Origin of the sequence: Streptomyces sp. NPDC058985 (assembly GCF_042740985.1) — a bacterium.
GTDB lineage: Bacteria > Actinomycetota > Actinomycetes > Streptomycetales > Streptomycetaceae > Streptomyces.
Genome location: NZ_JBHYJX010000042.1, coordinates 1 through 55,302, shown reverse-complemented (window position 1 = coordinate 55,302; position 55,302 = coordinate 1). Strand labels below are relative to the sequence as shown.

Annotated in this window: 65 protein-coding genes and 2 pseudogenes (1 of these 67 only partly in view); 28 read left to right on the top strand and 39 right to left on the bottom strand. The window is 71.1% G+C overall.

Annotated features, from left to right (window positions below):
* From ACFW01_RS29725 to ACFW01_RS29675, 11 genes are all read right to left on the bottom strand, one after another.
* On the bottom strand, positions 1-763 hold the 5' portion of the coding sequence (locus tag ACFW01_RS29725; RefSeq protein WP_384508710.1) for a DUF317 domain-containing protein. 20 nt of this gene lie to the left of the window's left edge; the window shows 763 of its 783 coding nt (coding positions 1-763); the start codon lies at positions 761-763; the stop codon falls past the left edge of the window.
* A gap of 2 nt (positions 764-765) precedes the next feature.
* Entirely contained in the window at positions 766-990 is a 225-nt protein-coding gene (locus ACFW01_RS29720) for a hypothetical protein (protein WP_359911964.1), read from the bottom strand.
* A gap of 371 nt (positions 991-1,361) precedes the next feature.
* Entirely contained in the window at positions 1,362-2,183 is an 822-nt protein-coding gene (locus ACFW01_RS29715) for a DUF317 domain-containing protein (RefSeq protein WP_384508707.1), read from the bottom strand.
* Complete coding sequence (locus tag ACFW01_RS29710; protein WP_384508704.1) at positions 2,174-2,527, bottom strand: hypothetical protein; 354 nt, start codon at positions 2,525-2,527, stop codon at positions 2,174-2,176. The genes ACFW01_RS29715 and ACFW01_RS29710 overlap by 10 nt, the downstream gene beginning before the upstream one ends.
* A 25-nt stretch (positions 2,528-2,552) precedes the next feature.
* A complete protein-coding gene (locus tag ACFW01_RS29705) occupies positions 2,553-3,356 on the bottom strand; it encodes a DUF317 domain-containing protein (RefSeq protein WP_384508701.1) in 804 nt (267 codons plus the stop codon).
* Complete coding sequence (locus tag ACFW01_RS29700) at positions 3,353-3,739, bottom strand: hypothetical protein (protein ID WP_359911952.1); 387 nt, start codon at positions 3,737-3,739, stop codon at positions 3,353-3,355. Before ACFW01_RS29700 ends, ACFW01_RS29705 begins: the two co-directional genes overlap by 4 nt.
* A gap of 341 nt (positions 3,740-4,080) precedes the next feature.
* On the bottom strand, positions 4,081-4,836 hold the full coding sequence (locus tag ACFW01_RS29695) for a hypothetical protein (protein WP_384508698.1): 756 nt from the start codon (positions 4,834-4,836) through the stop codon (positions 4,081-4,083).
* Between the two features lie 21 nt (positions 4,837-4,857).
* Positions 4,858-5,436: a hypothetical protein gene (locus tag ACFW01_RS29690; protein WP_384508695.1), complete on the bottom strand. Its 579-nt coding sequence runs from the start codon at positions 5,434-5,436 to the stop codon at positions 4,858-4,860.
* A gap of 128 nt (positions 5,437-5,564) precedes the next feature.
* Positions 5,565-6,401, bottom strand: a complete 837-nt coding sequence (locus ACFW01_RS29685) for a relaxase/mobilization nuclease (RefSeq protein WP_384508692.1) — start codon at positions 6,399-6,401, stop codon at positions 5,565-5,567.
* Positions 6,398-6,835 carry a hypothetical protein gene (locus ACFW01_RS29680; protein WP_384508689.1) on the bottom strand — a complete coding sequence of 146 codons (438 nt, stop codon included), beginning with the start codon at positions 6,833-6,835 and terminating at the stop codon, positions 6,398-6,400. Before ACFW01_RS29680 ends, ACFW01_RS29685 begins: the two co-directional genes overlap by 4 nt.
* Before the next feature lie 98 nt (positions 6,836-6,933).
* A complete protein-coding gene (locus ACFW01_RS29675; RefSeq protein WP_384508686.1) occupies positions 6,934-7,383 on the bottom strand; it encodes a hypothetical protein in 450 nt (149 codons plus the stop codon).
* Between the two features lie 206 nt (positions 7,384-7,589).
* On the opposite strand from ACFW01_RS29675, the gene ACFW01_RS29670 reads away from it, so the two are divergent.
* The 3 genes from ACFW01_RS29670 to ACFW01_RS29660 are packed head-to-tail and all read left to right on the top strand — an operon-like array spanning position 7,590 to position 11,564.
* The gene (locus ACFW01_RS29670) at positions 7,590-8,696 is read left to right on the top strand and encodes a tyrosine-type recombinase/integrase (protein ID WP_384508683.1); all 1,107 of its coding nucleotides are present in this window, start codon (positions 7,590-7,592) and stop codon (positions 8,694-8,696) included.
* A gap of 9 nt (positions 8,697-8,705) precedes the next feature.
* Complete coding sequence (locus tag ACFW01_RS29665; RefSeq protein ID WP_384508680.1) at positions 8,706-9,053, top strand: helix-turn-helix domain-containing protein; 348 nt, start codon at positions 8,706-8,708, stop codon at positions 9,051-9,053.
* 6 nt (positions 9,054-9,059) lie between these two features.
* Positions 9,060-11,564, top strand: coding sequence for a hypothetical protein (locus ACFW01_RS29660; protein ID WP_384508677.1), 2,505 nt, complete (start codon positions 9,060-9,062; stop codon positions 11,562-11,564).
* Here the strand turns inward: ACFW01_RS29660 and ACFW01_RS29655 are convergent.
* Positions 11,551-12,201, bottom strand: a complete 651-nt coding sequence (locus tag ACFW01_RS29655; protein WP_384508674.1) for a TetR/AcrR family transcriptional regulator — start codon at positions 12,199-12,201, stop codon at positions 11,551-11,553. The genes ACFW01_RS29660 and ACFW01_RS29655 overlap by 14 nt on opposite strands.
* 85 nt (positions 12,202-12,286) lie before the next feature.
* Here ACFW01_RS29655 and ACFW01_RS29650 point away from each other — a divergent pair, with 85 nt between their 5' ends.
* The 3 genes from ACFW01_RS29650 (at position 12,287) to ACFW01_RS29640 (ending at position 14,203) form a co-directional block, all read left to right on the top strand.
* The gene (locus ACFW01_RS29650) at positions 12,287-12,706 is read left to right on the top strand and encodes a nuclear transport factor 2 family protein (protein WP_304380020.1); all 420 of its coding nucleotides are present in this window, start codon (positions 12,287-12,289) and stop codon (positions 12,704-12,706) included.
* Positions 12,703-12,918: a heavy-metal-associated domain-containing protein gene (locus tag ACFW01_RS29645; RefSeq protein ID WP_384508671.1), complete on the top strand. Its 216-nt coding sequence runs from the start codon at positions 12,703-12,705 to the stop codon at positions 12,916-12,918. The genes ACFW01_RS29650 and ACFW01_RS29645 overlap by 4 nt, the downstream gene beginning before the upstream one ends.
* A gap of 214 nt (positions 12,919-13,132) precedes the next feature.
* Positions 13,133-14,203 carry a questin oxidase family protein gene (locus tag ACFW01_RS29640; protein ID WP_384508669.1) on the top strand — a complete coding sequence of 357 codons (1,071 nt, stop codon included), beginning with the start codon at positions 13,133-13,135 and terminating at the stop codon, positions 14,201-14,203.
* 244 nt (positions 14,204-14,447) lie between these two features.
* Here ACFW01_RS29640 and ACFW01_RS29635 read toward each other — a convergent pair whose 3' ends face one another.
* The 26 genes and pseudogenes from ACFW01_RS29635 to ACFW01_RS29510 all read right to left on the bottom strand — a co-directional run bounded on the left by ACFW01_RS29635 (position 14,448) and on the right by ACFW01_RS29510 (position 36,274).
* Complete coding sequence (locus ACFW01_RS29635; RefSeq protein WP_384508666.1) at positions 14,448-16,247, bottom strand: hypothetical protein; 1,800 nt, start codon at positions 16,245-16,247, stop codon at positions 14,448-14,450.
* A complete protein-coding gene (locus tag ACFW01_RS29630) occupies positions 16,244-17,386 on the bottom strand; it encodes an AAA family ATPase (protein WP_384508766.1) in 1,143 nt (380 codons plus the stop codon). Before ACFW01_RS29630 ends, ACFW01_RS29635 begins: the two co-directional genes overlap by 4 nt.
* A gap of 187 nt (positions 17,387-17,573) precedes the next feature.
* A complete protein-coding gene (locus ACFW01_RS29625; protein WP_384508763.1) occupies positions 17,574-17,795 on the bottom strand; it encodes a hypothetical protein in 222 nt (73 codons plus the stop codon).
* Positions 17,792-19,093 (bottom strand): MFS transporter, encoded by a 1,302-nt coding sequence (locus tag ACFW01_RS29620; RefSeq protein ID WP_384508663.1) that lies wholly within the window; start codon positions 19,091-19,093, stop codon positions 17,792-17,794. The genes ACFW01_RS29625 and ACFW01_RS29620 overlap by 4 nt, the downstream gene beginning before the upstream one ends.
* Before the next feature lie 19 nt (positions 19,094-19,112).
* Positions 19,113-20,297: a hypothetical protein gene (locus ACFW01_RS29615; RefSeq protein WP_384508660.1), complete on the bottom strand. Its 1,185-nt coding sequence runs from the start codon at positions 20,295-20,297 to the stop codon at positions 19,113-19,115.
* A complete protein-coding gene (locus tag ACFW01_RS29610; protein ID WP_384508657.1) occupies positions 20,294-20,752 on the bottom strand; it encodes a hypothetical protein in 459 nt (152 codons plus the stop codon). The genes ACFW01_RS29615 and ACFW01_RS29610 overlap by 4 nt, the downstream gene beginning before the upstream one ends.
* A 38-nt stretch (positions 20,753-20,790) precedes the next feature.
* Complete coding sequence (locus ACFW01_RS29605; RefSeq protein ID WP_384508654.1) at positions 20,791-21,897, bottom strand: hypothetical protein; 1,107 nt, start codon at positions 21,895-21,897, stop codon at positions 20,791-20,793.
* On the bottom strand, positions 21,890-22,633 hold the full coding sequence (locus tag ACFW01_RS29600; RefSeq protein ID WP_384508760.1) for a glycosyltransferase family 2 protein: 744 nt from the start codon (positions 22,631-22,633) through the stop codon (positions 21,890-21,892). Before ACFW01_RS29600 ends, ACFW01_RS29605 begins: the two co-directional genes overlap by 8 nt.
* Positions 22,634-22,676: 43 nt before the next feature.
* The gene (locus ACFW01_RS29595; RefSeq protein WP_384508651.1) at positions 22,677-23,111 is read right to left on the bottom strand and encodes a hypothetical protein; all 435 of its coding nucleotides are present in this window, start codon (positions 23,109-23,111) and stop codon (positions 22,677-22,679) included.
* Between the two features lie 221 nt (positions 23,112-23,332).
* On the bottom strand, positions 23,333-24,400 hold the full coding sequence (locus tag ACFW01_RS29590; RefSeq protein ID WP_384508648.1) for a hypothetical protein: 1,068 nt from the start codon (positions 24,398-24,400) through the stop codon (positions 23,333-23,335).
* A 23-nt stretch (positions 24,401-24,423) separates the two neighbouring features.
* Complete coding sequence (locus tag ACFW01_RS29585; protein ID WP_384508645.1) at positions 24,424-24,777, bottom strand: hypothetical protein; 354 nt, start codon at positions 24,775-24,777, stop codon at positions 24,424-24,426.
* Between the two features lie 254 nt (positions 24,778-25,031).
* Positions 25,032-25,337: a hypothetical protein gene (locus tag ACFW01_RS29580; protein WP_384508642.1), complete on the bottom strand. Its 306-nt coding sequence runs from the start codon at positions 25,335-25,337 to the stop codon at positions 25,032-25,034.
* Positions 25,338-25,645: 308 nt separating this feature from the next.
* Complete coding sequence (locus tag ACFW01_RS29575; protein WP_384508639.1) at positions 25,646-26,176, bottom strand: hypothetical protein; 531 nt, start codon at positions 26,174-26,176, stop codon at positions 25,646-25,648.
* A gap of 270 nt (positions 26,177-26,446) precedes the next feature.
* On the bottom strand, positions 26,447-26,827 hold the full coding sequence (locus ACFW01_RS29570) for a hypothetical protein (RefSeq protein ID WP_384508636.1): 381 nt from the start codon (positions 26,825-26,827) through the stop codon (positions 26,447-26,449).
* A 106-nt stretch (positions 26,828-26,933) separates the two neighbouring features.
* Positions 26,934-27,275: a hypothetical protein gene (locus tag ACFW01_RS29565; protein ID WP_384508633.1), complete on the bottom strand. Its 342-nt coding sequence runs from the start codon at positions 27,273-27,275 to the stop codon at positions 26,934-26,936.
* A complete protein-coding gene (locus ACFW01_RS29560; protein ID WP_384508630.1) occupies positions 27,275-27,448 on the bottom strand; it encodes a hypothetical protein in 174 nt (57 codons plus the stop codon). Before ACFW01_RS29560 ends, ACFW01_RS29565 begins: the two co-directional genes overlap by 1 nt.
* The gene (locus tag ACFW01_RS29555) at positions 27,445-28,014 is read right to left on the bottom strand and encodes a hypothetical protein (RefSeq protein WP_384508757.1); all 570 of its coding nucleotides are present in this window, start codon (positions 28,012-28,014) and stop codon (positions 27,445-27,447) included. Before ACFW01_RS29555 ends, ACFW01_RS29560 begins: the two co-directional genes overlap by 4 nt.
* A gap of 84 nt (positions 28,015-28,098) precedes the next feature.
* Positions 28,099-28,260, bottom strand: a pseudogene (locus ACFW01_RS29550) (ParB N-terminal domain-containing protein); the annotation flags it as partial.
* 101 nt (positions 28,261-28,361) lie between these two features.
* On the bottom strand, positions 28,362-28,931 hold the full coding sequence (locus ACFW01_RS29545; protein WP_384508627.1) for a hypothetical protein: 570 nt from the start codon (positions 28,929-28,931) through the stop codon (positions 28,362-28,364).
* Between the two features lie 14 nt (positions 28,932-28,945).
* Complete coding sequence (locus ACFW01_RS29540; RefSeq protein ID WP_384508624.1) at positions 28,946-30,460, bottom strand: VirB4 family type IV secretion system protein; 1,515 nt, start codon at positions 30,458-30,460, stop codon at positions 28,946-28,948.
* Between the two features lie 28 nt (positions 30,461-30,488).
* The gene (locus ACFW01_RS29535) at positions 30,489-30,950 is read right to left on the bottom strand and encodes a DUF6238 family protein (RefSeq protein ID WP_384508621.1); all 462 of its coding nucleotides are present in this window, start codon (positions 30,948-30,950) and stop codon (positions 30,489-30,491) included.
* Between the two features lie 106 nt (positions 30,951-31,056).
* Complete coding sequence (locus ACFW01_RS29530) at positions 31,057-32,529, bottom strand: SCO6880 family protein (protein ID WP_384508618.1); 1,473 nt, start codon at positions 32,527-32,529, stop codon at positions 31,057-31,059.
* An 81-nt stretch (positions 32,530-32,610) separates the two neighbouring features.
* Positions 32,611-33,984: an ATP-binding protein gene (locus ACFW01_RS29525; protein WP_376718659.1), complete on the bottom strand. Its 1,374-nt coding sequence runs from the start codon at positions 33,982-33,984 to the stop codon at positions 32,611-32,613.
* Positions 33,985-34,022: 38 nt separating this feature from the next.
* A complete protein-coding gene (locus tag ACFW01_RS29520) occupies positions 34,023-34,715 on the bottom strand; it encodes a hypothetical protein (RefSeq protein WP_384508615.1) in 693 nt (230 codons plus the stop codon).
* The gene (locus tag ACFW01_RS29515; RefSeq protein ID WP_359911876.1) at positions 34,715-35,029 is read right to left on the bottom strand and encodes a DUF6112 family protein; all 315 of its coding nucleotides are present in this window, start codon (positions 35,027-35,029) and stop codon (positions 34,715-34,717) included. Before ACFW01_RS29515 ends, ACFW01_RS29520 begins: the two co-directional genes overlap by 1 nt.
* A 120-nt stretch (positions 35,030-35,149) precedes the next feature.
* The gene (locus ACFW01_RS29510) at positions 35,150-36,274 is read right to left on the bottom strand and encodes a C40 family peptidase (RefSeq protein ID WP_384508612.1); all 1,125 of its coding nucleotides are present in this window, start codon (positions 36,272-36,274) and stop codon (positions 35,150-35,152) included.
* 473 nt (positions 36,275-36,747) lie between these two features.
* Here ACFW01_RS29510 and ACFW01_RS29505 point away from each other — a divergent pair, with 473 nt between their 5' ends.
* The 22 genes and pseudogenes from ACFW01_RS29505 (at position 36,748) to ACFW01_RS29400 (ending at position 54,758) form a co-directional block, all read left to right on the top strand.
* A complete protein-coding gene (locus tag ACFW01_RS29505) occupies positions 36,748-37,503 on the top strand; it encodes a DNA-methyltransferase (RefSeq protein WP_376718663.1) in 756 nt (251 codons plus the stop codon).
* Positions 37,504-37,748: 245 nt separating this feature from the next.
* The gene (locus ACFW01_RS29500) at positions 37,749-38,300 is read left to right on the top strand and encodes a DUF4913 domain-containing protein (protein WP_384508754.1); all 552 of its coding nucleotides are present in this window, start codon (positions 37,749-37,751) and stop codon (positions 38,298-38,300) included.
* Positions 38,297-38,782 carry a hypothetical protein gene (locus ACFW01_RS29495; protein WP_384508608.1) on the top strand — a complete coding sequence of 162 codons (486 nt, stop codon included), beginning with the start codon at positions 38,297-38,299 and terminating at the stop codon, positions 38,780-38,782. Before ACFW01_RS29500 ends, ACFW01_RS29495 begins: the two co-directional genes overlap by 4 nt.
* A 19-nt stretch (positions 38,783-38,801) precedes the next feature.
* On the top strand, positions 38,802-39,548 hold the full coding sequence (locus ACFW01_RS29490; protein ID WP_384508605.1) for a hypothetical protein: 747 nt from the start codon (positions 38,802-38,804) through the stop codon (positions 39,546-39,548).
* Positions 39,549-39,697: 149 nt separating this feature from the next.
* Positions 39,698-40,051 carry an SH3 domain-containing protein gene (locus ACFW01_RS29485; RefSeq protein WP_384508602.1) on the top strand — a complete coding sequence of 118 codons (354 nt, stop codon included), beginning with the start codon at positions 39,698-39,700 and terminating at the stop codon, positions 40,049-40,051.
* A gap of 93 nt (positions 40,052-40,144) precedes the next feature.
* Positions 40,145-40,627, top strand: a complete 483-nt coding sequence (locus ACFW01_RS29480; protein ID WP_384508599.1) for a hypothetical protein — start codon at positions 40,145-40,147, stop codon at positions 40,625-40,627.
* Entirely contained in the window at positions 40,624-41,079 is a 456-nt protein-coding gene (locus ACFW01_RS29475) for a hypothetical protein (RefSeq protein WP_384508596.1), read from the top strand. Before ACFW01_RS29480 ends, ACFW01_RS29475 begins: the two co-directional genes overlap by 4 nt.
* On the top strand, positions 41,076-41,489 hold the full coding sequence (locus ACFW01_RS29470; protein WP_384508593.1) for a hypothetical protein: 414 nt from the start codon (positions 41,076-41,078) through the stop codon (positions 41,487-41,489). Before ACFW01_RS29475 ends, ACFW01_RS29470 begins: the two co-directional genes overlap by 4 nt.
* Before the next feature lie 40 nt (positions 41,490-41,529).
* Complete coding sequence (locus ACFW01_RS29465) at positions 41,530-42,375, top strand: winged helix-turn-helix transcriptional regulator (RefSeq protein WP_384508590.1); 846 nt, start codon at positions 41,530-41,532, stop codon at positions 42,373-42,375.
* Complete coding sequence (locus ACFW01_RS29460) at positions 42,372-42,890, top strand: regulator (RefSeq protein ID WP_384508587.1); 519 nt, start codon at positions 42,372-42,374, stop codon at positions 42,888-42,890. The genes ACFW01_RS29465 and ACFW01_RS29460 overlap by 4 nt, the downstream gene beginning before the upstream one ends.
* Entirely contained in the window at positions 42,887-44,122 is a 1,236-nt protein-coding gene (locus ACFW01_RS29455; RefSeq protein ID WP_384508584.1) for an MFS transporter, read from the top strand. The genes ACFW01_RS29460 and ACFW01_RS29455 overlap by 4 nt, the downstream gene beginning before the upstream one ends.
* A gap of 31 nt (positions 44,123-44,153) precedes the next feature.
* Positions 44,154-44,456 carry a hypothetical protein gene (locus ACFW01_RS29450; RefSeq protein WP_384508581.1) on the top strand — a complete coding sequence of 101 codons (303 nt, stop codon included), beginning with the start codon at positions 44,154-44,156 and terminating at the stop codon, positions 44,454-44,456.
* A gap of 46 nt (positions 44,457-44,502) precedes the next feature.
* Positions 44,503-45,726 (top strand): ATP-grasp domain-containing protein, encoded by a 1,224-nt coding sequence (locus tag ACFW01_RS29445; RefSeq protein WP_384508578.1) that lies wholly within the window; start codon positions 44,503-44,505, stop codon positions 45,724-45,726.
* On the top strand, positions 45,723-46,595 hold the full coding sequence (locus tag ACFW01_RS29440) for a DUF317 domain-containing protein (protein ID WP_384508576.1): 873 nt from the start codon (positions 45,723-45,725) through the stop codon (positions 46,593-46,595). Before ACFW01_RS29445 ends, ACFW01_RS29440 begins: the two co-directional genes overlap by 4 nt.
* A 26-nt stretch (positions 46,596-46,621) precedes the next feature.
* Positions 46,622-47,110: a hypothetical protein gene (locus ACFW01_RS29435; protein WP_384508573.1), complete on the top strand. Its 489-nt coding sequence runs from the start codon at positions 46,622-46,624 to the stop codon at positions 47,108-47,110.
* A gap of 75 nt (positions 47,111-47,185) precedes the next feature.
* Positions 47,186-47,788 (top strand): annotated as a pseudogene (locus tag ACFW01_RS29430) (collagen binding domain-containing protein); the annotation flags it as partial.
* Positions 47,789-47,820: 32 nt separating this feature from the next.
* Positions 47,821-49,329, top strand: coding sequence for a tyrosine-type recombinase/integrase (locus tag ACFW01_RS29425; RefSeq protein ID WP_384508570.1), 1,509 nt, complete (start codon positions 47,821-47,823; stop codon positions 49,327-49,329).
* Positions 49,330-49,430: 101 nt separating this feature from the next.
* Positions 49,431-51,182, top strand: coding sequence for a hypothetical protein (locus ACFW01_RS29420; RefSeq protein WP_384508567.1), 1,752 nt, complete (start codon positions 49,431-49,433; stop codon positions 51,180-51,182).
* Positions 51,179-53,266, top strand: coding sequence for a hypothetical protein (locus ACFW01_RS29415; protein WP_384508564.1), 2,088 nt, complete (start codon positions 51,179-51,181; stop codon positions 53,264-53,266). The genes ACFW01_RS29420 and ACFW01_RS29415 overlap by 4 nt, the downstream gene beginning before the upstream one ends.
* The gene (locus ACFW01_RS29410; RefSeq protein ID WP_384508561.1) at positions 53,263-53,676 is read left to right on the top strand and encodes a hypothetical protein; all 414 of its coding nucleotides are present in this window, start codon (positions 53,263-53,265) and stop codon (positions 53,674-53,676) included. Before ACFW01_RS29415 ends, ACFW01_RS29410 begins: the two co-directional genes overlap by 4 nt.
* A gap of 42 nt (positions 53,677-53,718) precedes the next feature.
* Positions 53,719-54,054 (top strand): ArsR/SmtB family transcription factor, encoded by a 336-nt coding sequence (locus ACFW01_RS29405; protein WP_384508558.1) that lies wholly within the window; start codon positions 53,719-53,721, stop codon positions 54,052-54,054.
* Positions 54,054-54,758: a cation transporter gene (locus ACFW01_RS29400; RefSeq protein ID WP_384508555.1), complete on the top strand. Its 705-nt coding sequence runs from the start codon at positions 54,054-54,056 to the stop codon at positions 54,756-54,758. Before ACFW01_RS29405 ends, ACFW01_RS29400 begins: the two co-directional genes overlap by 1 nt.
* An 80-nt stretch (positions 54,759-54,838) precedes the next feature.
* Here the strand turns inward: ACFW01_RS29400 and ACFW01_RS29395 are convergent, their stop codons facing one another.
* Positions 54,839-55,105 (bottom strand): hypothetical protein, encoded by a 267-nt coding sequence (locus tag ACFW01_RS29395; RefSeq protein ID WP_384508552.1) that lies wholly within the window; start codon positions 55,103-55,105, stop codon positions 54,839-54,841.
* Between the last annotated feature and the right edge of the window lie 197 nt (positions 55,106-55,302).

Genomic DNA, 55,302 nt, shown 5'->3' with positions numbered 1-55,302 from the left:
GCGGCGGCGAGTGCCGTGCGGGGATGGGGGCCGGCTGCGTACCGGCGGGCCGGGCAGCGAGGGAGCGGACGCGTTCCTCCAGCGCGGCGGCGACGTAGGCGGCGGGGACGTCGATGTACCGGCGGGTGACGAGGCGGGGGTCCAGGGTCGGTAGACCGCGCGCGCCTGTGGTGCGGTACACGGGGTCCGGGTCGGCGAGCGCGGTGGTGAACGCGGTGACGAGGTGGGGCGGGGTGTGGGCGTCGAAGCGCGCCTGCCACACCGGTCGGTTTGGGCCGAGGGTGGCGGTGACGAACCAGGCCCCCGGTTCCTCCGCGCTGCCCAGTCGCTGAACGTAGGCCGTGTCGTCCGGCGAGACCAGGCCGTCGGCACCAACGGCCGGAGCGGACCAGGCGATCTGCCGGAGCGGCTCGAACGGGTCGGCAGCCTCACCTCCCGGCGGGACTGGGTCGGTAAGGGCGTCGGTGACGGCGGCGATCAGTTCGACGGGGGTGCGGGCGCCGAAGCTGGCGTACCAGGCGGGCCGGCCTGGCTCGGCGGCGTGCTGGAGGGTCCACCACTGGCCCTCTGGGTCCGGCTCCAGGCGCAGGAGGGCCTTCTGGTCGAGGCTGGAGAGCAGCACGCGCGGCATCAGCGGGTCGTCGCCGTGGCTCCAGCCGCTGGCGCGGTGGAGGGGGACGGTGATCCAGGCGGGGTCGCCGCCACCGGCGAGATGGCGCGGGGTGATGAAGTCGACCTCGACGGTCTCCGCGGTGGAGGCCACGCTCACCGCCTCGTCGCGCGGTAGCCGCCGGGCCGCGAGGTCAGGACGGGCAGCTGGGGGCGCTTGGGCTGAGGGCCGGATCGGCGGGTGGCGGTGTGGATGTCGAGAATGGCGCGGCCGTGGCAGGCCCAGTCGTCGAGATAGCTCCAGCACTCGGCGTGGTGCTCGTCCAGCGCGTCGTCGTACGCCTCGCTCCCCGGTCCGGCGCCTTCGGGGAGCTGTGCCACGGTCTGTCGCCACTGCGCGTCCAGAGCGTCGAGGCGGTTCAGCGCCTGCTCCAGGATGGTCAGCTGTCCGGGCCAGCTCTTGCGCGTGAGGTGGGTGGGCAGTTGCTGGAGCTGGAGGCGCGCGGTGGCCAGGAGTTGGCGGGCTCCGGCGCGGGTGGTGGTGAACGCCGCTGCGGTGTCGGAGTCGCGGACGGCGGCCCGGCGGCCGTAGGCGTCGTCGTCGAAGGGCCAGCCGTCCAGGTCGGTGTTGAACTCCGTGTAGGCGTCCCACGAGGCCAGGATCCGGTCGCTGTTGCGCAGGTAGCGGTTGAGGCGCCGTAGCGAGGTGCGGCGGTGGTTCAGGGTGCGGGGGATGAGGCGGTCCTTCCGGTTCAGCGGTGGGCGGTGGGCTGGACGGCTGCGGTGTGTGGCGGGCGCGGCGCGGGGGTGGTCTGCCGGCGGCGTGCGGCGCGGGCCTGTGCGCCGATTGCCTTCATGCGGGCGGTGTGAGCCTCGACGACCTGCTGCGGGCTCAGCGGGCTCGACTCCTTGACGGCGCTGTGGTGGGCGGTGCGGTCGAACATGCCGCGCTGCAGCGGGCTCTGGTCGGTCAGCGCCGTGAGGAAGGCGCCGGCGAGGCGGTCGGGCACGTGCTCGTCGAGGAAGGCGTGCCAGATGCGCGGGCCGGGGTACTGCGCGTCGCGGGCGTCGCGGGCCTCGATGTGCCACGACGGATGGAGGCGGAACTCGCTCATCGGGCGCCGTTCGATGTGGCACAGGGAGTCCGGAGAGTGCGCCGCGCCGGCCTCGTCGCGTCGCCAGCCCGCTCGAGTCACCGGGTCCCAGGGGTCCTGCTGCGGTGAGGCCGGTGCGATGAGGGCGTCGGTGAGGCCGGCGAGGACCTCTGCTGGCACGCGCTTGCCGAACTCGGCGTACCAGCCGGGCCCGTTGTCGCTGTTCTCGGCCCGCAGCCGCCACCAGGCGGAGGTGGTGGACTGGGGGTCGAACTGGAGGCGGTAGCGGTGATCGGGGCTGCGCATCACGATCTCGGCGTCGAGGGGGTCGGAGAGCGTGGTCCATCCGGCGGCTGCCAGGCCGTGGGTGACGTGGCGAGCGTCGCCGGGGCCGGCGAGGTGGCGGGGGCTGGTGTCGAAGGGGATCTGCCCGGCGTGCTTGTCGGCGAAGGAGGCGAGTTGGCGTTCGCTCAGCGGCACGCGCCGCACTCCGGGTCGCTCTCGGCTGCCTGGTGCAGTGCGCGCAGTTCGTCCAGGACGTAGTGGAGGGTGTGCTGGTCGCTCTGCTCCCACGCGGCGGTGAGCAGTTCGGCGATCAGGAGGCTGACGTGTGTCGCGCCGGCGGCTATCTGGTGCTCCTGGATGGTGCGGGCGAGGGCGCGCAGGGTGTCGGCGAACTGGACGGGCAGGCCCGTGTACTCGTCCAGGAGCGGCTCGATCAGGGCGAGGGCCTCGGTGGGGTCGGGGTTCTCGCGCAGGTACTCGGTGAGGTCCGCGAGGGTGTCGGTCAGGGTGCTCAGGGCGTCCGGGGTGGGGGCGGGCATCGTGCTCCTTGAAGGCGGCGGGGGTTCAGCGGCGGGTTCGGGCGCCGCCGGCGGGGGCGTGAGGGCGGGTCTTGGTGCGCGGGCGGGCGTTGTGGACGCTGCTTCGGGCCCAGGTGGCGGCGCGGGCGGCGGTGATCCGGGCCTGCTGCCAGGCGCCGAGCTGGGAGGGCGTGACGGAGACCGACCAGGTACGGATCTGCGCGCTGCTCGGCACGCGCCCGCGCGGGCGCATGACGGGCTCGGGGTTGGCGAGTTCGGTGGCGAAGGCTTGCACCAGCTGCATCGGGGTGTTCGGGGTGAAGCTGGCCGTCCAGCCGTTGTTCTGCGTGTCCCTCGCTTCAGCCCACCACGTCGCCGAACCGTCGGGACCGTGCTGGTAGTGCAGGCTGGCGCTGCCGTCCGGGCTGGTGGCCACGTAGTGCTCGCCCTCGGCGTGGGTGTTCCAGTGCTGCTCCTGCAGCGGTGCCCAGACGTTGGGCGCGTGAGCGGAGCGGGGCCGGGTGAGGGCGTCGGTCAGGCCCGCGACGATTTCCACCGGTGTCTGGCGGCCCAGGTGCGCCGACCACTCGCCGTTGAGCGCGTCGGCTTTGCCGTGGATGGTCCATCCACCGGGGATGACGTAGGGGTCGTAGACGACGCGCAGCGCGCGGCTGGGGCTTTCCATGAGCAGCGGGCCGTCGGACTTGGACTTCTCCCGCCATCCGCAGGCGCGCAGGAACTCCGAGATGTGCCGGACGTCGCCGCCGCCGGCCAGGGCGCGGGGCTGGACGAGGTAGTGCTGCTCTGCCCGCTCGCCGGGCCCCCAGCCCTGCCATTGCTTCTTGCTCACCGGTGTCGCCGGGCGACGAGCGGTGCAGGGGCCACAGGCTTCGCCGCCGCGGTGGTGGCCGGCCGAGCGCCGAGGTCCTGGAGGAGGTTCTGGTGGTCGTCCAGGTCCAGGCTGATGTCGTGCAGTTCGTTGGCGGCTCGGCCGAGCGCGAGCCAGACCTCGGCGGGGAGGGCGCCGCGTTCGGCCTCGCTCTTGGCGAAGTGGCTTCCGGTGATGACGAGGTGGGTGACGCCGCCGAGGACTCCGGCCTCCGGGTCGAGGATGCGGGCGATGACCTGAGCGGCCTGCGGCGCGGGGAGCTGGGAGAGGTGGTCGGCGAGCTGACCGAGCTGGCGGGTGATGTCGTCGGCGAGCTTCACCGGCTGAGGGACGGGGTGGGACATGCTCCTCCTGGTGGATGGACGGTCAGTGGTGATGGCGGTAGCCGATGCGCTGGGTCTCCGCGAGGACGGTCTCGGGATGGGCGCCGGCCAGCGGGGAGGGCCGGTCGGGGCCGGTTGGGAGGCAGGCGCGCAGATAGCGGCGGAAGAGGGCCGTGGCCAGTCGCGGCTTGCGCCGGGCACTGATGGGCGGGGGTGTGCGGGTTGCTACGAGGTGCTCCAGGTATCGGGCGGCGGGCCCGGGTGGCCCCGGCGCGGTGCCGGGACCACCCGGGCTCCTTACCGTGTCGACGATTTCGCCGAGTTGTGCGAAGCGATCGGGTTCGTGGCCTGGCGGCGGACCCTCACCGGGAACGGACGGCCTGCGACCGGGAGCCGGCCGGGACGGGCGGTGGCGAAGCGGGCGCGGCGGTGGGCGCGCTGCGGCCCGCGGGGTGCTGGAGAGCGGTGCCGATGCCGAGCGCGTCGAGACGCGGGCCGATCGCGCGCAGGGCTCGGGCCTGGGCCTGGGTGTCGTCGCCGGTGAGGCGGTAGATGCCGCTGAGAGGGTCCTGGACGAAGCCGTGTGCGGTGAGGATGGCGCCGGCGCGGTCGTCGGCGGGGGCGGTGGCGATGCTGCCGTCCACCTGCCAGGTCAGAACGACGCGGTCCGGCTGGGAGGGCTGGACGGATGCCAGGGCGTTGTGGCGGGCCTGGGCGAGGGCACGGTCGTAGCGGGCGAGCAGGTCGTCGGCGATCTGCTCCGCGCTGAGGAACGGGTCGTCGGTCAGGGCGATGCCGTTGGGTTCACCGACCGCGCGGTATGCCTCGTCGGGCAGGGCTGGCGGGGCGAGGGCGGCGATGAGGAACCCGTCGCGGCCGTCGTGCCGGTCCAGGACGGCGAACTGCGCGCCGTCCGGGCGGCTGAGGACGGCGGCCTCGGTCAGCGGGTGCTCGGCGAGGGCGGCGGCGACCAGGTCCAGGTCCCAGATCCGTTCGGCCAGCTCGGCGAGGTCGTCCTTGGCATCGGCGGGGAGGTGAGCGCTGGTCCAGGTGTCCGGGAGTTCGCCGGCGAGGACGTCGGCGTAGGAGGCGAGGCGCTCGGAGGTGGGGTCGTGCATGGTGTCCTTGCGGGTGGGAGGTCAGCGGCGCATCGCGGCGGCCAGCGGGGGCGGCGGGGCCGGGAGCGGGCGGGGCGGGGGCGGGCAGGCGCACACGGCGGAGCGCTCCCGTTCGGCGGCCGGCACTTCACCGGTGCAGGTGCTGCGGCCGGGGTGCGGGGCGTGCCGGTCGGCGAGCGCGTTGCGCGTGTGGGCGAGATCGGTGCCGATGAGGTGGAGGTACTCCTCGGCGAGGTAGCGCAGGCGCCGGGCGACGTAGGGGTCGACCGGCTGGCCGAGGTGGTCATGGAAGTCGGCTGCGGCGGTCAGCACCTCGTGCAGGGCGGCGAGGATGCCGTCGCCGGGGGCGGTCATCTCGGTCAGCGCATCGGCCGCCTCGTCGGTGGTGGTGGCCTCGCGGATGCGCTCGGCGACGTGGGCGACGGAGGAGCCGAGCGTGGGGTAACTGGCGGGGCGGGCCTCGGTGTCGAGGTCCTTGTCGCAGTCGACGTGGTAGCCGAGGGCCCGCAGGCGGGCGACGGCGCCGGTGGCCAGGCGGGTCTCGTCGTCCCGGTTCAGGCCGGTGGGGGTGCGGTGGTAGGTCTCGTGGAGGCGGACCACGGCGACGAAGCCCGCGCGCTGCAGGACGCTGTGTGCCTCAAGGTCGCCCCCACGGGCGAGGAGTTCGCCGGAGTGCGGGTTGCGCCGGATGTCCAGGAAGCGGTCGGTCGAGGGCAGAAGGGCTTCTCCTACGGTGATCGGTGGGCGGAGCGCCGGGCAGGCGGGGGAAGTGCGGCGGTGCGGGGCTGGACCAAGCGTGCTGCGGTGGTGTCCAGGTCCTGTTGGATGGCGTGCAGGCGGCGGGCGATCAGCTCCAGGCCGTGTGCCGCTTCGACGCCAGCGGGTCCCGGCTGGCGTTCGAGACGGTGGGCGATGTGCTCGATCAGTCCGCGGACCGCGGCCAGAGGGCCGGCCTGTTCCTCGGCGAGCTGGGTGAGGACGCGGTCGAGCTGGGCGGATGCCGTGGGCGCGGCCGGGATGGCGCTGCTGCCGGTGCGTACGGGGATCAGGTTCAGGTCCTGCTCGATGCGGCGGGCCTGGTCCGAGAGACGGCGCAGGCTGTCGGCGGGTGGGGCGTGCCAGGCGCCGTCGAGGTGGATCAGGTTGGCGATCAGGTCCAAGCGCCTGGGCTGCGCCTGAACGGCGATCCACCGGCAGCCGTGCTCCTTGCCGGGGATCTCGATACCGGCGGCCCGCGCGAGCCGATGAGCAACCTCCGACCACTCCGGTCCGGTCAGGTCGCGGTCCTGCGGATGCAGGCGGACGTCCAGGTGCAGGATCGCCTGCCGGTCGTCGTCCGGGCTGGCGGCGAACGGGTGCTCCAGGTACGGGTCTTCAAGGTGCTCCGCCCACTGGGTGGCCGTCCACGTCGTCTGTTCGTCGTCCAGGGTGAAGTGGTCCAGGCCGGGCCAGTGAGCGACGACCGTGTGGTCCGTCAGGCCCTCGTTAGGGGAGACCGGCCGGCCCAGCGCCTCTTCGAGGGGGCCGTGGGAGCGGTGCGTGCGCTCGTTCAGGCGGGGGATCACCGGCCGCCCCGCGCATCGGCGAGGTGGACGAGCTGGCCCAGGGCGGTGGTCGTGTACCAGCCGCAGTCGATCACTTCCTCGCGGTCGGCGAAGCGAGGCAGGAAGGTGTCCTCCATGGCCCGCAGGTGGATCAGGCAGTCGGGACAGCGCCACGAGAGGTGCACGAGGTACCGGGGGTGGCCGGTAGTGTAGGTCTGGGCGCCGCCGGTCGGGTCGCGCAGTCGCCATCCGTCTTCGTCGGTGGGGGTGTGCCAGGACGGGGCGACGATGCGCATCGCGTCGCCCCACAGCTCCCCGCCGGCAACCCCCTTCAGCACGACGACCGTCTCGCCGGCCTGGAAGTGGGCGTGGGTGATGTCCCGGGTGGGAGTGAGCGGGTCGGGCGTGAGGGCGAGGACCGGGGCGGGCGGCGGGGTCCAGGGCGGGGGAAGCAAGCGGAGTCCTTCCACGCGAGGGGAACGGCGGGAGGATCAATGGTCCGCAGGAACGCCGGTTTGGCTAACCGGCGTTGTCCGGCTATGTTGCCCCGGCCTCAGCGGAAGGGGTTCTCCGTGCCGAGGTCGTCCTCGCCGGCTGCTTCCAGGAGTTCGAGCAGGTCAGAGCCCTCGGCGTCGCGCTGGTCGATCCACCAGCCGGCTCTGGTCACGGCGCGGGCCTTCTCCTCCAGCTCCGCCCAGTCCGCCTCGTCCCACGTGCCCTCCACGACCAGCGTCGTGTGCGCGCCGGTCATCAGCTGGTGGCGGGAGCGCTCGCCCCAGTCCAGAGGCTTCTCGGGGCCCTCCAGCGGCGGCATGTCGAATCGCTTCGCCCACGCTCGGGCTGCCTCCTGCTCCGCGGCGCGCTTGGCCGCGAGCCACTCCTCCTTGGATTCGGTGTCGGCGTCGCGTGACGCCTTCCAGCAGTCGGTGCAGTCCTTCGTCGCGAGCCAGCGGGCGAATCCGGCGCGTCGGTCGGCGGGGCGGTTGGACAGGTCATGCGTCACTTCGTGTCCACAGCTGTGGATGATCTTCCAGGTCGTGCGTGACCCCGTGGAATTGCGTTTGATGCGTGATCCATTCGAGGTTGAGCTGGTGTTCTGCGGCTTCACGTTGGCGTCCCTTCTTTCGTACGCAGGCTGATGGCCTGCGGTGTTGTGCGATGGCGTGCACCTGATGCATGATTCGCGCATCAGGTGAGAGGGAGAGTTGGGTGAGCGGAGCGGGCGTGAGCGAGGCGTCAGCTCGCCTGGTCCTGGTGCAGGGCGTGTCTTTGCTGCACCCCGAAGACGCAGTCTTCGAGGCGATGCTGAGCGGCTGGGAGCGGCAGCAGCAGGGCGGGCGACGGCTGCAACCGGACACGATCGACGACCGGACGGGCATGGTGCGGCGCTTCGCGGCGTACACCAACACCTATCCGTGGCAGTGGACGGCGTCGGATCTGGACGAGTGGATGACGTACCTGATCGGCGAGTTGAAGCGCGCGGAGTCCACGATCCGCGGCTATCAGGGCGCGATCCGGATGTTCTGCGACTACGTCACCTCGCCGCACTACCAGTGGCCAGCGGAGTGCGAGGCGCGGTTCGGGACGCATCCGGTGCAGATCTGCCACGAGTGGAACACCACGGCGCATCTGGTCGACTACGAGGGGCAGCCGGCGCGACGGCCGATGACCCGCGAGGAGATCCAGGCATTCCTCGATCACGCCGATGCGCAGGTGGAGCGGGTGGTGCGGCACGGCCGCAAAGGGGCGTTGGCGGCGTACCGGGATGCCACGGTGTTCAAGGTGATGTACGGCTGGGGGAGCCGCTGCACCGAGACGTCCCGGCTGGACGAGGTCGACTTCTACCGCAATCCCAAGGCGCCGGAGCTGGGCAGGTTCGGCGCGCTGCATGTGCGCTACGGCAAGCGGACCAGGGGCTCCCCTCCGCGGCGGCGTACGACCTTGACGGTGATGCCGTGGGCGGCGGAGGCCGTCTGCGACTACGTGACGAACATCCGGCCGCGCTATCCGGCCGCGGCCAGCAGCGCGGCGCTGTGGCTGACCGAGCGCGGTGGCCGGCTGAAGCCGCGGGAGATCGAGGCGCGGTTCGCCGAGTACCGTGACGCGCTGGGGCTGGAGGAGGCGTTGGTGCCGCACTGCCTGCGCCACAGCCACGTCACGCATCAGATTGAGGATGGGGCTGATCCGGTGTTCGTGCAGCGGCAGGTCGGGCACGTCTACCCGTCGACGACCGCGCTGTACACCGGGGTCAGCGGCGATTTCATGAACACGATGATGCGCAAGGTCTTGGACCGGGCGCTCGATGGAGGGGGTTAGGGAGCGACCGTGGCTGCGAAGCTGGATTACCGATGGCATCTGCGGGAGGTGATGGCCACCCGCAGCATGTTCTCCACTACCGATCTAGGCCCGTTGCTGGCCGAGCGAGGAATCGACCTCTCTCCCAGCCAGATCTACCGGCTGGTGGCCGAGCGGCCGGAGCGGCTGAGTCTGCGCACCCTGATGGCGCTGCTGGACATCCTCGGCTGCACCATGGACGAACTGATCGAGCCGGTGGCGGCGGCCGGTGCCAGGCGCCGCCGCGCCGCCGGAGCCGATCCGAATGATCCGCCGGGCCCCGGGGAGGCCGGGGTGGGCAGCTTCCGCCCGCGCCGGGCGCGGATCGTGCCGGAGTAGCCGCCAGTGGATGAGAGCCTGCCGCGATTCGCCATCGAACCCGAGACGGTCATCGGCGAGATCGTCCGGTCCGTCGACTCGAGCTGCGCGACGATCGACATCACGGCGCTGCTGGAGGAGGTCTTTTGCTACCGCAGCCAGCGCCGCACGCTCGCAGAGGTGCTGCACACGGATGCGGAGCTGCTGACCTCCGGCCGCCCGGAAGGCCCGCGCACGGTGGAGCGGCTGATCCGCGCCCTGCAGGCCAAAGGGGCGACGGGGCTGGTGCTGCCGCGGTGCGGGAAGTGCGGGCGTCAGCGGCCGTTGACAGCCTTGGGTGACGGTCGCCGGATCTGCCGCTCGTGCGCCAACCGACGGCAGGCTCAGGCAAATCCGTGCGGGATCTGCGGCAGTATCGACTATGCGGGCCGGGATCGTGACGGCACTCCGCGGTGTCGTGCGCACCCGCCCGGCGGCGACATCGCCCCGGCCGTCGAACTGGCCGGCCGCCTGGCCGGGCCGACCGGCCTGCCCATCGAGACGGCGGTTGCGGCGATCCGCGCGGTCGCCCGCAACCGGGGTGGCCAGCTGCGGTTGCTGTGGGCGTTCGAGGACCACCCGGACTTGCTGTCCGGCGGTGGCGCGAAGGGCCCGCCAAAAACTGGAGCGTTGGCACGGGCACTGATCGACCGCGGCGCCACCGGGGTGCAGGTACCCCGGTGCCCGCTGTGCGACCGTGCAGCGGAGCTGCGGCTGCTGCACCAGGGTCAGCGATGCTGCGGACGCTGCTGGCTGGCGCGTCATCGGGAGGTCTGCGCGGACTGCGAGCGGCTGCTGCCGGTGGGCGGACGGACCTTCGACGGCAAGCCCGTCTGCGTCGGCTGCCGGCAGGCCGATCCGTTCAACCGCCGCTGCTGCGACGGCTGTGGCCAGCTGCGGGTGGTCAAGGCGCGCACCGGTGATGGCCGCGCTCTGTGCTCCACCTGCCATGACATCCCCCGGGCACGGTGCGCCACCTGCGGGGAGCTGGGTCCGTGCCGGTTCGTGACTAGTGAGGCGCCGCGCTGCCTGTCGTGCTGCGCGAAGCAGCGCAAGGAAGCGATCTGCGTCGGCTGCGGCAACTGGCGGAGGGTCAACAACCGCACGGCGACCGGTGAACCGCTGTGCGGCAACTGCGGCAAGAAGCCCAAGCCGTGCGACGGCTGCGGCAAGGTCTACCGGGTCAGCGCCCGCACCGCCGACGGCCGGGCGCTGTGCCAGACCTGCTGGGCCAAACACCCTGCCGCCCGGCAGCCGTGCGCCGCCTGCGGCAGCCTCGAGCGGCTCTACCACCACGGCCTGTGCGCCGCCTGCGCCGCCCCGCGCAGCCTGCACCGCGCTCTGGCCGGCCCGGACGGACAGCTGCGCCCCGAGCTCGAAGGGGTCTACACCGCGCTGCTGCGCCTGCCGTCACATGCGAGCCTGCGTTGGAGCAACCGCCGGCCGACCCACCGCGCGCTCCTACAGGCACTGGCCGCCGGCACCGGCCCGATCACCCACGAAAGCCTCGACCTGCTGGCCCCGACTCAGATCGTCGACCACCTGCGCGCCCTGCTGGTCGCCGGCGAAGCGCTGCCCGAGCGCGACGAACAACTCGCCCGCCTGGAGCGCTGGGTAACCCGCACCATTGCCCGCCTCCCTAACCCCACCGAGCGACGCCTGCTGACCCACTACACCGCCTGGCAGCCACTGCGCCGACTGCGCCGCGTTCGACCCGGACGGCACACCACCGTCGGGCAGGGTGACAGCGTCCGCATGGAGATCCGCAACACGGTACGACTGCTGGAATGGCTCCACGGCGGCGGGATTCCCCTGGCCGAGGCCACCCAGGATCACATCGACACCTGGCTCAGCCAGGGCAGCACCCAGCGTCACTGGGTACGCGCCTTCCTGCTGTGGACTTCCCGCAGCGGGCACAGCAGGCCGCTGACCGCGCCCGCCCACGGGAGCGAGCTCAGCTTCAACGTCATCGCCCAAGATCACCGCTGGGCGCTGGTCCGCCGACTGGTCACCGACCACCAGCTCGCCGCCCCGGACCGCGCCGCCGGGCTGCTGGTGCTGCTGTTCGCACAGCCACCCAGCCGCATCACCCGGCTCACCACCGACCATGTCCTCGACACCGGCGAGCACGTCCGGCTGCACCTGGGCCGCGAACCCGTGCTCGTCCCCGCACCACTGGATCATCTGCTGCGGGAGCTGGTGAACCGCCGCCGCGGCCGGTCGACAACCCCGCCCAGCCGCGAGCCCACCTGGCTCTTCCACGGCATCTACCCCGGCCGTCCGATGGATCCCAGCAGCCTCAGCCGCCGCCTGAAAGCCATCGGCGTCCAGCCGCGCCAAGCCCGCAACGCCTCCCTGATGGACGTCGCCTCCGAGTTGCCCGCATACGTCTTCAGCCGCCTGCTCGGCTACTGCCAAAAGACCGCCGACAACTGGAACACCGAAGCCTCCGGCTTCGGACCCGACTACGCCGCCGACCTCACCCGCCGCTGACCTCAGCAGTCGCAGCGGGTGGGGCTGGCCTGCTAGCGGGTGCATCGGCTGGTTCGGCGGCGCCGAGCAGGCGGAGCAGGCTGGCGTGCAGGACATCCCTGGCCACTGTCGTCGGCAGTCGGCCGGCGTCCTGCTCCGTGCTCGCCGTGTGCCCGAGCGAGATGGTCGAGGCGACGAGCCAGTCAACGGGGAGCTGGTCATCGAATTCTCCGGCCTGCTGGCCTTGTTCGATCACCTGTCTGATCCGGTCAGCGACGGGCATGTGTCGGTCGCGGTCGGCCTCCGCGCTGACGGGCTGGGCGCTGATCATCCGCAGCAGCACGGGGTAGCGCTCGGTCACATGGGCACCTGCGTCGATCATGCGGAGCAGCGTTTCCGTTGCGGTGCCGGCGTTGAGGTCTACGGCGTCCATGGCGGCGAGGGCCTCGTCGGTGATCCGCTCGACCACGGCCAGCAAGAGCTTCTCCCGGGAGGGGAAGTGGGCGTAGACCGTCGGCCGGGTCACGCCCGCGGCCCCGGCGATGGCCTCCAGGCCGGCGTCGGGATCCACGTTGAGGACCTGGGTCGCGGCATCCAGGATGGCGGCCCGGCTGCGAAGGGCGTCCGCGCGGCGGTTGCGGGCAGGAGGTGACTTCATCTCTTACATGTTGCCAAAATTGTCGGCCGCTGTATATTTGACAGCCCGTAAAAGATAGCGTCCGTACATCAACAGCGGGAGCGACATGCGACCACTTGGCAGTACCGACCCCGGGCAGTTCATCGCGGACTTCTACACCTCCTTGACCGAGGAGTTGCTGCAGTCGGACGAGGACGCAGCAGCGATTATCGACCGCTATCACACCCCGGACATCGTGGAGATCGCCGACGGGCACCGGATGGACCGCGACAAACTCATCGCGCATTGCCGTCCCGTGCGCAAAAACCGCCCCACATTGCGCATGGAGGTGCACGAGGCCATCGTCGACGGCGACCGGCTCGCCGCCCGGTACACCATGCACTCCTCGCAGCGCGGCAAGGACCTCGCTACCGAGGTCTACTTCTTCGGCCGGTTCACGCCGGACGGGCGTATGAGAAAGGCCCACATGACCACCCGCACTCTTCGGGCCGACGCAAACAGCGGACAGCAGGCGGTGACACCGTGACCGAGCGCGTCTGCACCGTCAGGGGCATGGTCTGCGGCCACTGCGCGGAGTCGGTTGGCGAAGAGCTCGAAGGCGTCGCTGGTGTCACGGCTGTCAGCGTGGACGTCGACAGCGGCACGGTTGCGATCACGAGCGATGAGGCGCTGGACACCGCGGACGTACGCGCGGCGATCGAGGAAGCCGGCTACGAGCTGTCTGCCGAAGGCGCGTAGACCCCAGCCGGGGCCCCAGCCACGCGGCAGTGACCCACCGTCGAACCGCACGCCGAAGTGTCCGAGCGCCGGGCATCCCCACGGCCTTCGGTCGATCCGCCCGACAAGCGCATAGATGGTGCACCCAGGGACCTGACCGCGTCGCGCGCACCAAGCGGCAGCGTCAAGCCCGCCTCCGACAACCGCCACCGAGAGGGCTGCCATGAAACCCCACGTGAACTCGGACGAACTCGCCGCAGCGTACGGACGACTGCACGGTTACGGTCCCGAATTCGGCGGGGACGAGGAGGGCAACCACGGGTTGACCAATCACGGCCCTATGGCTGTAGAGGTCATGGTCAGGCGCGGGCTGGATATTGGCGTTCAGAAATGGCTCGACCGCTACGTCCACCGACTGGCAGAGCTTCCCGACGTCGGCGACCCCATCCAGCCCGACGGGTGGAGCCCGGCGCTCGGTCAGGCACGACGGCTGCCGGACTGGACGGTGTATTTCCAGCGAGAGCTTGCCGAACGTACATGGCAAGACGTACTTACTGAGTGGTGGCCACGGTTGCTACCGGGCATCGTGGCCGGCTCCACCCACGGCGTGATCCGGGTCGGGCACGCAGTGAGGGCCCTCTGCGCCTTTCCTGGCGCGCCAGTGCGTCCGATGCTCGACGAGCTGGCGCACGGACTGGCCTTCTGGGCAGCCCGATACCGTGAGCTCACCGGGGTGGCCATGCCAACGGGCTCCCTCACAGCACAACATGCCGTGACAGCCGTCAACCGGCTGGACAACCAAAGCGGCTTCATCACTCACCGCCTCGACCGCCTCGAGCACAGCCCGGGCTGGACCGCGAGCCTACGCCTGCTGCAACCCGCCGCGTCCACCGAAGAAGTCCCGGCACAGCTGGAGACGCTGGTCGACAGCGCCGCCAGGGCATACCTCGGGCTCGGTCATGGGGCTCCGGTCCTCCTCGTCCACGCCTCCACCGCGCCCAACGCCGTGCTGCATGTTCTCCCGGTCCTGCCGACAGAACTGTGGCAGCGGAGCCTGACAGCGGCCTGGGCTGCCACAGCGGCGATCATCGCGACCTACGCACCAGCCCAGTCGGCACCAGAAGCGGAGATTCGTGCGCGTCTGCCCGAGCTCTCCCGCGAGGATGCGCTGTGCCAGGCAGCAGAGCACGGCGACGAGCACGTTCTGAAGTTCACCGACACTGCCGTCGAGTCCTACGACCGCACTGGTGACCCGGCGTTTCTGTCCGCGACCAGCCTGGCTGGCGAGCTCATCGACCGGCCCTGATGTGGCACTGGAAGGATGGAGCCAGCTGACGCCCAGGTTGAGTGTCGGCAAATCGAAGGTCGGGAAGCGACATTTCAAGTCCTCACGTCAGGGGAACTTGCCTACATGGTCTGGGGGACCGCCCGGTGTGGTGAACGCAGACCACGCTGTGGGCTCGAGTCCGGCGGAATTCCGCATCTTCTGATAGCCGCGATTACCAATAACTGCCACGTGGTTGTTCCTGCTTTCTGTCTTTTGTCGTTTCTCAGCGTGTTCTGCGGATGGCGTCTGTGGCCGCCTTGGCGATGGCGGCGGGGGCGGTGGAGGGCTGGGGAAGGTGCAGCAAGGTGGCCCCCGGCAAGTGGCGGGACTCGGAGGTGAGGGTGAGCTGGAGTACGGCGCAGCCGATGGTGGTGAGCTGCTTGACGCGGGTGACGGCTTGAGCGGTCTCGTCGCGGCCGTAGTGGGCGTCGGTGACGATCACGAGGAGGCGGCCGGCACCGGGGCGACTGAGTTCGAGGCCGTGGTCCAATGCGTCGATGGCGTCGCCGAGATTGTGGTGGCCGCCGTTGGCAGCGAAGGTCGTCACGCGCTCCGGTGCTCGGTGGGTGGGTCGCGTCAGCGCGGTCAGGTGCATGTCGTAGGCGATGGTGGCGGTACGGGAGTCGGGGTCCGTCAGGGCCGCTGCGCGTGCCACGATCCAGGCAGCGGACGCGACGGGTGCGCAGGCGGCACGCATGGAGCCGGAAACGTCGACGGCGATACCCACACGCAGCGGTGGGGTGGGGGAGTTCCGGCGGCGGGTGTGGGTGAACGGCTCTGCCGTGGGAGTCGCCCCGGCGGCGCGCTGCGCGTCGCGTGCGAGGGCGGCGCGCATGTTGAGGCGGCCGGGCGGTGTGGGGCTGGTGGTCCGTTCCTCGATTCGCTCGCGGTAGGCGGCGGCGCGCAGGGCGCGGCTCAGGCGCGCGGCGGCACTCTGCTCGGCGGCGGTGGGCCTGCGGGTGCCGGTGACCGGGTTGCTGCGGGGCGCCGGTGTGCCGTCGGGGGTGACGGTGGTGCCGCGGGTGTTGAAGACCGACTTGGCGGTGGCGGCGGCTTTGCGTCGCTGGCCGGCCCGCTGGGCGCGGTCCTGCGCCTGCGCCTTGGACTGCGCGGCCATGGCGTTGGTCGCTGCGGCCTGTGCCGCGAGGTCGGCGGCGTCGGTGGCGGCAGTGCTGTCCATGACGACTCCCACGGCGCCGGACAGCAGGTCGGTGAGGTTCTCCGGCACGGGCAGGGTGGGGGCAGCGGCGTCCAGAGCGTCGCACCATTTCTGGCCGTGCACGAGCATGGTCGTGGCGTCGTGGTCGGCGCACTGGTGGGCTGCGGTCCAGATGCGGGTGAGGGTGGCCAGCAGGTCTGCACCGAGCACCTTTTCGCACAGATCGGCGAGGGCCTGGGTCTCACCGGCGTCCAGGATGCCGACGTCTCGGCGGCCGAGGATCAGGGCCGCCGCGCCGGCGGCCTGCTCGATGCCCTGGAGGGTGGGGTGGGCGATGTCGGGCATGACCAGGGTTCGGGCACTGGTGCGCAGATACCGGCGGTCCGTGGGCCGCGTGATGAGGTGTGCGCCTTCGACACGGCTCTCCTCCAGCAGGAGCGCGGCCTCGACGACACGGGGGTCTGCTCCGGCAGGCTGCGTCCAGACGGAGTGGGCCGCGTGCGCGGCCTCGTGGACGAACACGCCCCAGGCGGCGGGATAGCGCTCCTCGTCGCCCACGATCCGCGGATGGATCTCGTGGGGCTTCAGTGGCGCGAACAAACGGGCGTCGAACTCGACCTCGCCCAGCGTGGGGAAGAACGCGGCCGGAGCGCCGCTGCGCGTGCCGGGGCGGCAGGTGACGAGGAGGTCCTGGCGGCCGGATAGGGCGACCAGCCGGTCGCCGAGTTCGGCTCCCACGCGCAGCCATGCGTCCGGGGAGGTGCGGGGTTGTGCGGGCGGGGCGCCGTCGTCGTCCCAGCGTGCGAGGTCGGCGTCGTCGTCCGGCGTGGTGGCGGGCGACTGGACGTGGTGGTGGGCGCTCATCGCGAGCGGCCCCGGGGTGCGGAGCCGACGCTGCCCGGCGGCTGCCGGGCGGCTGAGGAGGGGAGCTGCTTGCCGAGAGTCAGGGGGGCGATCTTCTTGACGCCGACGGCCTTGGTGACGGCGTCTGCGACGGCGTCGCGGTCCTCCACAGGAGCGATGCCGACGAGGTTCGCGAGCGCGGCTTTGGTGCCGAGGACGGCCTCGGTTTTTTGGTAGCTGAGCAGCTCTCGCAGTTGGGGGGCCCAGCCCAGCTCGCCGAGTTCGACCTGGTGGGCGAGGTGTCGGGCGACCCGCACCACCCGGGCATCGATCCTCAGCGCCAGGGCGAGGTCGTAGTCTGTGCCGATCTGGATCTGCACGCTGAACCGGCTTGCGAGGGCCTCCGTCAACACCGCGCCGTGGACGCCGGGGTTGTGGCCAGCCACCACGTAGAAGCCCGGCTCGGCCTTGATGGTCTCGCCCTTGTGGGCCTTGACCTGGATCTGCCGGCGCCCGTCCATCGCGGGATACAGCGCCGCCAACACCTTCGGTGAGATCAGGGTGGCATCGTCGATCAGCAGGGCGCGGCCCTCGGTCATCGCGGTGACCAGCGGACCGTACTGGAACACGTAGCCTCCGCCGTCGGCCTGCGTCCAATCGCCGATCAAGTCGCCGACCTGGGTGTCGCCATCACCGGCGACGGTGAGCAGGTCCGGGAACGCCGCCTCGACCAGACTCGTCTTGCCGGTGCCGGGAGGGCCGTAGAGCAGCACCGGCACGTCGGCGTCGCGCAGGCGATTCAGCGCCTCGACGTCGGGCAGATCGGCCAGTTCCCGGGGGTGGTAGAGCTGGCCGCCCGCGCGGCGGATCGGGCCGGTCTGCCTGGGGGTGGCTGCGGCGGGAGTGGCCGTGCGGGCCGTGGCCGCCTGGGCGCGGGGAGCGTGGGTGCCCGGTGGGCTGATCACAGCGGTCTGCGCGGCTGCGGCGGTTTTCGCGTTCGCGAGGAACTCCGGTTGTCCGGTGGCACTTTGATCGGCTTCGCCGCGTCGGACCAGGGTGAGGGCGGCGTTGCGGACGGCGCCGTGGGAGTGGCCCAGCTGCCTGGCCATGTCCCCGATGGTGAGCCTGTCCGTCGGCCGGTCGGCCAGTAGCCGGGCCACCTTGGCTCGCAGTTCGCCGCCCTTGGTGCGCGCTGGACTGGTAGGCGCAACAGGTGTGGTCAAACGAGCCTCCTTGAACGGGTGCGGGCGGGTTGGCGATGCGCTGGAGAGGCTGGCCGCTCCCGGAGCGGAGCACGGGCTGTGGCGACATCGGCGACCGGGCCAGCTGAGGGATTGCCGGCAACGTTCACCGGTCGGCCGAGGGCTTGGTGCAGGTGCACGTGATGGTCGGCGACGGGCAGCGTGCTGGCTGCTGAGCAGGCCCGTGTGTCCGTTCCGTACCGGGTTCCGTCGCTCGGCAGGCGCAGTCGGGCGTCTCTTCGAAGCCGTCCTGGAACAGGATCTGCCGGGCGGCGGCGTTGTAGCCGGTGGTGGTGATCTCGCCGGTGATGGCGTGCCGGATCGTCAGGAACGGCTCTGCTGGTGTGTCGGGCAAGGCGGATCTCCTATCGGTGTTGGCGGGAACGGGGAGGGTCGCGGGCTGCTTGTCGGCTGCCGTGGCGGTACGAGTCGGCGGCGTGCGGCGAGTAGAACGGCGAGCGCGAAGGCGGCGCCGGCGGCGGGGAGCACGGCGCTCGCCAGGGGCTGCTCGGCGAGGCGTCCGGACAGGGCGGTGCCGGCGGACTGCCCGACGCCGATCGAGAGGATCAGCCAGGCGTACGCCTCGCTGGTGCGGGCCGCGGGTGCGAGGGTGTCGGTGGTGACGTAGGCGCAGGCGACCACGACGGTCAGGAACGCGGCGGGAACCGCGACCGCGACGGTGGCCGCGTACGGGCCGGGGAGGAACAGGAGTGGCAGCCACCCGGCAACGAACGCAGCGGCGGCGGTGACCAGTCGGCCGGTGGTGGTGCTGTTCCAGTGCCGGCGGCCGTAGAGGAGGCCGCCCAGGAAGCTGCCGGTGGAGAACGCTGCGGGGAGGATCCCGGAGAGCATCTCCTGCCCGTGTTGTTCGGCCATGGAGACCGCCCAGACGTTCATGGCACCGATCGCGAAGCCGATGCCGACCAGAGAAGCGAAGAGCAGTACCAGCGCGGGACTGGCCAGTCGCGGTGTCTCGGGTGCTGGTTCCTGAGCAGGCGGGGCCGGACGCCAGCGTCGTGACGGTGGCGCGAGAGCCACCGCGGCGGTACCGGCCATACCGAGTACGGCGGTGACCGCGAGCGCGGTGGTGGGGCTGCTCGTGGAGGCGAGCGCCGCCACGAGCAGGGGGCCGACGATGTAGAGCAGACCCTGCGTGCCGGTGTCCAGGGCGAGGGCAGCGTGGCGGAGGCGGGGGTCGGGCAGCACGCTGGGCCACAGGGCCCATAGGCCGGCCTCCAGGGGAGGCGTGCTCAGGCCGCCGGCTACGACGATGGCCGAGGCCAGGCCCGCTCCGCCGTACGGGCCGGTCAGCGGCAGGGCGACCAGGAGAGCGGAGTTGATCAGGGCGGCCGGCAGGTGCACCGCTGTCTGGCCGTGGCGGTCCATGAGGCGTCCCTTGACCGGCTGGGCCAATGCGGAGGACAGCCCGTACAGGGCGCTGAGCAGTCCGCCGAAGGCGATGCCGTGGCCGTTTGCGGTGGCCCACAGGACGATGGCGACCGGTGCCATGCCGTTGGGGAGCCGACCGGTGAGGGTGCCTGCGAGGAGACGGGTGACGTACGGGCTGCCCAGCACCGCGCCGTAGGTGGGGCGCGGTGCCGGGGTGGGGGATGCGGTCAGGGACAACGAGGGGCTTTCTCGGTGGTCAGCGGTGGTGGGTGCTCGTGCTGGCGTGCGGTGGTGGTGCGGGTGGGGTGGTGTCCACGGCCGGGCGCGGGCGGATACGCAGGACGGGGGTGCGGTGCGGGGGCAGGACGGCGACGGTCGCGCCCAGGTCCTCGGCGGCGTCTTCGACTTCGCGGGCGAGGAACTCGATCTGCCGGCCGAGGGCGGACAGGCGGGCGGCGATCTGGCGTCCGTGCACGGTCTCCAGCGCGCTGGCGAACTGGCCGCTGGTCTCCAGTAGTTCCTGGAGGCGGACCATGGGGCCGGCGTGGTAGCCGCGCTGGACGGCGCTCAGGAGCGCGTTGGATGCGTCACCGGCACTGTGGCCTTCGACGACGTCGCGGATGAGTTCCTGCAGGGACACCTCCGGGACCGGCACGGGGCGGGCGAACCGGGAGATGTCCGGGCGCAGCACGCCGGGCGGGACCGCGGGGGGCAGGGCCTTGCCCGCCTCCCACTCGTGGGCGTGGTGCCCGATCACCTTCCAGCCTGGTGCGCCCGGGTCGCCGTGGAGCGCGACCACCGTCGAGTCGTCGTCCTCGACGAGGTAGGCGAGGGTGATGGGCTGGCCGTCGGCGGCGTACCAGGACTCGATCAGGTCCAGTTCGCCGCGCTGCTGCGCGGCCTGGGCCTTCTCGGTCCACGCCTGCTGTTCCTCCATCGTCAGCGAGGGCCGGTGATGATGAGTGCTGTGTTGGTCGGCGAGGTTGCTGGCGATGGAGCCGTGGTCGGCCCATGCGGTCAGGTGGGGCCACAGCGCCGCGCGCCGAGCGCGTTCGGCCGAGGGGCCGGTGACCGGCCGGTCGAGGACACGGCGGATCTCGGCGGTGGTGGCGGACAAGCCGTCCAGAACGGCCCGCCACCCGGCCAGGTGCCGCGCGGGCGGCAGTTCGTCGAGCGCGCGACGGGCGGCGTCCAGGAGGTCTTCGGCGTGCGGAGCGAGGTGGGTGGCGTACGCCTCGACCGCCGCTTCGTCGCGGTGGGCTCGTGCGGCTGCCGCTGCGCCTGCATGGACGGTGCGGCCGAAGCGGTCGCGGGTGGTGTCGAGCGCGACCTCGTACTCGTGGTCGATGACCGCCATCCGCAGCCGGAAGGTACGGGCGCTCTCGACGACGTTCTTCGCCACGGGCGGGGGGCTATCTGGGAGGGAGCTTGGCGCTGTCATCGGGATCGCCCTGTTCCAGCGGCGGTCAGGTGAACGGTCGGTGCGTAGGCGGGCTTCGGCGGGATCGGCCGGGCTGAGGGGAGCGAGGTGGTGGGCGTGGTGGCGCGCTGGGTGGTCCGGCCGGCGGCAGCCTGGGCGAGACGGGCGCGGCGCTCCTGGAGGCCGTTGGGCCGCACTGGGCGCGCGGCTGCGGCGGACTGCATGGGGTCCACGCGGATGTCGGCCTGCACGGTGTAGCCGTGGCTGCGCAGGTCGTGGACGGCTTGGCGGGTGCGGCGGGTTCCGTCCCGTTCGGGCTCGCTGAGCCGGTAGAGCCCCGGCTCGTCGGGGACGGGCTCGAACTGCTCGCGCTCAAGGAACCAGTGGGCGAGGTGTGCGGGTATCGAGGCGGTGGAGGAGGCGACGAAGCCGTGCTGGGGGTGGGTGCCGAAGGCGAAGTGGGTGCCGGGCTGCAAGGGGGCGTACTTCTCCTGACGTGGTCGGGTCGGGGCAGTCAGTGGGCGTGCGGGGCGGGGCGGGCACCGGCGGTGATGGAGCGGGCCGGGGCGGTGACGGGGAGTACCGGGCGACGGTGGGGCGCGCTCAGGCGGGCTTGGCGCAGGAAGCGCTCGCCGTCGGTGAGCCAGGTCTGGACGGCCGGCCACACCCGGGCCCGGCGCTCCTGGGGGGCCACGGAACCTTGGATGACGTCCTCCAGCACTGCCCCGGTCTGAAGGACGGCGTCCGTCAGGCGGGAGAGGGCCGCAGCATCCTCGGGCCACGGACTGAGGTCGGGGCGGCACTCGTTGAGCAGGGTGGGGGCGTGGTCGAGGACCGGAAGGAAGCGGTTCCAGGACTGGTCGAGGAACTCCTCGACCGCGGTACCGAGGGCGGCGGCGTCCAGCGGGGTGGCGTCGCTGTAGCGGCCGGAGGCGACCATGGCCTGCCAGGTCTCGTACTCGCTGCGGATCTCGTCGAGGGCGGCGGCGATGCCCGCCGTCCGGCGGGCGTGGACGGCCCGGTCGTAGGCGGGCAGGTACCGGTCGGTGAGAGCCTGCGCCGCGCGCCCGGGATACGGCGGGAGGACGATGCTGTGCGGAGCGTGGGGGTCGCCGTAGCCCTCTTCGAACCCCTCGGGTGCGAACGCGCCCACCAGGTAGTCGAGGTGGCTGCCGGGGCGCTCGACGAACAGGAGGGTGGTGTCGTGGACGGTGTCGGTGAGGATCGCGGCGTAGGGGATCCGTTCGTTCTGCAGGGCGCGGCCGAGCTCACCGCCGTCCCAGATCCAGGGCACGAGGTCTTCCTGCCAGGCGGGGTGGGAGTAGAGCTCCACCCTCGCCTCCCAGCGGCCTGGGAGTTGACGGGCGAGGTCGCTCGCGGCGTCGCCGATGAAGCGTCGGCTGCTGGTGTGCACGCTGGTGCGGTGCCGCTGCGCGCAGCGGACCAGGTCCAGCACCGTGGTCCCGGTGTCGCCGGCGGGCAGGTGCCACGCGCCCGTCTCACCGCGCCGGAAGCCACTCTCGGCGAGGGCGGTGTGCGCCCACTTGTACTGCTCGCCCGACACGAGGCCGACGATCCCGGACTCCCGGCTGTGCGCGAGGATGATCTGCGCCTCAGCCATGGAAGTGGTTCCCGCCGTCGCCCACCAGGGCACGCAGACTGCGTCCGTAGGCCCACGCGTGCTCGCGGGCCGCCGCCTCCAGCTGGTCGTATCCGACCTGGACCGTCATCTGCCCCGGGTGCTTGCGGTACCGGTACACCGGGACCGGAAGCAGGATCCCGGGCGCCAGCGAGGTCACGCCGAGGGCCGCGCAGTAGTCCTCGCCCTGGACGAGGCCGCCCATGGGTGCGGCGCGCACGAGGTCGGTGCGAGCGAGGATCGTGGTCGGCCCGATGGGGATGGTGTCCGCCGGCGACTTCCAGTACGTCCACGCCTCCCCGGCCTGGTGCCGGCCGGGCGGCGTGGGGCAGCGCCATAGGGTGGTCGAGCCGTCGGGGTGCTGGTCCTGGCTCCAGCCGGCGCACCAGCCGACGCCGGTCGACTCCAGGATGTCTTGCCGCACGGACATGGCGTCGTCCGTGAACTCGTCATCGTCGTCCGCCCAGTTGACGTAGCGGGTGCGGACGTGGGTGAGAGCGAGGTTGCGGGCGCAGGCGGCGCCGACCGGCCGGGGCAGGGCCAGTGTGCGGACCCGGGGATCCTGCGCGAGCGGGGCCGGCAGGCGGTCCGGGGAGGCGCCGTCGAGCGCGATCACGGCCTCCCACGGCACGGACTGCCGGGTGAGGCTGGCGTGCATGGCGCTCAGGTAGTCGAGGCGGTCGTCGCGCAGGCGGGTGGCGATGACGACGGTAATCAGGGGAGCGGACAGGGAGGTCTCCGGCAATGAGGGGAGGTGTGGGTCAGCGGCGGACAGCCGTGCGGGAACCGGGCGGCGCTGCACGGGCAGTGGGCCGCGGCGGCGTGCGCAGGGCAGTTGGTGTCCGGTGGGTGGTGATGGCGGGCCAGTGGGCCGGGTGGTCGCTGAAGGGGGTGCTGGGGTCGGTGTCCCAGGCGACGAGGGGGCCCGTGCCGGTGTGAGCCATGCTGATCACTTCGATGCCCTGCGGATGCAGGACGTAGCCCCACTGCACGTCCATATCGCCGGCGGTGTCGTCGGTGACAGCCATGCACACCAGCGGGGAGCCGTCCGGGGTGACCAGGTGGTCCAGGGTGCGGCTGGGCCACCGCTCGCCGCCGGTCAGCGCGTGCACGAGGGCGGGCGGGGCGTCGTCGAGGAGGTCGGTGCCCAGCTCGTTCCAGCCGACGGTGACGTCGTCGACGAGGTGGCGGGACATGGCCTCCAGGTCGCGGCCGAAGCGGTGCTGGTAGGCGGCCAGGAGGAGCGGGAGGTGGTGGCTGGGCAGTCCGTCGAACTGAACGTGGATGCCGCTGTACCCGGTGCCGGTGGTGGGGCGGGCGATGAAGGAATGGGTGGACAGGGGTACTCCGGGGGACGTGCGGGAGAGGCTGGGCTGCCGCGAGGACGGGAACGATCGGCCCGCTCGGCGGTCCGGTCCTACGCGCGATGCAACTGGGTGGGAACCGGGGGGCCGGAGGCGTTGGTGCGGGCGCAGGTGTAGCCGATCAGGCGGGAGGGCTCGGCCTTCGCGGGGACGGTGGCGGCGTCGTTGCACACGAACGTGGAGCGGATGGAGGTGCGGGGCACGTCGTGGAGCCAGGCCCGGTCGTCCTTGCCGGGGTTGAGCTGCAGGCCGGAGTTCGCGACGGTGTCGGTCTGGGTGTGCGTGTGGGAGAAGAGGACCAAGGCGCCGCCGTCCGTGGTCTTCAGGGCGTAGGCGTCCTCGTAGCGGTTCGGGGCTGCCTCGAAGACGGTGCTGGCCTGGTTCCCGAAGCGGCTGCCCGTCTCGTCGTGGACCTTGATCTGTCGCTTGCTCGCCTCGGTCGGCGAGAAGACCTTCGTCCCGGTGTTCGTGCCTCCGGTGGCGAAGTTGTCGAGCACGGCCGTGCGCAGCAGGTTGGCGCCGGCTGCCAGCTTCTTGTTGCCGTCAGCGGCGACGGCCGTGGCGTACCCGTCGCGGCCGAGGGCGATCTTCGGCAGCTTCGGGCTGTCGAGGTCGACGACCGAGACCATCTCCCACCGCTTGCGCTGCGGGCGTTCGGCGAACACAGCCAGTCGGGAGGGGGCCTTGCCCTGGCGGTCCGAGAGCGCGGTGGCGAACCAGCGCTCCTGGCCCGAGGGCAGGCGGGGGATGTACAGCTTGGCGCTGGTGACGTCGTAGGACCACGCCTTGTACGGCTCGCGGTCCTTGGCGGGAAGTCCTTCGGTCTCGGTGTAGTCCGAGAGGGACATCGCATACAGGGGGCCGTCTTCGACCGTGTTGAGCAGGCGCCGGTCGCGGTCGGCGTTGGCCTCGTTGTTGATCTTCGAATAGCGGGTGATGACGTCGCGGGCCTGAGCGGCGCTGAGAGCCGGCGCCGGCTTCGGGGAGGTGCTGGCGCTGGGCGTCTTCCGAGCCTGGGCGGGTCCATCTTCGCCGGCGCACCCAGTGAGGGCCAGGGCGAGGCAGGCTGTCGCGGTGAGCAGAGGGACGGTACGGAGAGCGGTGCGGATCAGGGGCTCCAAGGGATCTGCTGGAGGGAACGGGGTCAGCGAGTGCGGCGGATCGTGGGGGCTGCCGGGGGTGATGCCGGGGGAAGGGCCGATGCCCGGGCGGGGGCGGCCCGCGGTGGTGGCGGGAGCGGGGTGAGCGCCCGCATCCGGTCCTCGGCCACGTGCAGGACCTCGCCGAGCTGGCGGATCTCGGCGGCGGCGTCGGCGAGGTCGTAGGACAGGTCGAAGCCGTCGTCCTCCTCTGCTTCCTTGGCCTTCTCGCCGGCTGCTTCGAAGAACTCGCCGAGCTGCGTCAGCAGACCGTCGGTGGGCTCCAGGATCTGGTGCAGCAGGGCAGCGGCATCCGCGTGCGACTCGGCTCCGTTGAGCCGGTCGGTCAGCTCGCGCATCGCGTCACCGCAGACGTGGGCAGCGCCACGCTCTGGTGTGCCGGGGGCGTCCTGGGCTGGAGACGCCGGCCGGCCGGGGGCGGGGTGAGCGCTTGCGTGGGGCGTGGCGAGGGCCGGGAGGAGTCCGAGCTGGCCGAGGCGGTGGTCGATTGCCGCAAGCAGGGGTTCGGCGCTGCCGCCGTGGCGGGCTTCGGGTCGCGGGCTGGCGCCGGGGTCGTCGCAGGGAACCGAGTCGTAGAGAACCTCGTACCGCATCACGATGTCGGGGATCTCGCGGGTGACGATCCAGCCCTCGGGGTCTCCGGGACGGCGTTCGGAGGGGGCTCCTGCGGCGGACTGATGGTCAGGTAGCTGTCGTCGGGGAGCGAGACGCGCACGATGTAGGCGCTCATGCCGAACTCGATGTCGCAGGGCAGTCCGCGGGCCCGGAGCGGTGTCGTGATGTGCGTGTGGCGACGCCACAGCTCCTGCCACCATCGTTCCCCCACGTTGCGGTGATCGGGAAGCGGCGCGAGCGGGCTCGTGCGGGAGTCCGGGGGGTTCGGCTCGTCAGCGGCCACGGCTTCTCCTTCGCGACGCCGGCCGCTGTCGCGGATCCGGCGGGGGGTTGAGGCCGCTCACTGGCTCCGGCGCCGGATGGGTGCCGAGTGTGCAGTCGTCGCAGGCAGCGATCAGGTCGTGCTCCCTCTCGGCTTCGCGGTCGGCGAGCTGCGCCGTGAGGGCGTCGTGTTCGACTTGCTGGCGTTGGGCTTCGGCCCAATCAGTGGTGTTCACGTGCGGTGGATGGGTCAAGGGGGCTCCGGGTGAGGGCGGGCTCGGCAGCTCGCCGGGGATCGGGGTCTGGGATGTGGTGGGCGCGCTCCGGCCGTTACCGGCGGGGCGCGCTGCCAGGGGAGGGGGGAGAGGGGGGCGGGCTCGCGACAGCGCCCGCCTGGAGGTCGGTCGGCGTCGTGGGGGCCGGGTCGTAGGTGGCACGGAGCCTGTTCAGGCCGGCTTCGTCGGCCAAGGCCAGGACCGACAGCGCCCGGCTGGCTGCGGTCATCAGCAGGTTCGACGGCGAGCCCATGGCTGCTCCGCGGTTCTCCTGCTTCCACCGGGCGGCGGCGACGAGGTAGTCGCTCACGGCGCGCAGTGCGGGTTCGGCCGCGTCCAGGACGTGGTCGGTGACCGCGTCGATCTCAGCCGGGGTCTGGGCCGCCGGGAGGGCATCCAGGTACGGCGTGAGGTCGGGCGCCGGCCAGGGCTGGTCGGGCAGCGGGTGCGCCGCGAGGAAGGGCCCGGCGTCGCGTCGCGCCCACCGCTTCAGGTCACCGCGGGTGGCCAGGTTGTGCCGGGCGGCATGGATCTGGTCGGCGTCACGGCCGACGTTGTCGTACAGCTCGAAGTCTGGGTCACGCATGGGTGTTCGGTAGTCCTTCGGCGAGTGCGAGGCCACAGGCCGTCGGCGTCCGGAGAGGTCGTTGAGCGGGTCCTGCTCGTAGGGGAAGAGCACGAGGTGGGTGCCGACGCGTCGGTGTGATCGGCATCAGGGCCTTGTGCTGAGACCAGCTCCTTAGCCAGCGGCACTACGTCAGCTGCGTAGCGCTCGGCCACTGCGAGTAGGCGATTCCCGCCGGCGCGGTGACGGGCAGACGGCGCTCCTCGACGTGGCGGGAGGTGGGCATCGCAGTCATCGGCGGCCGCGGCGAGCAGCTGTGAACGGCGCGGGCGTGGCCCGTGGGCTGGAAGGGGCCGTGGGCTTGTCAGCTGTCACCTGGCGGTAGGCGGCGATGGCTTCCTTGAGGCGGTCGACTGCGTCAGCCCTACGAGCGGCGAGGATGTCGATTTGAATCGCGGAGTACTGCAGGACACCTAGGGAGTTGATCGACTTCGTGTCGGCTATGACGCTCGTAAGCGCGGTGGCCGCCTGCTGAGCGGCGTCGGTGAATTGACGGTGCACGTCGTCCAGGTGACGTGCGGCACTGGTCACGAGGACGGCCATCACCAGGTCGGTGCCCTCGTGGAGGAACCGGAGTTCCGACGGCGTCTTGCCGAGGGTCTGGTGCACCATCTGGGAACCGGGTGCGGCGGGAGGCCGGGTGTTGGAGATATCCATCAGGGTTTCTGGTGCGAAGAGTTGAAGGTGTTGCTGCAAAGAGCCCTTGGGGCCGGTAGGGCTACAGGTCGGCGAGATCGTCGGTGTCGAGGAAGTCGTCGTCGAGGGTGTCCTGCTGGTAGTGGAAGACCGATTCCTCCAGCGGGTGGAGGCTGGAGATTCCGGGGTGGGAGCGGAAGGCGTCGGTGCGCTCATGGATGTACTGCTGGGTGTCCGCGGCGGCGGTGATGGTGCGCACGGTGTTCCGAGAGGAGATCAGGCCCCACTGCGTCATGTCCGTCGGGGTGGTGTGCTTCATCCACACCCAGATCCCGTTGCCGAGCTTGATGATGCTCTCGGGGTGGTACAGGCCGCCGGTCCTCTTGTTGCGGCGAGGGCTGCGGCGCTCCCCGAGGTCCCGCATCAGACCTGGGCGGCCTTCTTCAGGACGGCGCCCTCTAGGTCGGCGCGCTCGTGGATTCGGGCACATAGGTCGTCGAGGAAGTCGTCCTTGTGCATACGGCCGGCGTCGGTGGTGACGTGCTGGGCTGCTTCGAGGGCGAGCTGGCGCAGCTGGGGGTCGGAGGAATACTTCACGGGAGGTCGCGGTCCTTCCAAGCGGCGGCTACTTCGGCCAGGGCGGTGGTGGCGTGCTCGATCACTTCACGGGTGACGGCTCGGCCGGGCGGAGCGAGTTCGGGGTCGTACTGTGCGAAGGTGCGGCTGCCGCGTATCTGGGCGAGGGCGGGGAGAATCTCGCAGAGCAGGTTCGTGGCGACCCTGCGCTGCCGCAGGTCTTCCTCCTGGCGTGCCTTGCGTTCCGCCCATGCGCCCTGGATGGTGAGTTCTCCCTCGGCAACCCTGTCGGCCAGCTGGGGGTCCTCGGAACGCAGGCGCGCGAGCTGGGCTTCCGACGATTCGGCTTGGGCCTTGTTCTTCTGCGCCACTGAGTACGCCTCGTTCAGGCCGATCGTGCCGTTGATGACTGCCTCGGCCAGGTCCGGTGCATGCCGCAGGACCATGCTGGCCTGTCCGATGCGTCCCACCGAGACGCCAGCCTGTTCACTCAGTGAACGGACGGACCGTTCACCGGGTGAACGCTGCTCGTGTTCACTGAATGAACGCGCCTTGGCCGTGATCATCGCGAGCTGGCCCTTGGTCACGTTCCGGCGCTGCCTGTTGGCCGAAAGTACGTACCGATCGGTGTCGTCGCCTTCGTATGTGGTGTAGGTCGGCTGGGTGCCTGCGATCTCGCAGGCACGAAGGCGGTTCTTGCCGTCCAGGATCCGGCCGGTGGTGTCGAGGACGACGGGGTTGTCGAGGCCGTGCTCGCGGATGTCGTCTGCGAGGGACTGGAGCTCTTCCTCGTCGAGTAGGGGGAAAAGTGCGGTGGTCGGGTGGGCTTCTATGGTGGCTTCCTTATGGATGTCGTCGTGATTGGTGCACGCACCGATCCGAGGCGGTTCAGGGCGTTGCTCCGCCGTGGGGGTGGGTGGCTCTCGGCAGGTGATCAGCGGTGGCGACCGTCCGGCTGGCCTCGCGGTCGCGTCGGCACGTTCTCCTGGCGGGTGAGCGTTGTGAGGAAGCGTTGGAAGCCGAGGTGCTCGTTGAGTTCCTTGGCCGCGTCGCCAAGGGATTCCGAGGCGCTGCGTAGGTAGGCGCGGGCGGAGGAGTGGTCGATGACCATGCGATTCGTGAGGTGGTGCCGGTCTGTCGAGGCGGCGCGGGACAGAGCCAGCGCGCACTCGGCGGTCTCGGTGAAGTGCGCTGATGCGTGGCTCGACATGGTCGTCGCCGTGGCGAGGCGCTTCAGAACTGTGCTGCCGGCGGGGGTGGTGTGGTGTGGGCTCAGGGCGAAGTCGGCAGTAAGCCGGAGGACGCCGCGGGAGAGGTCCTGTGCGGCAACGGCGTGCTGGAGCAGCGTGGTGTAAGAAGGTGCGGCCGGTATGTGTCCGTTCTCGTCGAGCAGCTCCCACTGCTGGGCGGCGTCGTGTAGTTGGTCCTTCATCGCGTTCAGCGCGCCGATAAGGTGGAGGGTGGCGTCGCGCGGTATCAGGTCGCGTTGGAGACCGGGTGGCATGGACCTATTGCTCCTCAATGCATACGGGCATCGGTGTCGAAGAGTGCCAGTTCGTGGCTGTGCAGCAGGTGCTGCACGATGAAGCTCCGACCTGCGACTTTCCACAGACCGCGCCCCCGGTTGAGGTGGGCGATGGCATCCATCTCGACGGAGGTCAGGCCGAGGAGGGTGGCGGCGGCGTGGAGCTGGTCGGTCTCCTGGCGGTAGATGATCCGGGTGGAGCAGTCGGCGAGGAGGCCCTCGGCCAGGGCGCGTCCCTGTGATCCGGCGTCGCCGGCGGTGAGCAGGTCCGACAGCCGGTGGATCACCATGAGGTTCGCGATGCCTAGACCCCGGGAGAGTTTCCACTGGGCCTGCATGCGCTGGAGCAGGCCGACGTGGCGCATCAGGCGCCAGGCTTCGTCGTAGACGATCCAGCGCCTGCCGCCGTCGGGGTCGGAGAGGGCGGACTCCATCCAGGCGGAGGCGCAGGTCATCGCCAGGACCAGCGCGGTGTCGTCGCCGGAGCCGCCGAGACGGGATAGGTCGATGGAGAGCATCGGCGCGTTCGGGTCGAAGTCGACGGTGGAGGGCGCGTCGAACATGCCCGCCAGGTCGCCGAAGACGAGGCGGCGCATGGCGTGGGCGAGGTCGCGGGCGGCCTCGCCGAGCTGCCCGGACATCATCCCGGCGGCCTCGTCGAGGGCTGCGGAGTTGTTGAGGGTGCTGGCGATGTCGCCGAGGAGCGGGGTGCGGCCGGTGGTGTCGGCGTGGGTGACGACGGCGTCGAGGGCGACGTCGAGGGCGGTGTGCTCCATGGGCAGCAGGTCCCGGCCCAGGACGGTGCGGGCTAGGGAGCCGAGCAGGAGCAGGCGCCGCTTGCGGATCTCGCCGGCCCAGTCCGCTTCGGAGACGCTCGCCGGTCGGAGGGCTGCATCCAGGGGGTTCAGCCGTCCGGGCAGGCCGGGCCCCAGGGCGACGGACCGGCCGCCGAGGGCTTGGGCCACCGGCGTCCACTCACCCTTGGGGTCGCAGGGCACGTAAACGCGGTAGCCGAAGGCGATCGAGCGCAGCGCGAAGGACTTGGCGAGCGCGCTCTTGCCCTGTCCGATGACGCCGGCGAGCAGAAGGTTGGGGTTGGTGAAGCCCTCGACCTTGCCGTACAGGGCGAAGGGGTCGAAGACGAAGGATGCCTCGGCGTGGACGTCGCGGCCGATGTAGATGCCTTCGGCGCCGAGGCCGCCTTCGGCGAGGAAGGGGTACGCGCCGGCGGCGACGGCGGTGGTCATGCGGTGCGCGGGGAGCTTGAGCTGGTTCCCGCGGGCGGAGGCGGGGCCGGGGCGTCCGCCGGCCGGGTGGAGCGCGGCGGGCATCTCGTGCTCGTCGCTCGTGACCGCGTCGGGGCGGGTGCCGGCTTCGACGCGGGCCTTGGCGGCGGCTTCGGCGAGCTGGCGGCGGGCGGCCTTGCGGCTGGCGCGGTCGACGCCGTGCGGGGTGAACAGCGGGGAGGCGGAGGCGCGGCGTGCGCGGCGGGCGGGCCGGTGGCTCATCGGGGGCCCTCGATTCTGCGGGTGGGGCTCATCGCACGCAGGCGGTGGTGTGCGGGCGGAGGTCGCTGGGGGTGGTCTTGCGGCGGACGACGTGTCCGGCGGCGAGGTGTCGCTGGCAGATCGTCAGTACCGGCGGGCCTTCGGGCAGCCGGTCGGGGCGGCATGCGCTGTTCTCGGCGTCCGCCGCGGTGCCGGCAGGCAGCAGGTGAAAGGCGTTGTGGACGTTGCTGGTGGCCTGCCAGAGGCGGGTGTGCGCGGTGGCCAGGAGTCGGCCGGCGGCCGGGTGGGGCGGTCGGGTGCTCTCGGCGAGGCGGTCCAGCAGGTGGAGCAGGGCGGTGAGGTGGCCGTGAAGTGCGTCCAGGTGCTGCCGGTCGGCCGGCTGAGGCGGTAGGGCGTCCGGCGGGCGGAGGGCGCGAGTGTGGTGGCGGACTCCGGCGCTTGCGGCGCGCAGGTAGGGGTGCGCGTCCTCCGGGGGTGCGGGGGAGGTCAAAGGTGGTGGTCCTTCCTGCCGGGCGGCAGGGGCGGCGACGGGTGCTCGTGTCGCGGATGAGCGAAGGGATGTGGGCAGGGGTGCCGGCCCGTGAACAGGGGCGGGTTCACAGAGCGGTGCGGGCGAGGGGCAGAGCGCTGAGGGTGAAGGCGTCGGGTTGCTGGTAGTTGAGCCTGCGGAGGTCGACGCCGGAGGTGACGGCATGGGTTTCGATCTGCGCGCAGGCGGCGTCCAGGAGGGCGTCGGTGTCGGCGGTGACGGTGACCAGGCCGGTCAGGGCCACGTCCGCGTGCCCGGCGATGAGCTGGCGCTCACGCTGCTTGACGTCGGCGTACTCGACGGAGTCTTCCTCGCTGTCGACCTGTCCGCGGCGGGAGCGTTCGTTGGCGTCGGCGATGATCGCGGCCTTCCGCCGCTGGACATCGCGCAGCGCGGACTCCAGGGCCTGCGGCACGTAGATCAGGGAGAGGCTGCGGCGCACGCCTGCGGTGAACATGATCCCGTGCAGGAATCCGGCGCCCATCTCGGTGCGGGGCCAGTTCTCCACCCAGTACGTGGCGTGGCGGGCGCTGTCGGTGGCCAGGCGGTCGTACTCCTCGACCTGGACGACGGGGCCTGCGGCGGCGGGGTCGGCCTCGGCGCGGCCGGTCTCGGACCACTGCTGCAGGGCGGCGAGGGCGGCCGGGTCGTAGGCGGTGCGGATGACGGCGGCGATCTCCCGCGCGGTCAGCCACCCGGTGACCGTCAGGCCGGCGTTGCGGGCTGCCTGGGCGATGGAGGCGGTGGTCTGCTCCATGACGGTGAACGCCCCCGGCAGCCCGCCGCCGGCCTGGCTGATCAGGCGCCGGGCGGCCTTGAGGTCCAGGGAGATGGCGAGGTAGGTCTCGTGCGGTGCGGCGGCGGGTCCGGCGGAGGCGACCAGCTCGGAGTAGATCTGTCCGGCGACGGGGGTCTGAGGCTGGCCGTGTTGGGTCCAGTGGCGGGTGAGGGTGTCGCCGCTGTCGGGGACGGTGCGCTCCAGCACCTGCACGGTGGCGATGTGCCCGGTGCGGGCGATGCCCGCCAGCGCGCGGCCCCAGCTCGAGACGTTGTGGTTCTGCGTGGCGGGGTCCAGGAGGGCGAAGGCGCGGGAGCTGACGCGGGCGATGGCGGTCAGGGTCTGGTGGTGCGGGTCGTGGACGGCCGCGGCGCCGTTGGCGGAGTCGCCGGGGGTGACCACCTTGAGGGAGGCGGTGGTGCCGGGCAGGTGCAGGATGCCGTCCTGCCGGGGCCGGGTGACGGGCCGGGCGAGCCAGAGCGTCTGACCGGTGCGGCGGCGGTGCGCGTAGCGGGTGACGATCGGCGCCCAGTCGATCAGGGATCGTCCGTGCCGGCGGATGGCGACGAGCGCGCCGGACGCCGCCCACAGAGGGGCCAGGGCGACGGCGCCGAGCAGCCCGGTGGAGATCACGGTCAGCAGCAGCACAGCCAGCGTGGCGGAGACGAGGAGAAGTTGGGGCAGGGAGAGGCCGAGGAGGATGCCGCGGCGGGAGCGGTGCGGGAACTTCACCGTGACCGGGGCGACGGACAGATCAGTCATGAAGGGGGTCCTGGAGGCGCGGATGGAGGCCGGGGGCGGGAGGCGCGGGGCACGTCCCACCCCCGGTGTTCGGGCAGGGGGTCAGAGGCCGGCCGGAGGCGGCGGTGTGCTTGACCCGCTGGACGGGGCGTTCTGCGATCCGGAGGACGGGGGCGCGCCCTGGGGCGGCGGGGTGGTGGTCGGCGGCGTGGACTGCCACCCACCTCCCTGTCCGGAGGCGGCGTTCGTCCCGGCTCCACCCGGCCCGGGGCTGCCGCCCACCTGGCCGCTGGTGTCGTCGGACACGCTGGTCGGCGCGGGCTGGACGGCTTTCTCCAGTCCGGCCTTGAGGGCGTCGCCACCGGGTGAGGCGCCTGTTCCGCCTCCCTGCGGTCCGTCCTTGCCTGCTTCGCCACCGCCGCCGGTCGGGTTGGCCGCGATGTCGCCGGGGAAGCCTCCGCCGGCGTCGGGCCCCTGCGGAGCGGCGCCCGCTCCAGCGGCTGCGCCACCGGTTCCGGCGGTGGCCGCGGCTGCGGCGGCTTTGCGGGCGGCCTTCTCGGCGTGCGCCTTCGCGATCTGCGCTCCGGCGCCTCCCGCCCGGTGGATGGACTCCCCGTCGGTGCCGTCCGCGGCCCAGTGCACGAACTTGAACACGGCGTACGGGCACAGCAGCACCAGCACCATGATCACGATGCCGGACATGACGTCGGCGAGGGCCGCGATGCCGTCCTTGGCTTCAGTCTTGCCCATGGCGGCGATGCCGAGAACGAAGATCACGGTCATCAGGAGCTTGGAGACCACGAGGGTGGCGGTTGCTTCGATCCAGCCCTTGCGCCAGCGCCGGGCGGCCTCCCAGCCGCCGCCGGCGGACGCGAAGACGGCGAGGGTGACCATGACGAGGATGCCGACCTTGCGGACCATCATCACGCACCAGTAGAGGAACGCACCGATGGCGGCGCCGAGTCCGGCGACGACGGGCACGAGCCAGCCCAGGCCGGAGAGCGCACCGATCTGATTGACCTTGACGATGCGGCGCACGGCGGACTCGATGTTCAGATTTGCGGTCTTGAACAGGCCGTCGCTGATCGCGTCGACGACTTCGATGGCGACCGTGGTCAGGGAGATGGCGCAGAAGGCGAACAGGACGCCTGACATGGTGCCGGTGAAGGCTTGAGTGAGGGCCTGCCCGTCGCGCCGGACGGCGGCGCGGACCAGTTGCGCGGAGAAGGACGCGACCAGCAGGACCAGGCCCAGGGGCAGCAGCATCTCGTAGTTGTCGACGAACCATCCGGCGTTCAGGTCGACCTTGGTGGTGGTGTTGACCGCCTCGGCGGCGAGGTCGGCCGCGGCGGCGGCCAGTTCGCCGGCGGACTTCGCCATCCAGTCACCGATGGCCTTGCCCGGGTCGGTGGCGAAGTCCACCGCGTCGCCGACAGCGCACAGCTTGTCGGCCAAGGGGAAGTCACAGAAACCCACGGGGCGCTGCTCCTCCTTTCGTGTCGGTCAGGTGCGGGTCACTGCGTGACGCTCGGGGCGATGGCGGCCAGGGCGCAGTCCTGGTTCGGGCGGCACTGCACCGCGAGGGTCACGGCCCGTTCCTCGGTTCCGCCGCCGCCCTTCTTCCAGGCGATCTGCTGCTTGCCGTTGACGGTGACGACGTAGATGTACGCCTCGGTGATCGCGGACGGATCGTCGGCCAGGGCCTGCTTGAACGCGGAGGGGTAGTGGCCCTCGGTCACACTGGCGGCGGCGTGCTGGTCCTGGTCGGCCATCCGTGACCACAGCACCGGATCGGGGACCTGCCCGGAGACCGAAGCCCAGTCGGCGTACGTGGACTCGGTGGTCATCCAGGCGCGCATGCCGGCCAGCTGCTGGTCGCGGCTGGTGTCGCGGGTGTCGTAGGACCACAGCATCTGGGCTGCTGCCTTGGCGTAGGCGACCGGTTCGGAGATCTGCGGCGGCTTGGGCACCGATCCTGACCCGGAGGCGGAGGAGTGCTCGGGGGCGGCCTCGGTCGCGGTCGGGCTGCCCGTCGGAGCAGGAGCGGTGGTCGCCGGAGCTTGGTGGTCCTCCCCGCTGCCGGTCACGACGGCGACGACGCCGGCGAGGACCAGCAGCGCGGCGACGACCCCAGCGACGATGGCGATGCGACGGTTCGCTGACCAGCCCGCACCGTAGGAGGAGAGTGAGGGGAGTCGGTTCTTCATCACTGGATCTGCGATCCGAGGTTGGAGAAGAAGGCGACCAGGCCGTTGGCGGCGCCCAGACCGAGGGCGGCGCCGGCGGAGACCATGGCGCCCTTCTTGCCGTTGGCCTCGGCCTGGTGGCCGCCGGTGTGGTGGCCCCAGGCCCACACACCGAGGGAGACGGCCAAGGCGCCGACGACGGCCACGATGCCGAAGAGGTTGATCGAGCTGACGACGGTCTTGAGCACGCTCAGGCCGGGAAGGCCGCCGCCCTTGGGCGTGATGCCGGGGTCGTAGGCGAGCTGTATGACGCGGTCGGCGAGGGGGACATGCATAGGGGTGAGGGGGCTCCTTGCGTACGCGGGCCGGGCGAGGGCCGGTGAGTGGGGAAGCGGAGGGACGCGGATGGGGACCGCGAGGTGGCCTCGCCCGATCGGAGCGGGCGGGCGGCGGCGTCAGAGGACGCGACGGGCGGCGAGGATCGTCCAGTCCTTGATCGGCGTGATCCGGACCGGCTTGGTGGTGCGGGGCGCCTCGATGACCAGACCCTCGCCCATGTACATGCCGACGTGCTCCGGCCGTGCGGCGGTGCCGCGGCTGAAGATCAGGTCACCGGGCTTGAGGTGAGCGGGCGAGACGACCTTGCCCTCGCCGACCTGCGTGTACGTGGTGCGGGTGAGCTGGATGCCGGCGTGGGCGTATGCCTGCTGCATCAGGGAGCTGCAGTCGCAGCGGGCCATGGGGTCGGGGCCGTGGGCGTTCGTGCAGGAGCCGCCCCACTGGTAGAGCGTTCCGAGCTGTTGCATCGCCCAGGCGATGGCCTTGCGGGCCTTCGGGTCGGCGTCCTTGGGGATGGTGTAGCCCTTGGGGACGCTCCCCTCGGGGATGCGGCCAAACCCGGAACCGTCCTGGCCCGGCGTGCAGCCGGTCGAGGTCGAGGGCTCCTTGTCCTCGTCGGCGTCCGCACCCTCCGCGTCACCGCCGGGGAAGGCTTTGACGAGGGCGGACTGCAGTGCAGTGGCCAGGTCCTCCCACTGCGCATACGCGTCCGGCAGGCCGGATCGCTGGACGGCCTGGGCGGCCTGGGCGACGGTCATCTGCTGCCACCCGTTCACCTTGAGCAAATGCTTGTAAAACTGCTCGGAGGCGTAGGTGGGGTCGCGGATCTGCTCGGCGCTGCCCCACCCCTGAGAGGGGCGCTGCTGGAAGAGGCCGAGGGAGTCGCGGTCGCCGTAGTTCAGGTTGCGCAGCCGGCTCTCCTGCATCGCCGTGGCGAGCGCGATGATCTGCCCCTTCTTCGGGACGTCGAGGGAGAGGCCGGCGGCGACGATGGTCTGGGCGTTGGGGACCTGTTCAGCAGGCAGGTCCAGGCCCTCGATGTGCACGTCCTCACCGGAGGCGCCATCCAGGAGCTTGGAGACCTGGTCGGCGATCTCGCTGGAATCCAGGTCCGTCAGGCAGTTGCTGAGGGTGCCGTTGCTTTGCACAGCGTCGGCGGAGGAGGCCAGCATCATGCCGGTGCCGGCCAGGAGGATCGGGGAGAGGAAGACGACGCCGATGCCGGCGGCGAGGGCCTTCAACCCGAGCGGACCGCTCGCCGGTCAGCGATATTGGGCACGGGTGGGTAAGGAGAGGCCATGCAGGGTCCTTCGGTGGTGTCCGGCACGTCGCGTACGCAGGGCGTGGTGGAAGGGCGCGGCGGGCCGGGGCGATCGGAGGCAGGGCTGGCGGGGCGAGCTGCCGCTCGCTTCGCGTGGCCCGGGTAGTGAGCTGGGTGGGGCGTGAGTAGCCAACGGCGGTGTGCGCCGGGCGGTTCAAAAACAGTAGGTGCGGATCGGCGGTTGACCAAAAAGTCAGCGCGGGGTGCCGGAATCCGACCCCTCGACGGGCACTTCTTGGTCGTCGGCAAATTCGGCCCTACAGTTTTTGGACTCCCCTCGCCCTCCTCGGTCCGCGGCCCCGGGCTTCTGCATGCCCGAACTCGGCCCGCGAGGACTCCTGTGCGAGGCGGCAGTCTCTTCCCGCGACTCCGCACCCGAATTGGGGTTCCTCTTTGCCTTTTTCCCTCCACCAGGGCGACGCTCTGGCCGTCCTCGCCGGCCTGCCGGACGGATGCGTCGACTCCGTCATCACCGACCCGCCATACAACTCCGGCGGGCGCACCGCGAAGGAACGCACGACCCGCTCCGCCAAGCAGAAGTACACCTCCGCCGATGCGAAGAACGAACTTCCCGACTTCACCGGCGAGAACATGGACCAGCGCAGCTACGGATTCTGGCTGACGCAGATCATGACCGAAGCCCACCGCCTGACCAAGACCGGCGGGACGGGCCTGCTGTTCACTGACTGGCGTCAGCTGCCGACCACGACGGACGCGATCCAGGCGGCCGGATGGCTGTGGCGCGGGGTGCTGGCCTGGCACAAGCCCGCCGCACGGCCGCAGAAGGGCCGTTTCACGCAGAACTGCGAGTTCATCGTCTGGGCCTCCAAGGGGCCGATCGACGGCTCACGCAACCCGGTCTACCTGCCGGGCCTGTACTCGGCGTCGCAGCCCTCGGGCGCGAAGCGGCAGCACATCACGCAGAAGCCGGTGGAGGTGATGCGTGAGCTGGTCAAGATCAGCCCCGAGGGAGGCACCGTCCTCGACTTCTGTGCCGGCTCCGGATCCACCGGCGTGGCCGCCCTGCTGGAGGGCCGCGACTTCATCGGCGTGGAGAAGACCGAGCACTATGCGTCGATCGCGGCCGACCGGCTCACCGAGACGATCCGCGCCACCCTCACCCAGGACGACATGGTCCTCACCGTATAGGCGGCTGCGGCGCAGCCGATTCTGCATTCGGTACACGCCGTCGAATCCCGAACGGCCGTTGATGTGAGCGGCACTTCGCCATTCGCGTGTACGCCGCTGCTTTCGCCCACCATCACTTCGCGTCTCGTAGGAGGCCGTACTCTTTCATGCCCGAATCCGTAGAACCCGCAGCAGGCGGGGAATTGGATCCGATCCGCGTCCCGGACCCTCAGCTGGAGGGAATCGAGGCGAGCGTGCGGCGGCTCATGGAGCAGTCGGCGCAACAGGCCCAGCAGCTGGATCATCTCGCCTCCGCTCCACCGCCGAGTGACTCCCCGTTCGCGGCGTTCGGCATGCCGGGCTTCGGTGGGCCGGCTCCCGACGCTCCGCCGGAGCCTCGGCCGATCCTGGAGCTGGACGGGGAGGAACGCGAAGACGAACTCGATGCCCTCAGCGACTGGGTGGACGACTTCTTCCTTCCGGTCTACGGGGCGGAGGTCACCACCGCGGCGCCCTGGTGCCTGCAGTGGCAGGAACACGACGACGTCGTGGCCTGGCTCCACGCCCTCTGGCTCGCCTACCAGCAGCACAAGGACCCCGAATCGGGGCTGAGCGGCCTGTTCGTGTGGCACCGGGACTTCCTCACCCACGCGGTCGCTGCCATCCGCGCGCCGGGTGGACCGCTGTCGGCGTGCATGACCTCGCCCGAGCGGCCTGCGCACCGCCTGCTGCCCGGCCCGCCGCCGTCCATACGCACCGAGGCGGCGTCCGCCGCCGAAGCCGTCGGCACCACCGAGCCGGACGAGCCGACGTCATGAGCGGGGGAGCAGGAGAGCCTGCCTTCGGCCTGAGCTTCGACCCTCGCGCGTTGACCGACCTCCTCCAGGCCCCCAGCCACATCCGCGACATCACCCTCGCATACCTCCAGGAGGTCGTGAACGCGCAACGCTTCGGGCTGCGCCTGGACGGTGACCTGGAGGGGTACCGAAAGCTGTTCGTCGACGCGCGCAAGGACTGGCGCGTCGTCTACGGCGTCCGCCCGGCACCCGCGGACTCCCTGCACCACAAGGAGATCCACGTCGTGGTCCTCCGGCCGAGAGCAGGCAACGACGTCTACGACGAGGTCGGCCGCCGGCTGGGGATGACCCGCCGGCCGGTAAGCGCCCGTACCCACGCGGCACGCTCCCGCTCCCCCCAACTGACCACCCGCGGGCGCGTACCCCGGCCCGGCCCGGCACCCGGCCCGCTACCGGGTCTGTCCCGGCCTGCCCACTCGGCCGCCTCCCGGCACACCCGCTGACCCCGCGTGAAAGGCCCTCTTGTCGTCCAGCGAACCGGTGCCCGACCGAGCGTCCAACCCCGAATCTGTCGCCTTCGAGGTGGATCACCTCGACGCCGAAGAGGACGTCCTCATCGACTTCTACCAGCAAGTCGGAGACGCCGACATGCTGGTGCCGCTCGCCGAACACCACACGGCGAACGGCGTACACAGCTACTTCGTCCTCTTCGACCGAACCGCCACCTTCGACCATCCCGGCACCGCGGCCTACCGTGCCGTGCACCTTCGACGGGACCTGGAGCAGCGCACGTTCGCCTTCGAGCAGGCCGTCCTGCCGCTGCCGGCCCTGGCGCAGTCCTGGCTCATCCACCGCGGATGCCGCCCCGATGCCATCACCCTCAACCCCGACCTCGGCCCCCCTGCGGCCGACGAGACGACCCGGTTGCTGGAGCGGCGCCTGGCCGGCGACGGCGACCACTACGCGATGGGCTACTCCTACACCCGCGACGATCCCGAGGACATGGTCACCATCGTCGTGCTGCGGGCCCTGGACGAGCACGCGCCCAGCCCCTTTCGCGTAGTGGTCGAAGAGGTCGACAGCAGCGCATGGACCTACACGCTGCGCGAGGGCGGATTCTCCTCTGCCGGTGAAGCCCTGCAATGGGGCGAAGACCGCCTCGCTGGAAACGCCGGCCCCCCGCCGCCCGTCCGCCGGTCAACCACGCCCGCGCGTCCGTCTGCTGTACCTAAGGCTCCGCCTGTGCGCGCACCCGGACGTCTCTTCTGACGCCGGCAACTGGCAACGGCGGGCGCAACATAGCCGACGATCGCCGGTTAGCCAAACCGGCGATTCTCCGGATTCTTGATGCAGCCGCCGGGACAACCGGCAGCGCCCTTTCAGACAACCCCCTTTTGCCTCATGGAGGTTCCTCCCGCATGCGCTCCACCCGAATCGCCGTGTCGGCCGCTCTCCTCGGCACGCTGGCCCTGCCGGCGCTTTCCGCCACCAGCGCGAGTGCGGCGGCCGTACCCACGGCGGCAACCGCCGCCCCCGCAGTCAGCTGCCAGAAGCTGCCGCCGCTGCCGTACGAGGTGCACACCAGCGCTGTGACCATCCGGTCCAAGGCCATCGCCTCGTCCACCGCCCTGGGCCTGCTCTACAAGAGCCACAAGTTCAGCGTTTCCAAGAAGAGCGGCAACTGGCTCTACATCACGGACAAGACCACTGGCGTCAAGGGCTGGGTCTCCGGCACGTACGTCTACCGCGACGTCCGCATGTGCCTCGACTGACAGGCTCATCGGTTCCCGAACGCCCAAGTCTCCGGGACCCGTCATTTCCTCGCCCGGTCCTACGCCCGTCCTCTCCAGAATTGGAGCTTCCCTTTGCCCGAGCGCATATCCGATGGCGCTGAAGATGTCGTGGGCGTGCTCACCGAACGGATCGAAGCGCGTTTCGGTATGGACCTGGACCAGCTGAAGGCCGCAGTTGCCGCCGCGCCGACGGCCAATCCGGATGCCACCGATGTCGTCAAGTGGCACGGCCTTCTCGTCGAGGCCCAGTCGGTGCTCGACCGAACGGAGGACGACCTCCTTGCCGCGCTCCAGACTCAGCCCAGCGAGGTCGACGACCCGACGATGGACCTTGCCCATCGGGTGAACGCTGCCGTCACGACTCGCGACGGCCGGGCCATGGTCGTGAAGTGGTTCCTCGATCCCGATGCACCCGGGAAGAAGGATCTGGCTGCCGAACAGCTGGCCCGCCTACGCCCCCGAACAGGACCGGCGGTGCAGACCAGCGCTCCCCACCAACCCAGCGGAGTGCCCGCTCCTGCCTCGGCGGTGCGAGCGGGAAGGCCGGGCCGATGAGCACGGCCAAGGCCAGCACCATGGACACCGACCTCCAGCGGGTCTTCGGGAGCCCGGTCCCCGAACTCCACGAGGTCGCTGTCGCGCGCGACGCCTCTCCCGCCCTCACCCGCGCCCTGGAACTGCGCTCCTTCCTGGCGCTGACCGAGGAACAGGTCGCCCGGGTACGTGACCGGGTGCACGCGGACATGGATCCCGACCGCGATATGGGCGAGTTGGCGGCGGACAAGCTTCGCTTCGACGCCCAGTGGCTGGAAGCTGCGCTGGACGCCCGTGACGGCTACCGCGCCGCCCTCGGCGAACTGCTGCGCACCATGCCCCCGCTCGGCCAGCCGGCCCGGCCCGTGCGCATGACACAGCCCCGGGCCACCGTCACCCTGCCCACCTCGGCCGCCCCTGCACCGCCGCGTGCGGGGGCGGCCCGGGGCCCCCGACCCGGAAAGCCTGCTTGACCCACCTCACGTCCACCGAGATCGCCGGACGGATCGAGGACCTGTACGGCGCCCCGCTCGCCGACCTCCGCGCCCACGCCCAGGACCAGCCGCCCGGCATGCTCTGCGCCCTCCTCGGCATGCACGAGCACCTCGCCGGCGCCGAACGCAGCATCGCCTTCCACCGCGAGCACCTCACCCGGCTTCTCCATCCCGAGCGGCCAATCGACCGTCACGAGGTCTCCCACCTCCTGGACGGTGCGCGCCGGCTCGCCGAAGCCGTTGCCGTCCGCGACGTCCAGGCCACGTCGGTGACTGCCGTCCTGCGCAGCCTCGCCCCCGTCCCGGCCCCGGCGCCGCCTCCGCCGCCTGCCGCGTCCCCTGCAACCGCTCCGCCCTGTGCGACGCCGAGCGCGGCACACAGCCGCTGACCCGGCGGCGCATTCCCTTACTGACCCAGGAGTTCTTGTCTTGGCCATCACCGCCCTGCCCCCTGACACCGCGACCGACATCGCCCGGGTCACCGAAGCCCTCGGCATGATCACCCCGCGGTGGAACGTGCGGATCCTGCTGGCACTCTCCGCTCGCCCCATGAGGTACAGCGATCTGGCCGCCAAGGTGTCCTGGCTCCACGACGGGCAGCTCCACCCCAAGGTGAAGGCGCTGTGCGACGCCGGCTTGGTGGAGCGCACCGAGCACAGTGCGCGACACGTGACCTACGGGAACACCGAGCGCGGCACCGCCCTGCTGCCGGTCCTGCCGGTGATCGTCACCTGGGCCGAGGAGCACCTGGAGAAGGCGGATCACCCGCTGAGGGCGATCGACCACATCGAGGACAGCCTCACACTGCTAACCCGACGCCACGCCGCCGCGATCCTGTGGGTGCTCAAGACCCACCAGGAGGTCAGCGGACGCACCCTGGCCCGGCTCGTGATGCCCCAGAGCGACTGGACCAACATCTACCCGCCGCTGCGCCAGCTCGTTGACGACGCCTTGGTCAACACCAAGGGCAAGGGCAGGCCCTACCGGTTGTCCGCGTCCGGCGACGGGCTGGGCCCCGTCTTCAGCGCCTTGTCCGCGTGGGCCGCCGGACAGCCCCTCCACGAGGCGGCGTCCCACCCGGTCTGGGGTTCCCCGAACGCCGGACCGACGCCCAAGCCATGGGTCAGCAGCCTGTCCCGGACGGCCCCCGGAACGCACCTCCCGACGCGGGCACCGGAGGTGGCTCCGGCCACCTGGCAGAGCCGTGAACTCTTCTCCCACGCCACGACCACCGGCCCGAAGGCGGCCCTCCCGGCAGGGGGTCCGCGCCGATGACCACCTCCTTCACCACAGCCGAGATACGCACCGCGGTCGAGGTACTGGCATCGCGCCCCTTGATCCGCCTAATCACCGAGATCGACGACAACGGAGCGATACCGCCCAGGCGGCTGGCCGCCACCCTCCCCGACCTCTCCACCCATCACCTGCGGATCGCAACCGAGACGGCCCGCAACCACGGTCTCGTCCGCACCGCGCCAGGCGCCGGCCTCGAACTCACCCACCGCGGCCAGGAGCTGGCCGACGTCTACGATGCGGCAGCGCGCTGGTCCCGCCGCCACACCCCACCGGCGGAGGTCTGCGACTTCACCCACCGCGTCCGTCACGTCCTGGGACTGCTGGCACTCCAGATCTCCAGCGAGAGCGCACAGGATCCGGCACGCCCCTCCGCCGCGAGCTGGGCCGGCACCGAGCCCGAGACCGACCCAGCCCACGTTCGGGTTCTCCTGCTCCAGTGGCTGGCCGAAAACCCGCAGCTCACCTACTTGTCAACGTACGAGCCGGTCGCGTGAGCCACGTCGCAGATACCCGGGACCCGCTCCCAGCCGATTCGCTGCTGCGCACCATCTACCTGCCGCGCACGGCCGACGCCCTCGCTTTCGCGATGTGCACCTACGGCATCCCGCTGCTCGTTCTGGCCACCACGAACTCCGCCGCGCTGACGGGGGCCGCGTTCGCCCTGGAGTGGATGCCGCGACTGGCGGCCTTCGGATGGGCAGGATCGATCGTCGACAGGCGCGGGGCGGCCATCGTGTTCCACCTCGCCTCCCTGGGGCGCGCGGTGGCCCTCGCCGCCGGCGCGACCCTGCTGTGGCTGCACCCCTCGGGGACCGTGGCGAGCGTCACCGTGATGGCGCTGGCGGCGACAACCGGCGTGCTCACCGAGTTCAGTTACATCGCGGCCGAGACCGCCGGCGCTGCCGCGGGCCGCCGGGCGGGCTCTCGAGCCCACCGGGTCCAAGCAGTACTGATCGGCATCGACCAGACAGCCACCCTGGCCGGCCCGGCCCTCGCCGGGCTGCTCCTGCTGGCCGGACCGCCCCCCATGCTCGCGGTGATCACCGCGTTCTCGCTGATCGCCGCGCTGCTCGCCCTGCGCACCCCACCCTCGCCCACGGCCTCGGAGCACCGCCACAAGGGGCGCCCGGGCGCCGGGCTCCTCACAGGATGGCGCACGATCCGCTCGCTGCCAGCGCTCGGCTGGCTGGTCACCGGTCTGACCGTGTCCAACCTGGCCATCGGCATTCTGCAGGCAGCCGGTCCGGTGATCGTCGTCAAGCACTTCGGTCAGTCCACCACTGCCGTCGGCCTGGTGTGGTCCGCCGCAGCAGCAGCCACGCTCCTGGCCGTCACCATCTGCCGGTTCGCACTGGACCGCCTGGGCCTGTGGCCTGTCGGCGCCGCCTGCGCCGTCCTCGCCTCGTTGGCCTGTCTCGCCGCCGCCCAGGCCCCCGACTACCTGTCCTACCTGGTGCTGGTCGCGATCCTCATGGCCGCCGACGGCGGTCTGGCGGTCGTCCTGCGCACCCTGCGGTCCCACCTCATCCCCCCGGAGAAGTTCGGCAGCACGCTGTCCGCAACCATCCTCATCCTGCTCCTGCCCTTCCCCGTCGCCGGCCTGCTCACCGCCCTCACGCCCCCCGACGCTCTGGGCCACGTCATCACCGTCTGCGCCGTCCTGCAGGCCCTCGGCCTGCTCTGCGCCTTCGCCCGCCTGCGCCGCGACCCCGCCCTGCGCCCCTGACCCTGCTGCGCCCCAGTCTGTGGAGAACGCCATGCCTATCGCCGTCCGCGGGTCGCACCGCACGACCGGGCACACCAACACCGACCAGTTCCACGCCTTCGATGCTCACAACCCACACGTCTACTACGCGCTCGAACGCATGGCCGCTCTCCGTCTGGCGGCCGGGGCCACCCGCATCGGCATGAAAGACCTCTTCGAGGACCTCCGCCGCGAACTCCCCCACGGCGTTGCCGGACTGAACAAAAACTTCACCGCGCTGTACGCCCGGAAGTTGATCGACGGCCATCCCCGTTGGGCCGGTGCGTTCGAGCTGCACCGCCGCCGCGCGGCCTGAGAGCCCTCCTCCTGATCCTGCCCTCACCGATACGGAGACCACCTTCTTGTCTGACCGCCCCGTCGTACTCGTCGTCGCTCCCGGAGACGCGAATTACCGCGGCTACTGCCTTGAGCAAGTCGCCGACGCCTACGACATCGTGCTGCTCACCGCCGCCGAACCCTGCTGGGAGGAGGCGCACATCATCGACCACGTCGTCGCGGACCTCGACGATCCAGCCGCCCTGCTGGCAGGGGGCCGGGCTCTGGCCGCACGCCACGACCTGGCCGGAGTCATGACCTGGGACGAGTGGTGCCTCGTCCCGACCGCCCGTCTCACCCGCGCCCTCGGACTGCCCGCCAACTCCGTCGAGGTGACACGTGCGTGCCGCAACAAGGCAACCGCACGCTCCCTGTTCGCCCGTCACGGTGTACCTTCCGCCGTTTCGTTGAGCGTGCGCAGCCTGCCAGAAGCCCAGACCGCCGCCGCCCAGATCGGCTACCCGGTCGTCATCAAGCCCGCTGCCCACGCCGGCGCCATGGGCGTACAGCGCGTGGACACCCCGGATCAGCTCGCCACCGCACATCAGGTCGCGCAGCTGACGGCCGAGCCGGCAGCAGAGAACAACCAGGTGCTCGTCGAGGAGTTCCTCGACGGTCCCGAGATCAGCGTCGAGTGCGTCACCTACCGCGGAACGACCACGGTAGTCGCGGTCAACCGCAAGACCATCAGCCCGCCACCCCACTTCGAACAGCTCGCGCACCATGTCGACGCTGCCGATCCACTCCTCGGCATCGTCACGCCCGCCGCGCGGGCCGCCATCCGAGCACTGGGGATCACCAACGGCGTCAGCCACATCGAGATGCGTCTCGTCGACGGCCGACCGCGTCTGATCGAGGTCAACGGCCGACTCGCCGGCGACATGATCGGCCACCTCGTCCGCCTCACCACCGGAATCGACCTTCCGCGCGCTGCCGCCGACCTGGCCTGCGGTCAAGCCCCCGACCTCACGGCCAGCCGCGTCGGCGCCGCTGCCATCGGGATGATCTACCCCCACATCTCCGGCACCCTCACCCACCTCGGCTACACAGGCACTCGCCCGCCGTGGCTGGACCGGCTGTGCTTCCAGCGTCGACCCGGAGACCGCGTCCAGCTCCCGCAGGACGGCGGCACCCTGTTCACCGCCCGCGCCGGATCCTACATCGTGACCGGCAGCACCCCTGCCCAGGTCAACGAACGCCTCAGCACCGTCGCGGATGAGATCACCGTCGCCGTGAAGGCGGACCGATGAGCCCGCAGCCCGCTACGCAGGACGACCTCGATGGCGACGTCTACGTCTTCCCCCGCCACCTGGCCCGCTCGACCACGGTCGGCGACCCGGCCCTCGACCCGCTGCGCGACCTCGGCTGGGACCTGCATCACGACGACCTCGGCAACGCCCACCTCACGGCCCCCGACGGCCGGGTGCGCCTGGGTTACCTCCCCGAGGGCGAGGACGACGGCCTCTGGCGCATCAACGCCTACCGCGACGCCTTCGGCCCGCCGGTCTGGGGCGTCTGCTTCAACGCCGACGCACCGACGGAGTTCGTCACCGCCTTCACCACCGCCCTCGCCACCGCGTATCGCGACGGCCCGGACCGCTACCTCGCCCGCCCGGTCGTCGGCAGCCCGGAGCGCGACCCGTTCCTCACCGTCGACCCGCTCATCGCCCACGGCTGGCAGTTCTACCGACCCAGCCCGGACACCTTCGCCATCACCTCACCCGACGGCCTCGCCACCCTGGAGTACGCCGTTGGCCCCCTCGACGCGAAGAGCGAACTGGACTCACGCAGCGCCCGCTGGCACCTGTGGTCCGGCACCAACGTCGACCGGCCCTTCTGGTACGCGACCGCCAGCACCGACACCCCGGCCGCCCTCCTGCGCGCCGTCACCGAGTCCGTAGCCGACCCCGCGCCGCTGCTGCGGTGGCGGCGGGCGACCCACAGCTACGTCAAGAGCCGCGCCCAGCTCGCCCCCGTCCTCCCGCCCTCCCTGCAGAGCCCGGCTCCGCTCGACGTCCAGCTGGCCCTGGCCGCTCGCCGTCCGACCGCGGTGCCGGCGGCCAGCTTCCCGCGCTGGAGCACCACCAGCCGACCCGCCCTGCCCGGCCCCCGCCGCTGACACGGCCCCACCCGACGGAGTCCACCATGTCCCTCCAGGCTCCCGAGTTCTTCGCCGAGCTCTGCCTCCCCTTCGCCGACCACGCCGTTGTCGGCAACACCTATTACGCCGCCCCGACCCCGGGGAGCCCCCTGCGGCTGCGCATCGACTTCAAGGGCGCCCTCTACGCCGGCACCTACGGCGGCCTGCGCCTGGCGGTCCTCCACCCCGATGGCGGCGAGATCGACGCCGTCGCCCTCAGCTTCCGCGACCACGGCACCTTCCACCGCCGCGACGAAGCCCACGGCACCCGGCCAGGCGACTCCCGGTACGCCACCTTCGACGGGCACCACCAACCCGGACGTCCTCCCTGGGACGGCGCCGTCACCACCGGGCTGCGCGACGCCATCGAGCAGTACACCGCCGTCTGGTTCCCCGGCTCCCGCCCCGCGAACAAGCCCCGCCGAACTACGGGCCGCACCGCGCAGCCCGCTCCGGCCGAGCCGGTTGCCCGCAACGGCTCGCGCAACCGCTGAGCCCTGCTCCTGTCCGCCTCGATGCCCTGGCACATCCGACGACCCCCCTCATTCCCCTCTAGGAGCCTCTTCCTCGTGCACGCACGCCTCATCCGATCCGCTGCTGCTGTCGCCGTCGCGGCGGCCGGCACCCTGACCTGGGCACCGGCCGCCAGCGCCGAGCCCGCCGAACCAACCCCCTCGGCCTCCGCCACTCCCACCGAGACCCCGGCTCCGGACGCAGGCAGCGTCGAGATCATCACGAAGGACGCAGCCGGAGACGCCCTGCCCGCCGCCACGTTCCTGCTGCTCGACTCCGCCGGCCAGGAAGCCGGACGCGGACAGACTGACGCTCAGGGGAAGGCGACCTTCCCCGACCTCGCACCAGGGGTCTACCGGCTCAAGCAGACGGCGACCGGCAGCCCGCTCCACGAGGTCGTCGCCGACCAGGACGTCATCGTCACCCCGGGCGCTACCACGCGGCTGACGATCACCGACCCGTTCAAGGCCGCCAAGGTCCTCCTGCAGGCCAAGGACGACAAGACCGGCAAGCTCCTGCCCGGCGCGACCGTGAACATCGGCACCGGCACCTCCACGCTGCTCACCCTGACCACGGGCGCCGAGGGCACCGCCTCCGGTGAGCTGCCCGTGTCCAGCCGCAGCACGAAGTTCTGGGTCACGGAGATCAGGGCTTGTGCATAGCCGGTCAGTGACCGCTGTACCTTCCGCGGGTGCTGCGTGGAGCGATGTGGTCGGTGAACTTTGTGAGCCGGGACTTACCGGTGGTGGGCGTATGGCCTGCCTACCTGGGAGAGGGCCCGGACGGGTTGCTGTCCTGGTGGGATGAGGAGGCGGTGCCGGATGGTCTGCCGTTCTTGTTGTCGCCGCGGTTTGAGTACGACGTCGCGTTGAACGCCTACTTCTTTCAGGCGAACGTGGTGACGGCTCCGTGGAATACGAACGCCAACCGAGCGCGGGCGATCGCACGGTTCTTGAACTTCCTGTTGGTGGCGCGGGGCGGGCGCTGTTGGCGGTCGGCCACAGCCGAGGATCACTTGGCGTTTCATCACTGGCGGCGTCGCGATCCTGTCGGTCCGCGGGTTGGCGGGGGTACCTGGAATCAGGAGGTGTCGCTGGTCAACTCCTTCTACGGATGGGCAGTGGGGCAGGGGCATGCCGCGTTCACACCGATTCCGCAGCGGGATGCCCGGCCTGCCCCGGCGGGAACTGTGGTGCGGCCGCGTGCGGCATCGACGGTCCCGGCCACCTATGCGCACGACGAGGGCGGAGAGCGGATCGAGTGGCTGCCTCCGACGGCATATCGCCGCTGGCGGGATGTCGGGATCCGGGGATATGGGCCCGACGGGCTGCCTTCGGCGAGGTTCCGGGGCCGCTGGGCTACCCGCAATGCCGTGTTCTGCGACGTGATGGTTCGCACCGGGCTGCGGCTGAGCGAGCAGGCCCATCTGCTGGTCACCGAGGTCCCAACGACGGCGGCTCTGGGCGGCTACCAGCGATTCTGGCTGCCGGGAGCGATCGCGAAGAACTCGTCGGCCCGCTGGGTCTATCTGCCGCACAGCATGGTGCTGGAGCTGGGCTCCTACCTTCAGTGGGATCGGGCCGAGGTGGTGGAGAACGCGCGTGCTGCCGACCGCTATGACGCGATCCGCCGGCCGCTGGTGATCGCAGATCCGGAGCGGCCGGACGTGGTTCATCAGCTGACCGCAGCGGGGGTGACCCGGATCAGGCTGCGGGACCTGCGGCCGGAGGAGCGTCGGCGGCTGCTGCGGGACACGGCGGCCGGGCTGGAGCCGGCAATGCTTTGGCTGAACGAGCACGGGCTTCCGATGTCGGTGTCGGGCTGGAAGTCGGTGTTCACGACGGCCAACTCCCGCTGCCGCGAGGCCGGGATCGGGCTGACGGCGCACGCGCATCTGCTGCGGCACACCTTCGCCGTGGTCACCCTGGAGCAGTTGCAGCGGGCTCACATCGCCCAGCTCGGCCAGCTGGGGGAGGCCCAGCGCGGCCACTACGTGAGGATCTTCGGCGATCCGCTGGACTGGGTGCGCCGGCGGCTGGGACACCGGTCGGTGCTGACCACGCTGATCTATCTGCATGCGTTGCAGGAACTGGAGATGGAGACCCGGATGGCGTTGGTCCCCGACGCGTGGGAGGACCCCAGGGACACACCGCTGGCCCAGCTGGGCGTTCACAGCGCGTCGGGCGACGGGACGTGGTGACGGCACAGGGGCGGGGCAGCACGGGCCCGGGCCGTCGGGCCGCCCTGCCTCAGCAGCACTATCCGGGCAGCTCGGCCTCGGCTGACCGCGAGGCGGCCGACTTGCGGTTGCTGTTCGAGGGCGACGACGCACGCCGCTGGGTCTTCGATGCGGGGGTTTTTCCTCTGCCGGGCTGGCAGCGGGCTCTGGCGGACGGGTTCGCCGAGCGGACCGGGCCCGCCGGCGGGCTGCGGACGCTGGCCTCCGCGCGGTCGGCATGGGAGTCGCATTCTCGGTGGATGAGTTTCCTGGCCGCTTTGCCGCAACCGCCGCAGCAGCCAGGTGAGTTGAGCTTGGGCCACGTCGAAGCCTTCCAGGCCCAGACGGAGGGCACCTACCGGGCCTCGCAGGATGTCAGCGCGATTCGGATGCTGCTGGCCACGAAGGCGTTACGGCCAGTGGTGGACGAGCAGGTCGCGGTCGCCTTGCAGCGGCGGCCGGTCCGACCTCAGTGGGGTGTCGCGGGCTATTCCAACGGCGAGTTCGAACGGCTGATCGCGGCTGCCCGCGCAGACACGGCCCGGGTCCGGGACCGGATCCGGGCCGGGCAGCGGCTTGCCGACCAGGCCGCTGCGGACTGGGCTGACGCGCAGGGCCTGGGCGGTCGGCTCGCGGGGGTGAGGGCGTCGGGAGTCGTTCCTGATCTCGGAGGTGGTGTTCACGTAGTCGGCCCGCGCTGGCAGTTGGCACGGCATCTGTTCGTGGTGACCGCGGATCTGGCGCCGTTGCTGGTGCTGCTGACCGCGCTGAGCGAGCGCAACGGTGAGACGGTCAAGGAACTGCCGGCCGAGCACCGGGTGCTGGACGGCCGGGCGGTTGAGGTCCGCGGGATCAAGCGGCGGCGCGGCTCGGGCCGTTGGGAGGAGACGTTCACCTGGGAGATCGGGCCGCCGGGACGCGAGCTGCACACGCCGGGCGGCTGCTATCTGCTGCTGCACGAGCTGATGGCGGCGAGCCGGGCGGCCTGCGGAAGCGACCGGCTGTTTTGCATCTGGAGCAACGGCAGCCGTCGCGGGGCGAGCGGTCTGCAGGAGCACATCGCCCCATTCGTGCGGAACCTCGATGGCAGTTACCTGGGACTGTCGGCCTGGGCGGCCGGCCGGGCGAAGCCTCTGATGGCCGATCCCGTCGGCGGGCAGGAGCCCGGGCCCCTGCGGGTCTCCTTCAACCGGATCAAGACCAGTGCGGAGGTCCGCCGCACCCGGCGGCTGGGCGGGCATCTGCCGTCCGCGGCGAAGTCGAACACCATGCAGGTGCTGTTCCGCAACTACCTCGGCAAGGACCCGGTGATCGTCGACTGGAGCGAGGACATCCTCGGCCAGGCGTTCGTCGACGCGGAACGGGCAGCCGTTCAGGCTCACCAGCAGCTGGTGGCCTTGCGCGGACACCCCCGGGTGCTTCCCGGACCGGTCAGCGAGGAGGGCCTGGCCGTCGGCGCGGGGCTGGACGACGAATCGGCCCGCCGGGTCGCGGGCGGGGAGTTGGACACCGCTTGGAGCGCATGCGGGGATCCGGGACGGCATCCGGCGACCGGCGGAGAGTGCCGGGTGTCGTTTCTGGACTGCTTCCACTGCGGAAACTGCCTGATCACCCGCTCCCACCTGCCGCGGCTGCTGAGCCTGCTCGATGCCCTGGTTCAGCGACGGCAGCAGATGAGCGAGGCGGAGTGGTGGCACCGCTACGGGCCGACCTGGGCGGCGATCCGGCACGACGTGCTGGCAAAGTTCAGCCCGGCCGAGCTGGCCCGGGCCGAGGCGGACAAGACCGGCGACGCGCTGTTGGACCTGGTCGAAGAGCCGTGGGAGACACCATGACGACACCGGCCGCTGCCCAGGGTCTGAAGCCGGAGGTGTTCGTGCTGTCGGCCTGGCCGCTCAAGCCCGGCCTCCGGCTGGAGGACACCTCCCGATTCGCGGACTCCACCTGGCAGTTGGGACACGCGGTCCACCGCCTGAACGTGCGATCGCTCACCCTCTGCTTCGACCGGGTTCCCCAGTCGTTCCGGGCCACCGCGAAACAGCTCTGCCTCGCGATGCTCTCGGGCCCGCTGCCGCCGGCCGAGAAGCGTCCTTGCCTGGACACCGTCCACACCGGCTTCCAGGAGGCCATCCGCTTTCTGACATGGGTCGACCAACGGCCGGAGCCACGGTTTCGGGGACTGGCGACCCTGACCGCAGCGGACCTGCTGGACTACCAGGCCATGCTGCGGCGGACCGTCCGGTCGGTGAGCGGCCGCAGCAAGGCCCGCTCGGCGGTCCGCTGGTTCTGGCGCTGGCGCGATCACCTCACCGACCGCCTCGCGTTCGACCCGCGACACATGGACGACTGGGGAGAGAAATCCGTACGCCGACACCAGAGGCCGCAGGAGAACCGCACCCAGCGGATCCCCGAAGACGTCATGGGCCCGCTGTTCGTCTGGGCCCTGCGGTTCATCGACCACTTCGCTGCGGACATCTGCGCAGCCGATGGGCAATGGCGGCGGCAACGCTGGGGCATGCCGGTCGACCGCACGACCAGGGTGAGTGAGGTCTCGACCCGGGCAGCCCTGGAGGCCACACTCGACACTTACCTCATACACAACCGGCCGCTGCCTGGCTGGCGCGGACAGCCGAACCTGCTCCGCATCGCCCGTCAGACCGGCTACCACCGCGCGATGTTCCGCGACCCCGCACTGCGGCTGCTGGTCGAGTCCGTGGCCGCCGTCGTCGGTGTCGCCGAGACCGCTGGCTTCGACCTCGACATCCAGGGCCGGCTGGACGGTCGGCCCTGGATCGGCGAGATCGTCACCAGCCACTTCCACGACCACGGCCTGGCCGTGCTTGCCCGGATGCTGCAGACCGCGGCCTACATCGTTATCGCCTACCTGAGCGGCATGCGCGACAGCGAGGTCAAAGCCCTCGCCAGGGGCTGCCTGCGCACCGAGACGGACAGCACCGGAAAGCCCTACCGGTGGAAGGTGACCAGCCTGTCCTTCAAGGGCGAGGATGACCCCCGCGGAGTGACAGCGGTCTGGAACGTCGGCGAACCCGTCGCCCGCGCGATCACCATGCTGGAGATGCTCCAGCCGCCCGGCGTCGACCACCTGTTCAACCGTCTCGACCACGGCGCCGGCGGCCACAAGGGACGCCGCCACGCCGCCATGACCACCGGCCAGACGAACGACAACCTCAACCACTTCGCCGCCTGGGTGAACAGCTACTGCGACAGCCTCGGACGCCACGACGCCATCCCCGCGGTGAACGGCCGCCCTTTCAAGCTGCACACGGCCCAGTTCCGCCGCACCCTGGCCTGGTTCATCGCCCGCCGCCCCGGCGGGACCATCGCCGGAGCTCTCCAATACCGCCACCACAGCATCCAGGTCTTCGAGGGATACGCCGGCACCAGCGACTCCGGCTTCCGGGCCGAGGTCGAAAGCGAACAAGCTCTGGCCCGCGGCGAACACCTCCTGACCGTCATCGACGCCCACGAGCACACCCGACTGGCCGGCCCGGCAGCCGCCGAGGCCGCCCGCCGCCTGGAGGAGTTCGGACAACGAACCCGCTTCCAGGGAACCGTCGTCCTCGACGACCGCAGACTCCGACGGATCATGAACCGGGACGACCCCGCGGTCTATCCCGGCACCTACATCACCTGCGTCCACGACCCGGCCAAGGCCCTTTGCGAACGGGCCCGCCAGGGAGCCTTCGAAGGACTCGGCGACCACCCCCAGTGCCAGCCACTGGCCTGCCGCAACGTCGCCCTCACCAGGCAGAACACCGGCGCCTGGCGAGGAGAGATCGAACTGGTGGACCAGCAGCTGACCAGACGCCCACCGCTGCCGCCCCTCCTGCAGCACCGACTGCTTAGGCGCAAGCACCAGATCGAAGACTTCCTCGCCACCACCCAGGAGCCCTCGTGACCCGCCGCACCGACCTCCCATCCGAAGCGCGGGTCCGCGCGGCCCTGACCCGGCTCCGCCATACGGCCATCGACACCGGCAAGCGCCCCACCGTCCTCGCCCTGGCCCGCGAGTTCGGGCTGAGCAACACCACCTTCCGGCGCCACTTCCCCGACATCGCCCGGGACATCGCCGAAGCCGCCCGCACCAGCGCACCCGCAGCCGACACTCCAACCAGCCACTACGACCAGCTCGTTGCCCGCAACGCCAAGCTGAGGCGGCGGAACAAGGAGCTGACCGCTCACCTCACGCTGGCCGCCGCCCGCATCCAGCAAGTCACCCTGGATAACCAGCGCCTGAAGCAGCAGCTCGAAGCCGCCACCGGTGTCACCCGCATCGGAACCCACGGGCGCCGACCCCAAGCCCGCTAGTTCAGGATTTCCTGAATCCATGAATTCTTGTATTGTCGGAGGGTGCTGACCGTCGCTTCCGACGTCGAAGTGCTCACGCGCTTCGGACGTGCTCTCGCTGACCCGATCCGCTGCCAGCTGCTGCTGGCCCTGCGGGATGCCCCCGCCTATCCGTCCGACCTTGCCGACAAGATCGGTGTCTCGCGGACCAGGCTGTCGAACCACCTGGCCTGTCTGCGCGACTGCGGCCTGGTCGTTACCGTCCCCGACGGCCGCCGCACCCGTTACGAGCTCGCCGACCCCCGGCTCGGTCACGCGCTGGACGACCTTCGGACCGCGGTCGTCGCCGTCGAAACCGACCGCACCTGCGTCGATGCGGACGAGAAGGGCTGCTGCTGATGACCGCGATATCCCTCGGACCGTCCCCGGCCCGGCGTGACGTCCTGACCAAGCGAATACGCCTGCTGGTCGCCGCGACGATCACCTACAACGTGATCGAGGCGATCGTCGCCATCACTGCCGGCACCCTCGCTTCCTCCACCGCGCTGATCGGCTTCGGACTCGACTCCGTCATCGAAGTCTCCTCCGCCGCCGCGGTCGCCTGGCAGTTCTCCGCGACCGATCACGACGTCCGCGAAGCCCGCGAGAAGCGCACTCTGCGGATCATCGCCGTCTCCTTCTTCGCCCTCGCCGCTTACGTCACCATCGACGCCATCCGGGCCCTGACCGGCACCGGTGAAGCCGAGCACTCCACCCCCGGCATCGTCATCGCCGCACTGTCGCTGGCGGTCATGCCGTTCCTGTCCACCGCTCAGCGCAAGGCCGGACGCGAGCTCGGCTCCGCGACCGCCGTCGCCGACTCCAAGCAGACCCTGCTCTGCACCTACCTCTCCGCCGTCCTCCTGGTCGGCCTCGTCGCCAACAGCCTCTTCGGCTGGTCCTGGGCCGACCCAATCGCCGCCCTCGTCATCGCTGCCGTCGCCGTCAAAGAAGGCCGCGAAGCCTGGCGCGGAGACGCCTGCTGCGGACCCATCCCCACCACCAGCGCCGTCACGGAGACCGACGCCTGCGGCTGCAAGCCCGGCTGCACCTGCTGCAACTGACCGCCGTCCGGGGGCTCAGCAAGCGGTCAACGGTCAGCCTCAAACAGTGGCCACAACAAGGCGCCCGCCGGTTACGACCTCTACAAGCCGACGAAGACGTTCACCGCGGGCCCCGGCGCCCCGGTCACCGTGACCGTCACCAACACCAAAACCCACACCGACCCGAAGCCCGACCCCTCAGACAAGCCGACGCACAAGCCCACCCCTTCCCCGTCCAGCCCCGGCAAGCCGAGCAGTGGCAACGGCGGGACGGCCCCTTCGGCCGCAGACAAGCCCACGCCGGAAGCCGACTCTTCGCCGGAATCCGACTCTTCGTCCGTCGCCGCGGCCCCGGTGACAGACTCCACGCCGAAGGCGCCTACGGGCTCCCTCGCCCACACAGGAGCTGACGCCACTCCATGGCTGATCGGCGGCGCGACCGCGCTGATCGCAGCCGGTGGAGGCACCCTTGTCGGCGTACGAGCTGAAGTGCAGAGCCGCGTACAGATGAATGTGCAGAGCTGTTAGGGCCTGTCCCCGGCACGGGGCCGGAGAAGCTGCGAAC

Excerpts from the sequence above, each read along its gene's own strand:
- ACFW01_RS29710 (WP_384508704.1), bottom strand. The coding sequence starts at position 2,527 with ATGCCCGCCCCCACCCCGGACGCCCTGAGCACCCTGACCGACACCCTC.
- ACFW01_RS29700 (WP_359911952.1), bottom strand. The coding sequence starts at position 3,739 with ATGTCCCACCCCGTCCCTCAGCCGGTGAAGCTCGCCGACGACATCACC.
- ACFW01_RS29695 (WP_384508698.1), bottom strand. The coding sequence starts at position 4,836 with ATGCACGACCCCACCTCCGAGCGCCTCGCCTCCTACGCCGACGTCCTC.
- ACFW01_RS29655 (WP_384508674.1), bottom strand. The coding sequence starts at position 12,201 with ATGAAGTCACCTCCTGCCCGCAACCGCCGCGCGGACGCCCTTCGCAGC.
- ACFW01_RS29650 (WP_304380020.1), top strand. The coding sequence starts at position 12,287 with ATGCGACCACTTGGCAGTACCGACCCCGGGCAGTTCATCGCGGACTTC.
- ACFW01_RS29635 (WP_384508666.1), bottom strand. The coding sequence starts at position 16,247 with ATGAGCGCCCACCACCACGTCCAGTCGCCCGCCACCACGCCGGACGAC.
- ACFW01_RS29615 (WP_384508660.1), bottom strand. The coding sequence starts at position 20,297 with ATGACAGCGCCAAGCTCCCTCCCAGATAGCCCCCCGCCCGTGGCGAAG.
- ACFW01_RS29605 (WP_384508654.1), bottom strand. The coding sequence starts at position 21,897 with ATGGCTGAGGCGCAGATCATCCTCGCGCACAGCCGGGAGTCCGGGATC.
- ACFW01_RS29595 (WP_384508651.1), bottom strand. The coding sequence starts at position 23,111 with ATGTCCCGCCACCTCGTCGACGACGTCACCGTCGGCTGGAACGAGCTG.
- ACFW01_RS29585 (WP_384508645.1), bottom strand. The coding sequence starts at position 24,777 with ATGCGCGAGCTGACCGACCGGCTCAACGGAGCCGAGTCGCACGCGGAT.
- ACFW01_RS29575 (WP_384508639.1), bottom strand. The coding sequence starts at position 26,176 with ATGCGTGACCCAGACTTCGAGCTGTACGACAACGTCGGCCGTGACGCC.
- ACFW01_RS29570 (WP_384508636.1), bottom strand. The coding sequence starts at position 26,827 with ATGGTGCACCAGACCCTCGGCAAGACGCCGTCGGAACTCCGGTTCCTC.
- ACFW01_RS29565 (WP_384508633.1), bottom strand. The coding sequence starts at position 27,275 with ATGCGGGACCTCGGGGAGCGCCGCAGCCCTCGCCGCAACAAGAGGACC.
- ACFW01_RS29545 (WP_384508627.1), bottom strand. The coding sequence starts at position 28,931 with ATGCCACCCGGTCTCCAACGCGACCTGATACCGCGCGACGCCACCCTC.
- ACFW01_RS29540 (WP_384508624.1), bottom strand. The coding sequence starts at position 30,460 with ATGAGCCACCGGCCCGCCCGCCGCGCACGCCGCGCCTCCGCCTCCCCG.
- ACFW01_RS29530 (WP_384508618.1), bottom strand. The coding sequence starts at position 32,529 with ATGACTGATCTGTCCGTCGCCCCGGTCACGGTGAAGTTCCCGCACCGC.
- ACFW01_RS29520 (WP_384508615.1), bottom strand. The coding sequence starts at position 34,715 with ATGAAGAACCGACTCCCCTCACTCTCCTCCTACGGTGCGGGCTGGTCA.
- ACFW01_RS29515 (WP_359911876.1), bottom strand. The coding sequence starts at position 35,029 with ATGCATGTCCCCCTCGCCGACCGCGTCATACAGCTCGCCTACGACCCC.
- ACFW01_RS29500 (WP_384508754.1), top strand. The coding sequence starts at position 37,749 with ATGGAGCAGTCGGCGCAACAGGCCCAGCAGCTGGATCATCTCGCCTCC.
- ACFW01_RS29495 (WP_384508608.1), top strand. The coding sequence starts at position 38,297 with ATGAGCGGGGGAGCAGGAGAGCCTGCCTTCGGCCTGAGCTTCGACCCT.
- ACFW01_RS29485 (WP_384508602.1), top strand. The coding sequence starts at position 39,698 with ATGCGCTCCACCCGAATCGCCGTGTCGGCCGCTCTCCTCGGCACGCTG.
- ACFW01_RS29475 (WP_384508596.1), top strand. The coding sequence starts at position 40,624 with ATGAGCACGGCCAAGGCCAGCACCATGGACACCGACCTCCAGCGGGTC.
- ACFW01_RS29460 (WP_384508587.1), top strand. The coding sequence starts at position 42,372 with ATGACCACCTCCTTCACCACAGCCGAGATACGCACCGCGGTCGAGGTA.
- ACFW01_RS29450 (WP_384508581.1), top strand. The coding sequence starts at position 44,154 with ATGCCTATCGCCGTCCGCGGGTCGCACCGCACGACCGGGCACACCAAC.
- ACFW01_RS29440 (WP_384508576.1), top strand. The coding sequence starts at position 45,723 with ATGAGCCCGCAGCCCGCTACGCAGGACGACCTCGATGGCGACGTCTAC.
- ACFW01_RS29435 (WP_384508573.1), top strand. The coding sequence starts at position 46,622 with ATGTCCCTCCAGGCTCCCGAGTTCTTCGCCGAGCTCTGCCTCCCCTTC.
- ACFW01_RS29415 (WP_384508564.1), top strand. The coding sequence starts at position 51,179 with ATGACGACACCGGCCGCTGCCCAGGGTCTGAAGCCGGAGGTGTTCGTG.
- ACFW01_RS29400 (WP_384508555.1), top strand. The coding sequence starts at position 54,054 with ATGACCGCGATATCCCTCGGACCGTCCCCGGCCCGGCGTGACGTCCTG.